Source organism: Dyella marensis (assembly GCF_049532885.1).
In the GTDB taxonomy this organism is placed as follows: domain Bacteria; phylum Pseudomonadota; class Gammaproteobacteria; order Xanthomonadales; family Rhodanobacteraceae; genus Dyella_D; species Dyella_D marensis.
In genome coordinates this window covers 1,824,613-1,880,839 of the sequence record NZ_CP064029.1, presented here as the reverse complement: position 1 = coordinate 1,880,839, position 56,227 = coordinate 1,824,613, and the positions used below count along the sequence as shown (strand labels likewise).

The 56,227-nt window shown below is 68.4% G+C and carries 49 protein-coding genes and 4 tRNA genes (2 of these 53 running past the window's edge); 17 read left to right on the top strand and 36 right to left on the bottom strand.

What is annotated here, in order from left to right; genetic code table 11:
• The 6 genes from ISN75_RS08185 to ISN75_RS08160 form a co-directional block, all read left to right on the top strand.
• A protein-coding gene (locus tag ISN75_RS08185) for a phospholipase (RefSeq protein ID WP_167255441.1) crosses the window boundary here: on the top strand, window positions 1–1,274 show its 3' portion. The gene continues 157 nt to the left of window position 1, outside the view; only the last 1,274 of its 1,431 coding nucleotides appear in the window; its start codon lies beyond the left edge, outside the window; it ends in the stop codon at window positions 1,272–1,274.
• 108 nt (window positions 1,275–1,382) lie between these two features.
• Window positions 1,383–1,937, top strand: coding sequence for an RNA polymerase sigma factor (locus ISN75_RS08180; protein ID WP_167255443.1), 555 nt, complete (start codon window positions 1,383–1,385; stop codon window positions 1,935–1,937).
• The gene (locus ISN75_RS08175) at window positions 1,934–2,878 is read left to right on the top strand and encodes a hypothetical protein (protein ID WP_343819043.1); all 945 of its coding nucleotides are present in this window, start codon (window positions 1,934–1,936) and stop codon (window positions 2,876–2,878) included. The genes ISN75_RS08180 and ISN75_RS08175 overlap by 4 nt, the downstream gene beginning before the upstream one ends.
• Window positions 2,875–3,468 (top strand): YigZ family protein, encoded by a 594-nt coding sequence (locus ISN75_RS08170; protein WP_343819041.1) that lies wholly within the window; start codon window positions 2,875–2,877, stop codon window positions 3,466–3,468. The genes ISN75_RS08175 and ISN75_RS08170 overlap by 4 nt, the downstream gene beginning before the upstream one ends.
• 258 nt (window positions 3,469–3,726) lie before the next feature.
• On the top strand, window positions 3,727–4,836 hold the full coding sequence (locus ISN75_RS08165; protein WP_343819039.1) for an acyltransferase: 1,110 nt from the start codon (window positions 3,727–3,729) through the stop codon (window positions 4,834–4,836).
• Between the two features lie 101 nt (window positions 4,837–4,937).
• Complete coding sequence (locus tag ISN75_RS08160) at window positions 4,938–6,710, top strand: ABC transporter transmembrane domain-containing protein (protein ID WP_343819038.1); 1,773 nt, start codon at window positions 4,938–4,940, stop codon at window positions 6,708–6,710.
• A gap of 176 nt (window positions 6,711–6,886) precedes the next feature.
• Here the strand turns inward: ISN75_RS08160 and ISN75_RS08155 are convergent, their stop codons facing one another.
• From ISN75_RS08155 to ISN75_RS08140, 4 genes are all read right to left on the bottom strand, one after another.
• Window positions 6,887–7,618 carry a copper homeostasis protein CutC gene (locus ISN75_RS08155; protein WP_168647629.1) on the bottom strand — a complete coding sequence of 244 codons (732 nt, stop codon included), beginning with the start codon at window positions 7,616–7,618 and terminating at the stop codon, window positions 6,887–6,889.
• On the bottom strand, window positions 7,618–8,643 hold the full coding sequence (locus ISN75_RS08150) for a N(4)-(beta-N-acetylglucosaminyl)-L-asparaginase (protein WP_343819035.1): 1,026 nt from the start codon (window positions 8,641–8,643) through the stop codon (window positions 7,618–7,620). Before ISN75_RS08150 ends, ISN75_RS08155 begins: the two co-directional genes overlap by 1 nt.
• 92 nt (window positions 8,644–8,735) lie before the next feature.
• On the bottom strand, window positions 8,736–11,750 hold the full coding sequence (locus ISN75_RS08145; protein WP_423385143.1) for a TonB-dependent receptor: 3,015 nt from the start codon (window positions 11,748–11,750) through the stop codon (window positions 8,736–8,738).
• A 92-nt stretch (window positions 11,751–11,842) separates the two neighbouring features.
• On the bottom strand, window positions 11,843–12,844 hold the full coding sequence (locus ISN75_RS08140) for a glucokinase (protein ID WP_168647631.1): 1,002 nt from the start codon (window positions 12,842–12,844) through the stop codon (window positions 11,843–11,845).
• 365 nt (window positions 12,845–13,209) lie between these two features.
• Between ISN75_RS08140 and ISN75_RS08135 the strand changes: the two genes are divergently transcribed.
• Window positions 13,210–14,262, top strand: a complete 1,053-nt coding sequence (locus tag ISN75_RS08135) for a LacI family DNA-binding transcriptional regulator (protein WP_343819030.1) — start codon at window positions 13,210–13,212, stop codon at window positions 14,260–14,262.
• A 72-nt stretch (window positions 14,263–14,334) separates the two neighbouring features.
• Here ISN75_RS08135 and ISN75_RS08130 read toward each other — a convergent pair whose 3' ends face one another.
• The 9 genes from ISN75_RS08130 to ISN75_RS08090 all read right to left on the bottom strand — a co-directional run bounded on the left by ISN75_RS08130 (window position 14,335) and on the right by ISN75_RS08090 (window position 22,329).
• Window positions 14,335–14,541 carry a cold-shock protein gene (locus ISN75_RS08130; RefSeq protein ID WP_049620931.1) on the bottom strand — a complete coding sequence of 69 codons (207 nt, stop codon included), beginning with the start codon at window positions 14,539–14,541 and terminating at the stop codon, window positions 14,335–14,337.
• A gap of 162 nt (window positions 14,542–14,703) precedes the next feature.
• Window positions 14,704–15,447 carry an S-methyl-5'-thioinosine phosphorylase gene (locus ISN75_RS08125; RefSeq protein WP_343203673.1) on the bottom strand — a complete coding sequence of 248 codons (744 nt, stop codon included), beginning with the start codon at window positions 15,445–15,447 and terminating at the stop codon, window positions 14,704–14,706.
• A gap of 103 nt (window positions 15,448–15,550) precedes the next feature.
• Entirely contained in the window at window positions 15,551–16,114 is a 564-nt protein-coding gene (locus tag ISN75_RS08120; RefSeq protein ID WP_167255466.1) for an NAD(P)H-dependent oxidoreductase, read from the bottom strand.
• Between the two features lie 21 nt (window positions 16,115–16,135).
• The gene (locus tag ISN75_RS08115; RefSeq protein WP_167255468.1) at window positions 16,136–16,696 is read right to left on the bottom strand and encodes a hypoxanthine-guanine phosphoribosyltransferase; all 561 of its coding nucleotides are present in this window, start codon (window positions 16,694–16,696) and stop codon (window positions 16,136–16,138) included.
• Complete coding sequence (gene nagZ, locus ISN75_RS08110; RefSeq protein WP_423385142.1) at window positions 16,693–17,709, bottom strand: beta-N-acetylhexosaminidase; 1,017 nt, start codon at window positions 17,707–17,709, stop codon at window positions 16,693–16,695. Before nagZ ends, ISN75_RS08115 begins: the two co-directional genes overlap by 4 nt.
• On the bottom strand, window positions 17,709–18,236 hold the full coding sequence (locus ISN75_RS08105; RefSeq protein WP_167255472.1) for a CYTH domain-containing protein: 528 nt from the start codon (window positions 18,234–18,236) through the stop codon (window positions 17,709–17,711). Before ISN75_RS08105 ends, nagZ begins: the two co-directional genes overlap by 1 nt.
• A gap of 4 nt (window positions 18,237–18,240) precedes the next feature.
• Entirely contained in the window at window positions 18,241–19,554 is a 1,314-nt protein-coding gene (rlmD, locus tag ISN75_RS08100; protein WP_167255474.1) for a 23S rRNA (uracil(1939)-C(5))-methyltransferase RlmD, read from the bottom strand.
• Between the two features lie 76 nt (window positions 19,555–19,630).
• A complete protein-coding gene (locus ISN75_RS08095) occupies window positions 19,631–20,242 on the bottom strand; it encodes a YdbL family protein (RefSeq protein WP_343819025.1) in 612 nt (203 codons plus the stop codon).
• Window positions 20,243–20,307: 65 nt separating this feature from the next.
• Window positions 20,308–22,329 (bottom strand): hypothetical protein, encoded by a 2,022-nt coding sequence (locus ISN75_RS08090; protein ID WP_343819023.1) that lies wholly within the window; start codon window positions 22,327–22,329, stop codon window positions 20,308–20,310.
• A gap of 122 nt (window positions 22,330–22,451) precedes the next feature.
• Between ISN75_RS08090 and ISN75_RS08085 the strand changes: the two genes are divergently transcribed.
• On the top strand, window positions 22,452–23,141 hold the full coding sequence (locus ISN75_RS08085) for a response regulator (RefSeq protein WP_243868075.1): 690 nt from the start codon (window positions 22,452–22,454) through the stop codon (window positions 23,139–23,141).
• A gap of 480 nt (window positions 23,142–23,621) precedes the next feature.
• On the opposite strand, the gene recO is transcribed toward ISN75_RS08085, so the two are convergent.
• The 11 genes from recO to ISN75_RS08030 form a co-directional block, all read right to left on the bottom strand.
• Window positions 23,622–24,332: a DNA repair protein RecO gene (gene recO / locus ISN75_RS08080; RefSeq protein ID WP_168647639.1), complete on the bottom strand. Its 711-nt coding sequence runs from the start codon at window positions 24,330–24,332 to the stop codon at window positions 23,622–23,624.
• Between the two features lie 98 nt (window positions 24,333–24,430).
• Window positions 24,431–25,375, bottom strand: a complete 945-nt coding sequence (era, locus tag ISN75_RS08075) for a GTPase Era (protein WP_167255484.1) — start codon at window positions 25,373–25,375, stop codon at window positions 24,431–24,433.
• Entirely contained in the window at window positions 25,372–26,028 is a 657-nt protein-coding gene (gene rnc, locus ISN75_RS08070) for a ribonuclease III (protein WP_167255486.1), read from the bottom strand. The genes era and rnc overlap by 4 nt, the downstream gene beginning before the upstream one ends.
• A gap of 7 nt (window positions 26,029–26,035) precedes the next feature.
• Window positions 26,036–26,416 (bottom strand): DUF4845 domain-containing protein, encoded by a 381-nt coding sequence (locus ISN75_RS08065; protein WP_167255488.1) that lies wholly within the window; start codon window positions 26,414–26,416, stop codon window positions 26,036–26,038.
• Window positions 26,417–26,561: 145 nt separating this feature from the next.
• On the bottom strand, window positions 26,562–27,476 hold the full coding sequence (gene lepB, locus ISN75_RS08060; protein ID WP_343819021.1) for a signal peptidase I: 915 nt from the start codon (window positions 27,474–27,476) through the stop codon (window positions 26,562–26,564).
• Window positions 27,477–27,581: 105 nt separating this feature from the next.
• The gene (gene lepA, locus ISN75_RS08055; RefSeq protein ID WP_167255492.1) at window positions 27,582–29,372 is read right to left on the bottom strand and encodes a translation elongation factor 4; all 1,791 of its coding nucleotides are present in this window, start codon (window positions 29,370–29,372) and stop codon (window positions 27,582–27,584) included.
• Between the two features lie 172 nt (window positions 29,373–29,544).
• Window positions 29,545–31,038: a DegQ family serine endoprotease gene (locus ISN75_RS08050; RefSeq protein WP_168647642.1), complete on the bottom strand. Its 1,494-nt coding sequence runs from the start codon at window positions 31,036–31,038 to the stop codon at window positions 29,545–29,547.
• 144 nt (window positions 31,039–31,182) lie between these two features.
• Window positions 31,183–31,872, bottom strand: coding sequence for a sigma-E factor negative regulatory protein (locus ISN75_RS08045; protein WP_167255496.1), 690 nt, complete (start codon window positions 31,870–31,872; stop codon window positions 31,183–31,185).
• Complete coding sequence (gene rpoE, locus ISN75_RS08040) at window positions 31,869–32,462, bottom strand: RNA polymerase sigma factor RpoE (protein WP_167255498.1); 594 nt, start codon at window positions 32,460–32,462, stop codon at window positions 31,869–31,871. The genes ISN75_RS08045 and rpoE overlap by 4 nt, the downstream gene beginning before the upstream one ends.
• A 229-nt stretch (window positions 32,463–32,691) precedes the next feature.
• Entirely contained in the window at window positions 32,692–35,232 is a 2,541-nt protein-coding gene (locus ISN75_RS08035; protein ID WP_343819065.1) for a putative bifunctional diguanylate cyclase/phosphodiesterase, read from the bottom strand.
• 29 nt (window positions 35,233–35,261) lie between these two features.
• Complete coding sequence (locus ISN75_RS08030) at window positions 35,262–35,756, bottom strand: hypothetical protein (RefSeq protein ID WP_167255500.1); 495 nt, start codon at window positions 35,754–35,756, stop codon at window positions 35,262–35,264.
• Between the two features lie 200 nt (window positions 35,757–35,956).
• Here ISN75_RS08030 and ISN75_RS08025 point away from each other — a divergent pair, with 200 nt between their 5' ends.
• On the top strand, window positions 35,957–38,017 hold the full coding sequence (locus ISN75_RS08025) for a 3-hydroxyacyl-CoA dehydrogenase NAD-binding domain-containing protein (RefSeq protein ID WP_168647643.1): 2,061 nt from the start codon (window positions 35,957–35,959) through the stop codon (window positions 38,015–38,017).
• A gap of 234 nt (window positions 38,018–38,251) precedes the next feature.
• Here ISN75_RS08025 and ISN75_RS08020 read toward each other — a convergent pair whose 3' ends face one another.
• The 5 genes from ISN75_RS08020 to ISN75_RS08000 all read right to left on the bottom strand — a co-directional run bounded on the left by ISN75_RS08020 (window position 38,252) and on the right by ISN75_RS08000 (window position 43,328).
• Entirely contained in the window at window positions 38,252–38,854 is a 603-nt protein-coding gene (locus ISN75_RS08020) for a DUF2058 domain-containing protein (protein WP_343819016.1), read from the bottom strand.
• Between the two features lie 51 nt (window positions 38,855–38,905).
• On the bottom strand, window positions 38,906–39,121 hold the full coding sequence (locus ISN75_RS08015; RefSeq protein ID WP_167255506.1) for a SlyX family protein: 216 nt from the start codon (window positions 39,119–39,121) through the stop codon (window positions 38,906–38,908).
• Between the two features lies 1 nt (window position 39,122).
• Window positions 39,123–40,460, bottom strand: coding sequence for a UDP-glucose dehydrogenase family protein (locus ISN75_RS08010; RefSeq protein WP_167255508.1), 1,338 nt, complete (start codon window positions 40,458–40,460; stop codon window positions 39,123–39,125).
• A 154-nt stretch (window positions 40,461–40,614) separates the two neighbouring features.
• Window positions 40,615–41,388: an FKBP-type peptidyl-prolyl cis-trans isomerase gene (locus tag ISN75_RS08005; protein WP_343819014.1), complete on the bottom strand. Its 774-nt coding sequence runs from the start codon at window positions 41,386–41,388 to the stop codon at window positions 40,615–40,617.
• A gap of 173 nt (window positions 41,389–41,561) precedes the next feature.
• Window positions 41,562–43,328 (bottom strand): cation:proton antiporter, encoded by a 1,767-nt coding sequence (locus ISN75_RS08000; RefSeq protein ID WP_167255512.1) that lies wholly within the window; start codon window positions 43,326–43,328, stop codon window positions 41,562–41,564.
• Between the two features lie 191 nt (window positions 43,329–43,519).
• Here ISN75_RS08000 and ISN75_RS07995 point away from each other — a divergent pair.
• From ISN75_RS07995 to ISN75_RS07985, 3 genes are all read left to right on the top strand, one after another.
• A tRNA-Ala gene (locus ISN75_RS07995) sits at window positions 43,520–43,595 on the top strand.
• A 16-nt stretch (window positions 43,596–43,611) separates the two neighbouring features.
• A tRNA-Glu gene (locus ISN75_RS07990) sits at window positions 43,612–43,687 on the top strand.
• Window positions 43,688–43,773: 86 nt separating this feature from the next.
• Window positions 43,774–43,850, top strand: a tRNA-Asp gene (locus ISN75_RS07985).
• 74 nt (window positions 43,851–43,924) lie between these two features.
• Here the strand turns inward: ISN75_RS07985 and ISN75_RS07980 are convergent.
• Together ISN75_RS07980 and ppsR are read right to left on the bottom strand one after the other, a co-directional pair.
• Complete coding sequence (locus tag ISN75_RS07980) at window positions 43,925–44,425, bottom strand: DUF1249 domain-containing protein (RefSeq protein ID WP_167255514.1); 501 nt, start codon at window positions 44,423–44,425, stop codon at window positions 43,925–43,927.
• 25 nt (window positions 44,426–44,450) lie between these two features.
• Window positions 44,451–45,266, bottom strand: coding sequence for a posphoenolpyruvate synthetase regulatory kinase/phosphorylase PpsR (ppsR, locus tag ISN75_RS07975; protein ID WP_167255516.1), 816 nt, complete (start codon window positions 45,264–45,266; stop codon window positions 44,451–44,453).
• 219 nt (window positions 45,267–45,485) lie between these two features.
• On the opposite strand from ppsR, the gene ppsA reads away from it, so the two are divergent.
• Together ppsA and lepB (ISN75_RS07965) are read left to right on the top strand one after the other, a co-directional pair.
• The gene (ppsA, locus tag ISN75_RS07970) at window positions 45,486–47,873 is read left to right on the top strand and encodes a phosphoenolpyruvate synthase (RefSeq protein WP_168647646.1); all 2,388 of its coding nucleotides are present in this window, start codon (window positions 45,486–45,488) and stop codon (window positions 47,871–47,873) included.
• A gap of 126 nt (window positions 47,874–47,999) precedes the next feature.
• Window positions 48,000–48,674 (top strand): signal peptidase I, encoded by a 675-nt coding sequence (gene lepB / locus ISN75_RS07965; protein WP_168647647.1) that lies wholly within the window; start codon window positions 48,000–48,002, stop codon window positions 48,672–48,674.
• A 5-nt stretch (window positions 48,675–48,679) separates the two neighbouring features.
• Here the strand turns inward: lepB (ISN75_RS07965) and ISN75_RS07960 are convergent, their stop codons facing one another.
• On the bottom strand, window positions 48,680–49,381 hold the full coding sequence (locus tag ISN75_RS07960) for a PP2C family protein-serine/threonine phosphatase (RefSeq protein ID WP_168647648.1): 702 nt from the start codon (window positions 49,379–49,381) through the stop codon (window positions 48,680–48,682).
• Between the two features lie 112 nt (window positions 49,382–49,493).
• Between ISN75_RS07960 and ISN75_RS07955 the strand changes: the two genes are divergently transcribed.
• Window positions 49,494–49,583, top strand: a tRNA-Ser gene (locus ISN75_RS07955).
• A gap of 507 nt (window positions 49,584–50,090) precedes the next feature.
• Here ISN75_RS07955 and dnaQ read toward each other — a convergent pair.
• Genes dnaQ through ISN75_RS07940 form a run of 3 tightly spaced genes read right to left on the bottom strand, consistent with a single transcriptional unit; the run spans window position 50,091 to window position 51,984 of the window.
• Window positions 50,091–50,828 (bottom strand): DNA polymerase III subunit epsilon, encoded by a 738-nt coding sequence (dnaQ, locus tag ISN75_RS07950; protein WP_168647649.1) that lies wholly within the window; start codon window positions 50,826–50,828, stop codon window positions 50,091–50,093.
• Window positions 50,825–51,268 (bottom strand): ribonuclease HI, encoded by a 444-nt coding sequence (gene rnhA, locus ISN75_RS07945; RefSeq protein WP_168647716.1) that lies wholly within the window; start codon window positions 51,266–51,268, stop codon window positions 50,825–50,827. The genes dnaQ and rnhA overlap by 4 nt, the downstream gene beginning before the upstream one ends.
• A 23-nt stretch (window positions 51,269–51,291) precedes the next feature.
• Complete coding sequence (locus ISN75_RS07940; protein WP_167255526.1) at window positions 51,292–51,984, bottom strand: class I SAM-dependent methyltransferase; 693 nt, start codon at window positions 51,982–51,984, stop codon at window positions 51,292–51,294.
• 203 nt (window positions 51,985–52,187) lie between these two features.
• Between ISN75_RS07940 and gloB the strand changes: the two genes are divergently transcribed.
• The gene (gene gloB, locus ISN75_RS07935; protein WP_168647650.1) at window positions 52,188–52,952 is read left to right on the top strand and encodes a hydroxyacylglutathione hydrolase; all 765 of its coding nucleotides are present in this window, start codon (window positions 52,188–52,190) and stop codon (window positions 52,950–52,952) included.
• Window positions 52,949–54,181, top strand: coding sequence for a LysM peptidoglycan-binding domain-containing protein (locus ISN75_RS07930; RefSeq protein ID WP_343203594.1), 1,233 nt, complete (start codon window positions 52,949–52,951; stop codon window positions 54,179–54,181). The genes gloB and ISN75_RS07930 overlap by 4 nt, the downstream gene beginning before the upstream one ends.
• 236 nt (window positions 54,182–54,417) lie before the next feature.
• Here the strand turns inward: ISN75_RS07930 and ISN75_RS07925 are convergent, their stop codons facing one another.
• A protein-coding gene (locus tag ISN75_RS07925) for a SurA N-terminal domain-containing protein (RefSeq protein WP_167255530.1) crosses the window boundary here: on the bottom strand, window positions 54,418–56,227 show its 3' portion. It continues 95 nt past the right edge of the window; 1,810 of the gene's 1,905 nt are visible here — the last part of the coding sequence; the start codon falls outside the window, past its right edge — the gene reads right to left on this strand; the stop codon is at window positions 54,418–54,420.

Genomic DNA, 56,227 nt, shown 5'->3' with positions numbered 1-56,227 from the left:
TGACCATGGCCGACCTGGTGCGCGCCTTCGATCACGCGCTGCGCGACCTGCATCTGGATGGCCCGAGCTTCGCCTGCATCACCCATTCCACCGGTGGACCGCTGGTGCGCGAATGGCTGCGTGCGCAGCGCGAGCGGCCGGGGGTGTACAGCACCATCCGGTTGACGCATCTGGTGATGCTGGCGCCGGCGAATTTCGGTTCGGCCTTGGCGCAATTGGGCAAAGGATTGCTGGGGCGCATGCGCTCCGCCTTCGACGGCGTCGAACCCGGGCAGCGCATTCTCGACTGGCTGGAACTGGGCAGCCCCGAATCGCTGTCGCTCAATGTGGACCACATCCACGGCAGCGATCCCGCGGACCAGGGGCAGTTCCTGTTCGTGCTGACCGGCGACCGCCCCGACCGCGCGATGTACGACCACGTCAACAGCTATACCGGCGAGGATGGCTCCGACGGCGTGGTGCGCATCGCTTCCGCCAACCTCAACGCGGCGCACGCCGTGCTCACCTGCAAGAGCAGCGGCGCGAACGCGGACGTGCTGGGCCTGAACCTGGTGCATGCGCCGCGCACGGCGTTCAAGCTGATTCCCGGCGCGTCCCACTCCGGCGAAACGCAGGGCATCATGACCGCCGCGCCCGCCGCCACCATCGACGCCGTGCTGCGCTGCCTGCACGTGGCGGACCGCGCTGGCTACGCGGCGCTGTGCGCTGCCTTCGAGGCGGAGAACCTGCAGCGCGATGCCGACAAGGTGGAACTGGAACCGGTCGGCCCGTTTCCGCCGCGCGTGCATATCCACGATCCACGCAGCCTGCTGATCGTGCGCCTCGCCGACGAGGCCGGCGAAGCGCTGCCGGATACGCGCTTCCTGCTCGCCGCCGGCACGCCGGCCAATCCGGACTGGATGCCGCGCGGCTTCATGCTCGACCGCCAGGCCAACAGCCGCGCGCCGGCGGTGATTTCGTTCTTCCTCAACTACGCGCTGCTCAACGGCGACTCGCGCGTGGCCGATCCGCGCAACAGCCGGCAGACCTTGCGGCCGGTGGCGGATGGACGCCGTCCATATACCGCGCTGATCCAGCCCACCCTGGTCACGGGGCTGGTGCACCATCTGCCGGCATCGACAGTGGACGACCTGTTCGCCGCGCTGGGCCCGCACCAGACCACCGTGCTGGACGTGGTGCTGCCGCGCAAGGTGCACGAGGGCGTGTTCCGGCTGACCCAAAACCTGGCGCCGGAGGATTTCCGCAAGCCTGACCCGGGCGCCGTGATCGGCTGAAGCAACCCCGCCGGCAGCGTGGCGGCGTTGCATGCGGTGATGACGACCTGCGCACCCGCCCTGCCCGCCGCTTACCCGCGCGGCCGATTTCGCTTACCCTCGCCGGCCATGGATACCGCGGTGGACGAGGACGCGACGCTGATGCTGGCCTACGCGCAGGGCGACCTGGCTGCGTTCGAGGCCCTGTACGCGCGCCATCGCGGCACCTTGTACCGCTTTTTACTGCGGGCCTGCCGCCAGCCTGCGGTGGCCGACGAACTGTTCCAGGAAACCTGGAGCCGCGTGATCGCCGCGCGCGAGCGCTACCAGCCGCAGGCGAAATTCACCACCTGGCTGCTGCAGATCGCGCATAACCTGCTGGTGGACAGCTACCGGCGCAAGCGGCCGACGCTGGACGGCGAAGCGGGCGAGCATGCGATCGCGCAGATGGAAGCGCCGCCGCAGGAGCAGCCCGAGCATGCGCTGTCGGATTTCGAACAGCGCCGCCGCCTGCAGCGCGCCATCGAGCAATTGCCGGACGAGCAGCGCGCCGCCGTACTGCTGCGCCTGGAGCAGGAACTGAGCCTGGAGGAGATCGCCGAGGTCACCGGCGTGGGCCGCGAAACCGTGAAGTCGCGCCTGCGCTATGCCATGAACAAACTGCGCGAGCAGCTGGCCGAATGAATACGCAGCTTCCCCCCGACAACGACAACGATCTCCCCGATAAGGGCAGCCTGCCCGGCGAAGACGAGCTCGGCGCGCTGTACCGCAAGCTCCCGCGCAAGGAGCCCGGCCCCGCGCTCGACGCCGCCGTGCTGCGCGCGGCCGCGCAGGCGATCCGCGCCGACCAGCCGGCGGCGGCCAGCGCGCACGCGCCGAAACGGCCGCGCTGGCCGATCGCGCTGGGCAGCGCGGCGGTGCTGGTGCTCGCGGTGGGACTCGGCTGGCGCATGCGCGACATGCCGGCCAGCGTGCCGGCCGCGCAGCCGGGTGCGGTGACGGTGCAGGAAGCGGCGAAACCGGCGGCTCCCACGGTGGCAGCGGCGCCCGCGCCTGCACCGGCGCCCGAGGTCCAGGGCGAAGTTGCGGAAAGCCCTGTTTCCCTGCCTGAGAAAACCGCGCCGCCGGGCATCGTTGCCGCGAGAGTCCGCCAGGCCGATGCCGTGGCGGCAAAGCGTGCGGCTCTTCCCGCTTCCGCCATGCACAACGCGCCGTTGCAGGAGCGGGCCGCGCTCGCCTCCGCGCCGATGGCCGCGGCACCCGCCCCTGCCGAACAGCCCGCCCCTGCCGAACAGCCCAGGCCCGCCGCAGCTGCCGCCGAGCTGCGCGCCTACGCACCGAAACCGGCCGAGCCTGTCGCCCAGGGCTATGCCGCCGACCAGCAGGCCGCGGACCGCCGCGCCGAAGCCGCAGCGGACGTCATGGCGACACCGGCCGCACCGCCGCCCGCCGACGACACCGCCCGCAACGTCAAGGACACTCCCGCGCAGGAACTGGACAAGATCCGCCGCCTGCTCGCCCGGCGGCATCGCGACGAAGCGCGCCAGCGCCTCGCCGACTTCCACCGCGACCACCCCGACTACACGCTGCCCGACGACCTGCGCACGCTGCTGCTCACGCCATGAGCCTGAGCTATACGCTGGCCGGTCCCTGCCAGCATCTGGAAGACATCAAGAAAAGCCGCTTCCTCGCCCAGGCCGCACCGGTGGATACGCCGGAGGCGGCGCTGGCCTTCGTGCGCCAGGTGAGCGACGCGGCCGCCACGCATAACTGCTGGGCCTACCGCATCGGCCAGGACTACCGCTTCAACGACGACGGCGAACCCGGCGGCACCGCGGGGCGGCCGATCCTGCAGGCGATCGAAGGCCAGGGCATCGACCGCGCGGTGGTGGTGGTCACGCGCTGGTATGGCGGTATCAAGCTCGGGGCGGGCGGGCTGGCGCGGGCTTATGGCGGAACGGCGGCGGAGTGCCTGCGCCTGGCCGAGCGCGTGGCGATCGTCGCGATGGCTCGCCTGGGTTTGCAATGCGAATTCGCGGAGCTGGCGCTGCTGAAGGCGCGGCTGAAGGAGTGCGAGGCGCAGATCGAGGAAGAGCGCTTCGGCACCGCTGGTGTCGAGCTGGTGCTGCGGCTGCCGGAAAGCCGCGTGGCGGAAGCGCAGGCGCGAATTGTCGATATCACGCGCGGGCGCGCGGCGGCACGCCGGCTGGATTGAACGCGGAGCCCCCGTAGGTTGGGGTGAGCCGAAGGCGAATCCCAACAGACCGTACCCGTAATCGCACGCGTTGGGGTTCGCTGCGCTCACCCCAACCTACGCCCACCCCGGGAAAGAATGGGCGCACCGCTCCGCCGGCCCCGGCACACGCTTCGCCGACTGCCCGCAAAACGCCACGAAACAGCGCTTGCCACCGCCTCGAGGCATTCCGAGAATCGCGTGCTTCGCACACCGCACCCTCAATGGACTGAACCTGCCATGCACCGCCTGCCCGGCCTCGACCTGCTGCGCGCCATCGCCATCGTGTGGGTGATGCTGTTCCATTCCTACATTGTCGGTGGCCTGGGCGACTCGTGGAGCTGGCTGGAAAACAACGGCTGGGCCGGTGTGGATCTGTTCTTCGTGCTCAGCGGCTATCTGATCGGTTCGCAGTGGCTCAAGCCGCTGGCCGACGGCAGGCCGCCGGCGTTCGGGCGCTTCTATCTGCGCCGCGCGCTGCGCACCATGCCGGCCTTTTTCGCGGTGCTGGCGGTGTACTTCGCGTTTCCTTCCACGCGCGAGGCACCGGGCATCCAGCCGCTGTGGCAGTTCCTCAGCTACACGGTCAATGTCCTGATCGACTACCGGCACAACCAGGCGTTCTCGCATGTGTGGTCGCTGTGCGTGGAAGAACATTTCTACCTGCTGTTCCCGCTGCTGGCCTGGTGGGTGGCGCGGCGCGGTTCGCTGCGTACGTTCGTGGCGCTGTGCCTGTTGCTGCTGGCCGGCGGCATGGCGCTGCGCGGCTGGCTGTGGCTGCACATGGGCGAGCGGCCGTTCGTCGAGGTGATCTACTACCCGACCTGGAACCGGCTCGACGGACTGCTCGCCGGCGTCGTGCTCGCCACCATGCAGGCCTATCGTCCGGCCTTGTGGGCCGCGCTGCAGGCCCGCGCGAATACCGCGCTGCTCGCGGGCCTCGCGCTTACCGGCATCGCGCTGGCGATCTTCCAGGACCGCGCCGGCATGCTCGCCTCGGTGCTCGGCTATCCGCTGCTTTCGTGGGGCCTGGCCTTGATCGTGGCCGCGGCCACCAGCCCGGCCTGCTGGCTGGGCCGCCAGCGCGTGCCGGGCGCGGGCTGGCTGGCGCTGGTCTCGTACAGCCTCTATCTGGATCACAAGCTGGTGTTTCACGCGGTGCAGGGCTGGCTTGCCGCGCATCCGTCGATCCAGGGCGCGGGCGCGTTCGCAATCTATGCAGCCTGCACGCTGGCCGGCGGCGCGCTGCTGCATTACGCGGTGGAAGCGCCGTTCCTGCGCCTGCGCGACCGCCTGCAGCGCCGCCCCGCCGCGCGCCCGGCGCTGGCGCCGACGTCGGCCGGGGCCTGAGCGCCGACGTTGTCGCAGCATCACCCTTTTTGCCATGGGCATGTGATTGAATCACCGATCCGGACCCCCAATGTCCCAACGGTCCAGACCCGGCGAACCCCATGAGCGAATCCCAGGCGAACGACTCCTCCCCCAAGCGCCGGCTCGGCGCGCTGCGCCAGCTCTGGCCCTTCCTCAAGCCGCATCGCGCACTGGCGATCGGCTGGCTGGTGTTCCTGGCCATCTCCTCCGGCTCCACCCTGGTGCTGCCGATGGCGGTGCGCCACATGATCGACCAGGGTTTCGGCGCCTCCAACGCGGCCACCATCAACCTCACCTTCCTGGGCCTGTTCGGCGTGGCGCTGGTGCTGGCGGCGTCCACCGCGGCGCGCTACTTCTGCATCACCCTGCTGGGCGAGCGCGCGCTGGCCTCGATGCGCTCCAAGCTCTATGGACACGTGATCCGGCTCGACGTCGGCTTCTTCGAGCGCAGCCGCGTCGGTGAACTGATTTCGCGCCTGGGCACCGACACCGAAGTGGTGCAGGCGCTGATCGGCTCGGGCATCTCGGTGGCCCTGCGCAGCATGGTCACCCTGGTCGGCGCGGTAGTGGCGATGGTGTGGACCATCCCGCGCCTGGCCGGTTTCACCGCGCTGGTGATCCCCGCGATGATGCTGCCGATCCTGGTGTTCGGCCGCCGCGTGCGCAAACTCTCGCGCGCCAGCCAGGACCGCCTGGCCGACGCCGCCGCGATCGCCAACGAAACGCTCAACGCCGCGCCCGCGGTGAAGGCCTATGCGCGCGAGGACATCGAGAGCACGCGCTACGGCAGCGCCATCACCCGCGCCCTGGCCACCGCGCGCAAGCGCATCGGCACGCGTTCGCTGCTGACCGCGGCGGTGATCGTGCTGATGTTCGGCGCGATCACCCTGGTGCTGTGGATCGGCGCGCGCGACGTGCTGGCGGGCGACCTCACCCCCGGCCTGCTCAGCCAGTTCGTGCTGTATGCGATTTTCGCGGCCGGCTCGGTCGCCGGCCTGGCGGAAGTGTGGGGCGACGTACTGCGCGCGGGCGGCGCGATGGAGCGCATCGGCGAACTGCTCGGCGAGCACGCGGAAGTGACCAGCCCGGCGCAGCCCCAGCCGCTGCCGAAGCCGGTGAGCGGCGCGCTGCATTTCGAGCACGTGGCCTTCCACTATCCCAGCCGCCCGGATGCGCCGGCGCTGCACGATTTCGAGCTGCGCATCCGCCCCGGCGAGACGGTGGCCCTGGTCGGCCCCTCCGGCGCCGGCAAGAGCACGGTGCTGGCCCTGCTGCTGCGTTTCTACGACCCGCAGCACGGCCGCATCACGCTGGACGGCGTCGACCTGCGCGCCCTGGCGCTGCCGGACCTGCGCGGCGCCATCGCCCTGGTGCCGCAGGAAACGGTGATCTTCAGCGGCACCGCCGCCGACAACATCCGCTTCGGGCGCCAGGACGCCAGCGACGACGAAGTGCGCGAGGCCGCGCGCGCGGCCGAGGCGCACGAGTTCATCAGCGCGCTGGATGGCGGCTATGGCTCGGAGCTGGGCGAGCGCGGCGTGCGCCTGTCGGGCGGACAGCGCCAGCGCGTGGCGATTGCGCGCGCGATCCTGCGCGACGCGCCGCTGCTGTTGCTGGACGAGGCGACCTCGGCGCTGGATGCGCAGTCCGAGGCGGCGATCCAGCAGGCGCTGGAGCGGCTGGAGAAGGGACGCACCACGCTGGTGATCGCGCATCGCCTGGCCACCGTGCAGCGCGCCGACCGCATCGTGGTGATGGATGGCGGGCGCATCGTGGCGCAGGGCACGCATGAGAGCCTGCTGGCGGAAGGCGGGCTGTATGCGGAGCTGGCGAAGCTGCAGTTTGCGGCATAGCCACCTACTGGACCCTTCTCCCCGCCGGGGAGAAGGTGGCGGCAGCCGGATGAGGGGCGGGTGCTAGCGACGGAAGATCGACGAAGCGTTGCTCGTGTTTAAGCAGCCGCATCTGCGCTCCGTAGGTCCCCCTCACCCCAGCCCTCTCCCCGGAGGGGAGAGGGGGTAACGGCGCGTCACCCTTGCAGCGCGGCGACCAGCGCGCGCACCTGCTCCACGTCGCTGCGGATCTCGCCGCCTTCCATATCGTGCAGTTCCGGGCGCTGGTGCCGCATGCCGGAAGGCAGCTGGCGCTTGGCCGATGCATGCAGTTCGGTGGCACCGGTCGCTTGCGCCAGCGCAGCGATGTTCTGCGGCGTCACGCCCGCTCCCGGCATCACCGCGATGCAGCCGTCCGACCGCTCCACCAGCCGGCGGATCAGCGGCGCGCCATCCATTGCGCTGGCCCGCGCGCCCGACGTCAGCACCCGCTCGCAACCGAGCGCGATCACGTCTTCCAGTGCCTGCTCCGGATCCGCCGTGAGATCGAATGCGCGATGGAAGGTCACCCCCATCCCGCCCGCGGCGCGCACCAGCGGCTTGCAGCGCTCGCTGTCGACGCGGCCGTCCGCATCGAGCACGCCGATCACCACGCCATCGCAGCCGAGCGCGGCGCAGGTGTCGATATCACGCTGCATCATTTCGCATTCGACGTCGCTGTAGAGAAAGTCGCCCGCGCGCGGACGCACCAGCACGTACAGCGGAATATGCAGGCGCTCGCGCACCATCGCGACCAGGCCGGCGGACGGCGTGAGTCCGCCCAGTTCCAGGCCGGTGCACAGTTCCACGCGCCCCGCGCCGCCTTCCTGCGCGGCCAGCGCGGAGGCGACCGAATTGGCCGCCACTTCGAGCACGTAGCGGCCAGCCATCAGTACACGCTCCTGGACGGGAACAGCGCGTCCTGCTTGCCGCCGTCGCACACGGCGTAGCTGAAACCGGACTGGATCGCGAACGCGCCCACGTCGCCCTCGCGGTTGATGGCGAGGAAACCCACCTGCAGATCCTTCGAAGCCTGCGGGCGCTTCTTGACGATGCGCATCACCGCTTCCTCGCAGGCCTGCTGCGGCGAGCGGCCCTGGCGCATCAGTTCCACCACCAGGAAGCTGCCGGCGTTGCGGATCACTTCCTCGCCCACGCCGGTGGAGGTGGCGCCGCCGACGTCGCCGTCGACATACAGGCCCGCGCCGATGATCGGGCTGTCGCCGACGCGGCCACGCAGTTTCCAGGCCATGCCGCTGGTGGTGCAGGCGCCGGCCAGGCGGCCCTGCGCGTCGATGGCGAGCATGCCGATGGTGTCGTGGTTGTCCTTGCCGCCGGCACCCTTGCCGTAGTCGCGCACTTCGCTGTTGGCGCTGGGCTGGTAGTGGGCGGTCTTCAGCCACTCGTGCCAGGCTTTTTCCGATTCCGGGGTGAGCAGCTTTTCCTTCTTGAAGCCCTGCTCGATCGCAAACTGCTGAGCGCCCTCGCCCACCAGCAGCACGTGCGGGGTGCGTTCCATCACGCGGCGCGCGACCTGGATCGGATGGGCGATGCCTTCCAGCGCGGCGACCGCGCCGCAGCTGCCGTCGCCGTCCATGATGCTGGCGTCGAGGCTGACGTGGCCGTCGCGGTCCGGATAGCCGGCGCGGCCCACGCTGTGATTCTTGAGATCCGCCTCCGGGATCATCACCCCGGCCTCCACCGCGTCCAGCGCGCGGCCGCCCTTGGCCAGCACCGCCCAGGCGGCGAGATTGGCGGGCACGCCGAAGTCCCAGGTGGAGATCACCCGCGGCTTGCGGCCGCCGCTGACGCCGCCGGTGTTGGCCCCGGCCGCTGCCGGCGCGATGCGGGAAGCCAGCGCCGCGGCGGTGACGCCCAGTGCTGCGGTCTTGAGAAAGCGGCGGCGGTCGGCCATCGGGGCGTCTCCAGGCAGAGGGGAAAAATGGTCGCCCGAGAGTACAGGCGAACGCCCGCGGCCGGCATGGTCCGGCCGCGGGACTTTACCGGTCAGAAGTCGTAACTCACGCCGAAACGCACGTAGCGCGGCGACTCCGCCACTTTCACCGTGTCGTACAGGTCGTTGAGCTTGTCCGGCGTATTGCTGCTGTTGTAGCGCGTGTACAGCACCAGCGGACGCTGCTGGTTGAGCACATTGAACACGCTTACATTGAACGCCAGCTTGTGGTCCGCGAAAGCCGGGCGGTAGGTGACGTTGAGGTCGACGCGGTAGGTCCACGGCAGGTCGCCCATCGAGCCGGGCACCGAGGGCTTGCCGTTGCACCAGTGGTAGTACGAGCCGTAGCCGTCGGGCTGCGACTGGTCGGTGCCGTAGAAGCCCAGGCAGTTGTGCGGGCCGCCGGAGGACAGGTTGGCCACGCCGGAGACCATCCATTCCGGCGAGATGCGGTACACGCCGTAGGCCTTGATCTGGTGCGTGCGGTTGTTGCCGAGCACGCCGTTGGCGCGGTCCATCACGTACGAGTTATCCCAGTCCTGGGTTACGCCCACCGAGTCGTTGCCGCGCGACACCTGCAGCAGGCCTTCGGAATTGCCGTAGCTGCGCGAGAACACGTAGCTGATGCGGCCGCCCCAGTTGTCCTTGCCCAGCGGATGCTCCAGGAAGGCCTCCAGCGCGTAGTACTTGCGCTTCGGTCCCTGCGCGAAACCCCAGTCGCCATTGCTCATCGGCACGCGCACATAGCCTTGCGTGGTGAGCACGTCGAAGTCGTTGGTCTTGCCGGGATTGAAGATGTAGCAGGCGCCACGGTTGGCGGTGATCTGGTCGTCGGTGAGGTTGTACATCGCCTTGGTCTTGGCGATGAGCAGGTTGGAGCTGTCGCAGACGTCGTCGGAGATCTGCCGCAGCACGCGGAAGGTGCCCTTCACGCCGGTGATCCACTCCGGCGTGATCGCCTTGGTGGCGCCCAGGATGAACTCGTCCTGGTATTCCGCGCCCAGGTTGGTGGAGGCCACCGTGCGCGGATCGGGCGCCTGGCCGGTATGGCCGTTGACGTCGTAGTAGCCGAACGGCGTCAGGCCGGTGGGCATGCCGTTGGAGTCGATGCCGGTATAGGTGTAGTAGCTGCGGTTCCAGGCGTAGCCGGTGGCGCCGTCGTACGCGGTGTTGTTGTTGATCGCCAGGTAGTAGCGGCCGGCGTTGCCGTAGACCTTCAGGCTGGCGTCGCCGTACACGTCCCAGCTGAAGCCCAGGCGCGGCGACCAGTTATGGTTCTGCGAAGTGAATTTCTGCCCGCTGTTGTTGTAGTTGGCGAAGGCGTCGTTGCGCAGGCCGATGTTGAGCAGGAAGCGGTCGGTCACCTGCCAGGTGTCTTCGATGTACTGCGCGTGCTCCACGGTCTTGACGCCGGCCGCGCCGGTGACCACTTCCTTCATCACGTAGTAGCCGTTGCCGCCCGGCGCGCCGATGCCGTTGGCCGGGTCGACCGGCGCGCTGGCGTCGTTGTTGTGCGCATAGGTCCAGGTCAGGCTGTTGCTGCCCTGGTCGATGGTGCGCGGGGTCTGGTCGTCGATGCCGGCATTGAGCTTGTGGTCGCCCAGGCGCCATTCCAGGTCGATGCGCAGATTGGTGTTCTGCGACCCCTGGGTGGGCGCCGGCACCGAGAACGTCGACTGCGTATTGCCGATCGGACGGCCGCCGGTGAGCGCGAGGTTCTGGTCCTGGATGTTCTGCAGGTACGGCAGGTTCGGGTCGTAGCTGACCGGCGCCGAATAGTCGTGCAGGCGCATCTTGCCGTACATCGCGCTCAGCGTGATGTTGTCGGCGAGATAGCCGGTGTACTTGACGATGTAGGCATCGCCGCCGGTCTTGGTGCGGTCGGAGTACGACTGGAAGGCGCCCGCGCGGTGCGTGTCGTAGTCGAACGCGTAGTTGCTGCCGGAACCGTGCTGCTCGCTCTGGATGCCGGTGAGTTCGAGCAGGTGGTTGTCGGTGATGTTCCAGTTGAGCTTGGCGTACCACTTCGGCGTGCGGTAGCTGTAGTTGCTGCGCGAGGGGCTGCTGGCGTCGCTGGTGGAGGTGTTGCTGCCCTGCTCCTTGTCGGCCTCGGCGGCGACGAAGAAGTACAGGCGGTCCTTGATCAGCGGGCCGCCGACGTAGGCGCTGTAGGTGGTGCGCCAGGATTTGTCGTCCTGGCGGTACTGGTACAGCTTGCCGGCGTAGCGGTTGCGCGCGTAGACGATGTCGTCCGGCGAGGACATCAGCGAGCGCGGCGTCCACTGCGCCTGCGCGCCGAAATGCCACTCGTTGGTGCCACTCTTGCCCACCTGGCTCAACACGCCACCGTCGGAGCGGCCGTACATCGAGCTGTAGCCGCCGGTCAGCACTTCCTGCTGGTCGATCGCGCCGTAGGGCAGCTGCAGCGCGCCCTGGCCCTTGTACGGGTCGGTCGTGTTGAAGCCGTTGATGTAGTACGCGTTCTCCGCGCCGGACGCGCCGCCGAAGGAGACCAGGTCGCCGCCGCCGCCGATGCGGCTGGTGAAGTTGGACCCGGAAGTGACCGTGCCCGGCGCCAGCAGGGCGATGTCCTCGGCGGTGCGCGACAGCGGCAGCGCGTCCAGCTGCTGCGCGGTGATCACGGTGCGCGAATCCACGCTGCTCACGTCGATCGGCGGCAGCGCGCTGGCGGTGACCTGCACGCCCTGCAGATTGGTGGCGCCCGCCGCGGCGGTGCCGGCGAAATCGACCTGGGTGCCGCTGCTGACGCGCAGCGAAACCTGGTCGCGCGTGGCCACCACGGCGCCCTGCCGTTCCAGCATCACCTTGTAGTTGCCCACCGGCAGCGCGCCGGCCTGGTAGCGGCCGTCCGCGCCGACCGGGATGCGGCGCGACACACCGTTGTCGCCCTGCACGATCACCGTGCTGCCGGCGGCATCGCTGCCAGCATTGCCGAAGATCGAACCGGTGGTCGCCTGCGCGAAGACCGTGCCGCTCAGGGCCAGGCCCAGCACGCACGCCAGGATATTGCGGGACAGCTCGTGCCCCCGATGCTTGCTTGCCAACATGCCTTCACCTCCCAATGAATGTTGTTGTCAGGTCCCGTCCACGCGATCGGCGGCGGGCTTGGTTCGCTGCGCGGGCGCCGGGCCCGCGCCTTTCAGGCCTCGTCGCGCGCGGCCAGGCCGGCCGCGCCCAGCACGCCCAGGCGGCCGTGTTCGATCAGCCGCACGGGTACGCCGGCGAGGAACCCGCGCATCACGCCCTTGTTGAAGAAGCGCTCGCGGAACGCGCTTCGCGGCAGGAATTCGCGCAGTTGCGGCAGGATGCCGCCGGCCAGGTACACGCCGCCGGAGGCCTTGAACAGCACGGCCAGGTCACCGACGAAACCGCCGAGCATGGCGCAGAAGATGTGCAGGGTGTCGAGCGCGAGCGCATCGCCGCCGTCGAGCGCGGCGGCGCTGATCTGTTCGGGCTGCGTGTGGATCGCCGGCAACCCGTCCAGTTCGGCAACGGCGCGGTAGAGATTGACCAGGCCCGGGCCGGACAGCGCGTGGCCGGTGTGCACGTAGTCGCGGCCGCGCCCGAGCAGCCGCAGCAGGGCCATCTCGCGCTCGTTGCCCGGCGCCAGCGCCACGTGGCCGCCTTCGCTGGGCAGCACGGTGGCGCCGTTCCCGTCCGGCAGCAGCAGCGCGCAGCCCAGGCCGGTGCCGGGGCCGACCACCGCGACGGGGCCGGCGGCCGCGGGCGCGTCGATCACCGCCAGGCTTTCGCCGGCGCCGAGATATTGCGTGGCATAGGCCAGCGCCTCGAAATCGTTGACCACACGCAGGCTGCGCAGGCGCAGGCGTTCGCGCAGCTCGGCCAGGCGCACGGGCCAGCGCAGGTTTTCCGCCACCAGTTCACCGTCGCGCACATAGCCGGCGACGGCGATGGCGGCTTCGTCCACGGCATGGCCGGGATGGCGGGCGAGGAAGTCGGCGAAGATCTCGGCCAGGCCCGGCCAGTCGGCGCCCGCATAGCGCTCGTAGGCCAGCACGCCGCCGGCGCCGGCCGGCGCCGCGGCATCGACCAGGCCGATGCGCGCATGCGTGCCGCCCACGTCCGCCGCCAGCATCACCCGCGGCTCAGGCGCCACGGCTCCCCACGCACGATCCCGCATCGATGCTCCCCGTCATTGCTCCGACACGGCGGTGCCGTGTCGCTGTCATCGGATCGATGCTAAGGCGGAATGGTAACGTTATCAACGGTTGCTGGAGATACGGCCGAGGCTCGGCCGTGCGCTGGGTCACAACCATCCGCGCTGGTCGCTTACTCCTTATATATATGGAGTAATGCGTCATCCCGGGCGGCGCCGGCGGCCTGAAGCGGGATCCTTGCCGCCCACGCCGCGCGGCGCGAACGTCGATTCGATCCGCCTCATTCTTGGTAACGCTACCTGCGATGGCCGCATGGAACGGAAGTCGCGTCGCCCGCGCGCCGCCGCTTGGGCTAGGATGGAACGTCGCCGCCAGGGGGAGCGTTGCGTTGCGTAGGCCCACGATCAAAGACGTCGCCAGCCTTGCCGGCGTGTCGCCCATGACGGTGTCGCGCGTGATCAATCTCGAGCCGACCGTGCATGCCGACACCGTGCAGAAAGTGCGCCGCGCGATCGAGACCCTGCACTACCGCCCCGACGCCACCGCGCGCAGCCTGCGCGGCACCCGCTCGTTCACCATCGCCCTGGTCTACGACGACAACCCCAACGCCAACTACATCCTCAGCCTGCAGAACGGCGTGCTCGGCGCCTGCCGCGAGCGCGGCTACGAGCTGCTGATCTATCCCTGCGACCCGCGCTCGCCGCGCCTGGTCGACGAACTGTCCCTGCTGGCCAAGAACGCGCGCCTGGCCGGGCTGGTGCTGACCCCGCCGATGTCGGAGAACGCCCGCCTGCTGGCCAAGCTCAAGGCCAACGACGTGGCCTATGCGCGGATCATCGCCGCGCGCGGCGACCCGAAGGACGGCGCGCCCTGCGTCTACGTCGACGACCACAAGGCGGCGTACGCGATCACCGCCTACCTGATCCAGCTCGGCCACACCGCCATCGCCTTCCTGTGGGGCGACCCGCACTACCGCTCCAGCCCGGAGCGCTACGAGGGCTATGCGGACGCGATGAAGGAGCACGGCATTCCCGTGCGCAAGAAATACGTGCTGGAAGGCACCTACACCTTCGAGGACGGCTTCCGCCGCGCACGCAAGCTGCTGGCCGGCAAGGACGCGCCCAGCGCGATCTTCGGCAGCAACGATGAGATCGCCGCCGGCGCGCTCGCCGCCGCGCGCTCGGCGGGGCTGGACGTGCCGTGGGACCTTTCCATCGCCGGCTTCGAGGACAACCCGTTCTCGCGCCAGGCCTGGCCCGCGCTCACCACCGCCAGCCAGTCGACCAGCGAGATCGGCCGGCATGCGGCCTCGCGCCTGCTGGAGCAGCTGCAGAAGGGCACCCTGCCCGGCAGCGAGCGCTTCGTGCCGGAGCTGGTGATCCGCGGCTCCACCGCGCCGCCGCGGACGGAACGCCGCGCGCCGGCCGCAGCCGGCGCATAAAAAAATCCCGCATCTTGCGATGCGGGATTCTTTCTATCTAACCGGTGGCCGACGCAACGCCGGCGCGGCGGATCAGCCTGCGATCTCGACGCCCGAAGCCTGGGCACCCTTCGGGCCCTGAGTCACTTCGAACTTCACGCGCTGGCCTTCCTGCAGGCTGCGAAAGCCCTTGGAGTTGATCGCCGAAAAGTGGACGAACACGTCCTCCCCACCGTCCTCAGGCGCGATGAAACCAAAGCCCTTGGCGTCGTTGAACCACTTGACCGTACCGAAACGCATTGCGTGAACCTCTGAATCATGGATTGGATGCACCATGGCTTCCTGCAGAACCACCACAACCCCTTGGTTCGCCGCCCCTGGCACGGGCGGAAGTATCAACATGTTTCAGGTCAAAGCGCAATATGCGGGTGCGTATAGCGCGGACGGGGTAGGCCGGACTGCTCAAGCTTTGAGCAAGGCTTCGAGAATCCGGGGCACTTCCGCGGTCGCTGCCTTAAGGTGCGCGAAAATCTCGTCAATGCTGATCTCGGCCTCGTCGCCGCAGCCGGCGGCGAAATTCGCCACCAGGGCCAGGCAGGCGTAAGCCAGTTCCAGCTCGCGCGCCAGGGCGGCTTCGGGCATGCCGGTCATGCCGACCAGGTCGCAGCCGTCGCGCTTCATGCGCGCGATCTCGGCGCGCGTCTCCAGGCGCGGCCCCTGGGTGGCGCCGTAGCAGCCGCCATCGATCACCGCGATGCCGGCCTGCCCCGCCGCATCCACCAGCCGGCGGCGCAGCGCCCCGGTGTACGGCTCGCTGAAGTCGATGTGCTTTACCTCGGCGCCTTCGACGTCGCAGAAGCTGGTGTAGCGGCCGTGCGTGTAGTCGATGACCTGGTCCGGCACCACGATGGCGCGCGGCCCCATATCGTCGCGGATGCCGCCGACGGCATTGACGCCGATCACAGTTCGCGCACCGAGCGAATGCAGCGCCCACAAATTGGCACGGTAATTGACGCGATGCGGCGGCACGCCGTGGCTCTCGCCGTGGCGCGCCAGGAAGGCCACGCGCTTGCCGGCGAAGTCGCCGATCACCACGTCGGCCGAGGTCTTGCCGTAAGGGGTGTCGACGCCGTGGCGCGTGGTGTTCTCAAGGCCCGGGAAGCTGTAGAGGCCGCTGCCGCCGATGACGGCCAGATCGATAGTCACGGTGAGGTCTTCCTTCGTTTCGTACGGCGTAGGTTGGGGTGAGCGCAAGCGAACCCCAGCGCGGGGGTTGGCAGCCAGGGGCAACATTGGGGTTCGCTTGCGCTCACCCCGACCTGCCCGTCTCTGCCGCCAGCCGCGTGGCGAAAGCCTGCAGGTGGCGCGCCAGCGCCTCGCGCGTGCGCTCGTCGGCAAGCTGCCCGTCGATGATCTTGGTGTGCGCCTGGAACACCAGCACGTCGCCCTGCGGCTCGGTGCGCGCGCCGGCGCGGCGCAGCACCAGGCGCAGCGAGTCCTGCGCGCGCACGGTGCCGGTGGCGCCGGGGCTGGCGCCGACGATGCAGACGAGCTTGCCGGCCAGCACCGCGGCCTTGCGCTCATGGCCGGGCCGCGAGATCCAGTCGATCGCGTTCTTCAGCACGCCGCTGATGCCGCCGTTGTATTCCGGGCAGGCCAGCAGCAGGCCGTCGGCCGCCTCGACCGCGTCCTTCAAGGCCTTGACCGGCGCGGGGTCGCCCTGCTCTTCCACGTCCTGGTCGAACAGCGGGATGTCGTGCAGGCGGTGCACGCCGATGGCCATGCCGGCCGGCGCGAGCTGCTGCGCGGCGTGCAGCAGCGCGGTGTTGAACGAAGCGGCGCGCAGGCTGCCGGAGATGCCGAGAATGTTCACGCGTTTCCCTTGCGGCGCCGCTCAGCGCAGCGCGTAGATGCCGGGCAGGTTGCGGCCCTGCTCGTAGTAGTCCATGCCGAAGCCGAACACGTAGCGGTCCGGCAGCTCCACGCCGTTGAAGTCGGCGGCGATGCCTTCGACCAGGCGGTCGTGCTGCTTGCTGCACAGCGAGACCACCAGCACGCGGCGCGCGCCGCGGCGCAGGCAGTCGTCGCGCACGGCCTTGAGGGTGTGGCCTTCGTCGAGGATGTCGTCGACCAGCAGCACGGTGCGGTCCACCAGCGACACCTGCGGCTCGCGCAGCCAGTGCAGCTCGTTGCCGGTGGTGGCGCCGCGGTAGCGGGTGGCGTGCACGTAGTCGAACTCGACGTCGGTGCGGATCGCCAGCGCCAGATGCCCGCCGAACACCAGCGCCCCGTTCATCACGGTGAGGAACACCGCGCGCTCGCCGTCGAGCGCGGCGTCGATGCGCCGGCCCATGTCGGCGATCACGCCTTCCAGCGTGGCGCGGTCGAACAGCAGGTCGGCGTTGGCCAGGGCGTCGGCCAGCGGGGGAATGGTGCGGGTCGCGTCGGTGCTCATGCCTTGCCTTCCTCGGCGTCCAGCGCCGTGATGCGCGCGATGAAACGCTCGCGCTGCGGGTTGTCGGTCAGTCCTTCCCAGGTGGCGCCCAGCGCGCCGCGCAGCGCGGCCAGGCGCTCCGGCGCGGCGGCGGCGCGGCCCCGCACGGCGGCGATGGCCTCGTCCACCACGTCGGGGAAGCAGGCCAGCACCAGGTCGCAGCCGGCGTCCAGGTGCGCGGCCACGCGGGCGGCCGCGCCGCCGGCCGCGCCGGCGGCGGCCATGCTGATGTCGTCGCTGATCACCGCGCCGCGGAAACCCAGCTCGCCGCGCAGCACCTGCTGGATCCACACCGTGGAGAAACCGGCCGGCTGCCCGTCGACGGCCGGATAGACCACGTGGGCCATCATCACCGCCTCGACCCGCGCCTCGATGCCTTCGGCGAACGGGTGCAGGTCCTCGCGGCGGATCTGCTCCAGCGGGCGCGGATCCACCGCCGCCGCCTTGTGCGTGTCCACCGCCACCGAGCCATGCCCGGGAAAGTGCTTGAGCACCGCCGCCATGCCGCCCAGGTGCATGCCGCGCACGTAGGCCTGGCCCAGTTCGGCGGCCACCGCGGGGTTGGCGTGGAAGGCGCGCGTGCCGATGGCGGCATTGCCGCGGGCCAGGTCCACCACCGGCGCGAAGCTGAAATCCACGCCGATCGCGCGCATCTCGCTGGCCATCACCCAGGCGTGTTCCTCGGCCAGGCGGACCGCCTCGTCGGGGTTGCGCTCATACACCGCGCCGATGCGCGCCAGCGCCGGCAGGCGGGTGAAGCCGTCGCGGAAGCGCTGCACCGGGCCGCCTTCCTGGTCGACCGCGACGAGGAAGTCCTCGCCGGCCACCTCGCGGATCGCTTCGATCAGCGCGCTCACCTGCTCGCGCGAGGCGAAGTTGCGCGCGAACAGCAGCACGCCGGACACGCCCGGCGCCACCAGCTGGCGGCGCTCGCCTTCGCTCAGTTCCAGTCCGGCCAGGCCGATCATCAGCATCAGGCTTGCTCCTCCGCGTCGTCGGCAGCGCGTTCGGCCGCGGTCCACCGCGCGTACGGATGCTCGATCAGGTTGACGTTGTAGTAGCGCGCCAGCGCGCTCACCTCGCGCCCCAGCCAGGCGGGACGGGGGAACGGCGCGTCCGGCGCGTCGAGCTCCACTTCGGCGACCACCAGGCCGGCGTTGTCGCCCAGGAATTCGTCGATCTCGAACGTTACGCCGTCCACGGTGACGAGGTGACGAAACTTCTCCAGCACGCCGCCGCACAGGCGCGCCAGCAGGGCCTCGGCGTCGGCTACCGGAATGGGGTATTCGAATTCGGCCCGCTGGATGCCCAGCTCCGCCGACTTGATGTTGAGCCAGGCCCGCTCGCCGGCGATGCGCGCGCGCACCGAGGCGCGCGCCAGCCCCGCGCGCAGCGCTTCGGCGCCGACCAGATAGCCCTGGGCGATGCGTTCGCTGCTGCCCGCCTGCGCGCGCCAGCCGTCGCCGCGCAGAAGAAACTTGCGTTCGATCTCCACGCCCATGGCGTCAGCCGCGCTCGAACAGGGCGATGGATTCCACGTGCGCGGTGTGCGGGAACATGTCCATCACGCCGGCGGCGCTGAGCCTGAAGCCGTGCTTCTGCACCAGGATGCCGGCGTCGCGCGCCAGCGAGCCGGGGTGGCAGGACACGTAGACGATGCGCTGCGTCTCGCGGTGCGGCAGGTACTCCAGCACCTTGTCCGCGCCGGCGCGCGGCGGATCGAGCAGCAGCTTGTCCCAGGCCTGGCGCGCCCACGGCGCGTCGCGCTGGTCGTCGAACAGGTTGGCGACTTCGAAGCGCGCGTTGCCGAGGCCATTGCGCATGGCGTTCTGCGCCGCGCGCTCGACCAGGCCGTGCTCGCCTTCCACGCCGACCACCTCGGCCACGCGGCGGGCGATCGGCAGGGTGAAGTTGCCGAGGCCGCAGAACAGGTCCAGCACGCGGTCGGTAGGCTGCGGATCGAGCAGCTCCAACGCGCGCGCCATCATGCGGCGGTTCATGCCGGCGTTGACCTGCACGAAGTCCAGCGGACGGAATTCCAGCTCCACGTCGGGCACGCCCTCGCCCGCCTCGACGCGGAAGGCCAGGCGCGGCTGCTCCGGCCACAGCGGATGCACGCTGCTGATACCGCCGGGCTGCAGGTAGATGGCGAAAGCGTGGGCCTGGGCGAAGGCCGTCAGCTTGGCCAGGTCCGAGTCGCTCAGCGGCTTGAGATGGCGGAACACCAGGGCGACGGTGTCGTCGCCCGCGGCGAATTCGATCTGCGCGATATCGCCGGCGGCTTCCAGCGACCCGACCAGTTCGCCGAGCAGGCCGATCTTCGGCCCCAGCGCCGGATGCACCACTTCGCACTGCTCGATGTCGGCGACGAAGCGCGGGTTGTCTTCTTCGCGGAAACCGACCAGCACGCGGCCCTTCTTCACCACGTTGCGTACCGACAGGCGGCCCTTGCGGCGATACGCCCAAGGCTGGTCGGTGAGCGGCGGCAGCCACGCGGCCGGCGCCACCTTGCCGATGCGCTCGAAGTTCTCGGCCAGCACGCGCTGCTTGGCGGCGATCTGCGACTCGGCATCCAGGTGCTGCAGCGCGCAGCCGCTGCACTGGCCGTAGTGGCGGCAGCGCGGTTCGACGCGGTGCGGCGAGCGCGTGCGCAGCTCCACCACTTCGGCTTCGTCGAAGCTGCGGTGGCGGCGGCGGATGCGCAGCAGCACCTCTTCGCCGGGCAAGGCGCCGGAGACGAATACGGCCTTGCCGTCGATGCGGGCGACGCCGCGGCCATCGTGGCTCAGATCGGTGATGGTGGCTTCGAACTCTTTCATCGTGACCCTGAAGCAAGCGCGCCCGGATCATGCGGTCCGGGCGGCGCGGAAAAAAACAGATGAAGCGCGCGGAGAGTTACTTCTGCTTCCAGGCGCCCGAGGGGTCCTGATAATACCAGCCGGACCGGGCCCGCTCGATCCAGCCCTTGGCGAAGGTGGCGCGGATCTGCGCTTCCCACTCCGGATGGCCGTTGGCATTGGCCACTTCGCGGTACAGCGCGCTGCGGTCGCGGTTCTCGTCGGCCACGCTGGCATTGACTTCGGCGCGCTGGTTCAGCGGCACCTTGGAGGCGTCGCGCACGGCGACCAGGCCGTCCTTGGTGAAGCCCACCGCACCGCTGTCGAACAGCGTGCCCAGGCTGCCCTGGAAGCGCTGCTGCATGCGGCCGCGGATCGCCTCGGTGGTGGCGGTCTGCACGCGCACGTCCGGAGTGTCAGCCGCATAGGCGGCCGGAATCAGCAGGTCCAGCAGCATCGCCGAGGGCTGCTTGCCGGGCTTCTCGGCGGGCTTGGGCTGGTCCTTGCCGTCGTTGTTCTGGCTGGCCGGCTTGGCGTTGTCGAGCACGGTGCCGATGAACTGGTCGGCGGCCTTCTGCGCGGCGGCCTCGGGGAAGTAGACATTGATGGTGACGCAACCGACCAGCGCGACGAACAGCGAGGTCAGCAGGACGTAGGCGAGCTTGCGCATGATCGACGCTCCATGGAGGGGATGGGAGAACTTCATGTTCGGGGCAAGTGGTTCGAGGCCGGGCTTCAGTGGACTTCGGGACCGCCGCTCTCGGCGGCGGACTTGAGCCGGCGCACCAGGGTCGGCCAGTCCACCTGGGTCTGGTGGCCCACCACCTGCAGGCGCGGCAGCCCGCTGCCTTCGACGATAGTGTAGCCATCGCCGTCGGTGTCCAGTCCGCTCATGCGGCACACCGTGCCCTGCAGCGCGCAGTTGAGGCCGATGCGCTTGTAGCTGAAGTTCTTGAACAGCCGCAGCATCGCGCCCTGCAGGCCGGCGGCAATGCCGCCGCCGCCCACCGAGACCAGGCTGTTGACCGCGCGCTGGCTGATCCGGCCGCCGCCGCCGGCGAGCAGGCGTGCGTCGAACGAGACCGGATTCCAGTTCACCAGCCGCAGGTTCTGCACGCTGCCGTCCATGCGGCCGGTGATGCTGCCGATGTCGAACACGCTGGTGATCGCGCCCAGGTCCAGCTGGCGCAGGGCCAGGTCGCCGGCCAGCACCGGGCTGTTGCCGAACGGGTCCTGCAGCGACATGCGGGTGACGTCGACGAAGCCGTCGAACACGTTCATCGACAGGCCGCCTTCGAGCTCGATGCGGTCGTCCACCCAGCGCAGCGCGGGAATCGCGCCGCCCAGGGTGCCGGGGAATTCCGGCCAGCCCATGGCGCGGCTGAAGGCGGCCATGTCCACGCCGGTCAGCGCCAGCGAGGTGGACAGGCGCCGGCCCCTGGCCGCGGCCGGGCGCCAGTCGAGGTCGGCCACGTGCAGGCGCCCGCCGAGCAGCGGCACGTCCATCGCCTTCTGCAGGCCGAGGCTGCCGTCGCGGCTCTGCCAGCCCATCTGCGCCGCGCCGTGCGCCAGGCGGTAGACCTGCGCGCTGCGCCAGCTCAGCGTGGTGGCCGGGCGCGTGCCGCGCAGCGCCCAGTCCATGCCGCCGCGCACGCCGCTGAGGGCGAGGCGGCCGTCGCCGTCGGCGATGTCGAGGCCGTCGGTATCGAAGGAGAACGCGCGCAATCCGTCGGCGGCCATGTCCAGGGTGGCGGCGAGCTGGCCGCTGATGCGCGCGTTGCGCAGGCCCATGGTGGCGAGCCAGGCCTGGCCGTAGCGCTGGTAGGCGGCGGGGAAGCTGGCCTGGAAGCGGTCGAGCTTGAGCTTCTGCAGTTCGCCCTTGGCGTCGAAGGCGAGCGAGCCGTCCAGCTGCAGCGCGTCGGCGTCGCCCACGCGCAGGCGGCTGAAGTCGAGTACGCCGTTGCGCGCGCTGGCATCCAGGCCCAGTTGCACCGGGTGGTCCGGCAGGCGCGCGTAGATCGGGCCGAGCAGCAGTTCGCCGCCGCGCAGGCTGGCATCCAGGCCGATGCGCGCGGGGCCGCCGATGGTGTCCACATTGAGCCGTCCGCTGCCGTTGAGGCGCTGGCCGGCGAGCGTGCCGGACGGCGTATCGAAACCCAGCTCCGCGAGGCCGAACTGGCCGGAGGCCTGCACGCCGCCGTTCTGCACGTCCAGCGCCAGCTCCGCATCCAGCCGCCCCGCGGTGGCGCGGCCGGACCACATAGTGGCGAGCAGCCCCTGCAGCCAGCCGGCCGGCAGGCCCTTGAGGCTGATCTGCGCATGGGTGGGCTGGTCCAGCGGCAGCGCGGCGCTGGCCAGCGACTTGCCCTGGTTCACGTCCACCTGCAGCGTGTTGGCCGCGTCATCCAGCACCAGATTGACCTTGGCGTCGTTCCAGGCCCCGCCCGGCGCGCCGGCCAGGCGCAGGTCGCCGTCGAACAGCCAGCGCAGGTGCGGGTCGCGCGACAGCGCGCCTTGCATGTCCAGCCCGACGCGGCGCCAGCCCAGCACCGGGAGTTCCGCCTTGGCCGCGCGCAGGGTGAGCTGCAGGCCGCCGTTGCCGTCCTCGGCGATGCGCATCTGCACGTCCTGCAGGCGCAGGCCCGGCACCGCGACCTGCCTGGCCTCGAGCACGATGTCCGCACGGGCCGGCAGCGCCACGGCGAAACCGAACACGATGCACAAATAGAACAAAAGGTGGCTTGATGTCGGGCGCATGTCGCGCCATTCTGCCAAAACCAGCTGAACGACATGGACTCGTCATGTTCAACACCTCTTCCAACGGCAGGTCAGCCGTTCCCGCGGGCCATGCCCCCGGCCATCCTTCAGGCGCTCATGCCTTGCGTGTCCTGGTAGCCGACGACGATCCGGCCAGCCGCCTGTTCCTGGTCGAAGCGATGCGCACCCTGGGCCTGGAAGCCGAAGCCTGCGACGACGGCGCCGCCGCCATCGCCCGGGGACGCCGCGAAGCCTACGACCTGCTCCTGCTCGACTGCCGCATGCCCGGCGCCGGCGCCCAGCAAGTCCTGACCGAACTACGCGGCGACCCCGCCGCCCCCTCCGCCGAAAGCACCGCCGTGGCCACCAGCGCCGAGATGGACGCCGCCGAACGCCAGCGCCTGCTCTCCGGCGGCTTCACCGAAGTCCTGCAGAAACCCTGCGACCTGGCCGACCTGCGCCGCATCGTCGCCCTCGTCCAACCCGACTGCCAGCCTCTCCTGGACGACGCCCAGGGCCTGGCCAGCACCGGCAGCGAACCGATCATGCGCGCCATGCGCGCCCTGCTGCGCGACGAACTGGTCGGCATCTACCAGGACCTTGCCACCGCCGTCCTCACCGAAGCCGGCTTCGGCGACCGCCTGCACAAACTGCGGGGCTCCTGCGGCTTCTGCGGCGCCACCGCTCTCGCCGCACGCGTGGTGCAGCTGCAGGAACAGTTCAAACTCGGGCGCGCGATTCCACCGGCGATGCACGAGCGGTTCCGGGCGACGTTGCTGGAGACGATCGAGGCGCTGGGCGCGGGCGCCTGAACTGACGCCAGATTTGCGTCGTGCTTCGAACAAGCCTCTGCGCAAGCCCCGGCCCCTCACCCTGCCCTCTCCCCGGAGGGGAGAGGGGTGATGTGGTGAGGCAGGCAGGAGCGAAGAGCAAAAGCTGGCCTCAGTCCCTGAACATCCTCTCGGCAACGGCACGTTGAAGCACCCGTTACGTAAACGCACTGCCGTTTCGTGTAGACCCAGGTTAATCCGGTTACCGCAGACGCCCACCGCTCCTTCTAGTCGCGTCGCGAGCCTTGGCTCTCAGGCCATTCTCTCTTTGGTTACTTTCTCTTTGGGCCAGCAAAGAGAAAGTGACTCGGGCGCCGGCAGGCGTCCGAAATGCCCGCTGCATAAGCGGCCAAGTCGCGACAACCACACCTAGTCGCTACTGGATCCCGGCCTACGCCGGGATGACGAGCGGAGCAGGATGACGAGCAGAGCAGGATGACGAGCAGAGCAGGATGACGAGAATCAGCGACGCGACAACGCCGCCGAAAGTACGTGCCACGCACGCAACTCAGCACCACCAAGATGAAAGCGAATCACCTCCCGCATCATCGCGCGCAGCGCCGACAACCCAGCCGCATCCGGCATCAAATCCGCCGCCAGCGCCAGCAAATCACTCCCCCGCAACGCATGCGGAAGATCCGCCCGACACGCCGTAGGCCCGACCTCCACCCGATAACGGTAATGTCGATCCGGATCGACCGCCTCCCCCGACTCCCCCTCGTAATCGAGCTGCAAGCCATACCCAATCGCATCCAGCAGATCGCGCTCAAACCGCCGCAGCGTCCACGCCAACGGCTCCCCACTCGCCATCCGCGCCAGCGTCGCCGCATACGCCTGGAACAGCTCCGGATGCGGATCCTGACGCCCCGTCAGCCGCACCACCAATTCATTGAGATAAAGCCCGGCGAGACCGGCATCGCCACCAAGCCGCTGCGGCGCCCCCGCATGCTCAGCCCCCTGCAAGGTCGCCAACTCACCGCGCAGCAGCAGATCCATCGCCAACGGCTGAAACGGCTCCAGCTGCGACCGCTGCAGCTTCGCGCGCTCGCGCCGCACGCCGCGCGCCACCACGCCGATCCGGCCGTGCTCCAGCGTCAGGCATTCCAGCAGCAGCGAAGTCTCCCGATAGGGCCGCGCATGAAGCACGTAGGCGGGCTGCTGGAGGAGTTGCATGGCCTGAGCGCAGGGAACGGGGATCGGGGAACCGGTAGATGAGGCGCCGCAAGCTTATCGAGCGCTTCCGTTCCCCGGTTCCTGTTCCCTGTTCCCCATCAATCCGTATAGCCGAACTTCTTGAGCATGCTCTCGTCGTCGACCCAGCCCTCGCGCACCTTCACCCACAGGCGCAGGTAGATCTTGCGCTCGAACAGCTGCTCCATCTTGCGGCGCGCGGCCGAGCCGATCGCCTTGAGCTGCTGGCCGCCGTTGCCGATCACGATGGCCTTCTGGCCGTCGCGCTCCACCCAGATCACGGCATGGATTTCGGCCACGCCGTCATCGCGGTCCTTGAACTGCTCGATCTCCACCGTGGTGGCGTACGGCAGTTCCTGGTCCAGGCGCAGCATGAGCTGTTCGCGCACCATCTCGGCGGCGAGGAAGCGTTCGCTGCGGTCGGTGATCTCGTCCTCGCCGTACATCGGCGCGCGCACCGGCAGGCGCTTCAGGATGCCCTGCTCCAGCTCTTTCAGGCCTTTTTCCTTCAGCGCGCTGACGTAGTAGACCTCGTCGAAACTGTGCTGCTCCATCAGGCCGGCCACGAAGGGCAGCATGGCGGATTTGTCCTTGGCCAGGTCGACCTTGTTGATCGCCAGCAGGCGCGGGATCTTCTGCTCGGCCAGTGCCTCGTACAGGGCCTGGTCCTCGTCGGTCCAGCGGCCGGACTCGATCACCTGCACGGCGAGCTCCACTTCGCCGATCGCCGAGCGCGCCGCGCGGTTGAGGCTGCGGTTCATCGCGCGCTTGGCGCCGCGATGCAGGCCGGGCGTGTCGACGTAGAGAATCTGCCCCGCCTCGTTGGTGGCGATGCCCAGGATGCGGTGCCGCGTGGTCTGCGGGCGCGGGCTGACGATGGACAGGCGGAAGCCGATCATCGCGTTGAGCAGGGTGGACTTGCCCACGTTGGGCCGGCCCAGCAGCGCGACGGCGCCGCAGCGGAAATCCTCGTGCGGCAGTTCGGCCGGCGCGGGGGCTTCGAAATCTTGATCGTGGTCGCTCATGGTCTGGTTTCCTGCAATTGGCGCAGCACGGCCTCGGCCGCGTCCTGCTCGGCGGCGCGGCGGCTGCCGCCGCGGCCCTCCGCGGTGACCGGCATGGGTTCGGCGATGATGCAGGAGACGTCGAACGTCTTCGCGTGATCCTCGCCGTAGCTGTCGGTCAGTTCGTAGTGCGGCAGCGGCCAGCCGCGGGCCTGCAGCCATTCCTGCAGGCGGGTCTTGGCGTCCTTGGACGAGCGCGGGATGGCCGCGACGCGCTCGGCGAACAGGCCCCGCACCACTTCGCGGCACTGGGCGAAATCGCTGTCCAGGTAGACGGCGGCCACCAGGGCCTCGAAGGCGTCGGCGAGGATGGAATCGCGGCGGTAGCCGCCGCTCTTCAACTCGCCCGAGCCCAGTTTCAGCGCGTCGCCCAGTTCCAGCTCGCGCGCGATCAGCGCCAGCGCCTGGCCGTTGACCAGCTGCGCGCGCAGGCGCGACAGCTCGCCTTCGCTGGCGTTGGGGTGCGCTTCGTAAAGCAGTTCGGCGACCACCACGCCAAGCAGGGCGTCGCCGAGGAACTCCAGCCGCTCGTTGTTCGGCTTGCCGGCGCTGCGATGGGTCAGGGCCAGTTGCGCCAGCGCCGGGTCGCGGAAACGGTAAGTCAGCTTGGCCAAAAAAACCTCAGTAACCGATGTTGCCCTGCAGAGGCACGGTCTTCTCGAAGTGCAGCAGGAAATCGATGTTGTACATAAAGGGCACGCGCTTGTCGTACTCGATCTTCAGCAGCGCGGCGTTGTTGGCGCGCGAGATGGTGATGTCCTTGGGCTTGATGGTGGCATCGTCCACGTACTGGAAGCCCAGCTTGAACATCAGGTCGCGGCGGATGTCGTCCAGCGTGCGGCCTTCGGTGCCGGCGGTGGCCACCTGGTTCATGGCCTTGCTCACGCCCATGAACTCGGCGTAGGACGGCACCAGCTTCATCGCCATGAAGCCGAAGAAGGCCACGACGATCAACACCACAAGAAACCCGATCAGGGTGATACCCGACTGCTTTGCTTTCATAGTCCCCTCGCTATGCCGACCGGCGGCGGCCCCGCTTGTATGGAAATGGTGCCACGTTGCCGGCCCGCCGGCATCGCGCAGGCGGATTCTGGCGCCACGGCGGGCCGGCGTCACGCCGCGCGACCCGACCGCTGTCACGCTTTGCTTAGTGAATCACACGGCCCATGCGCGAGAAGTCGACCCAGCCGGCGTCCGGCCCCTTCACGCTCAGCCAGATCAGGAAGGCCTTGCCCGCCAGATTCTGCTCCGGCATGCAGCCCCACCAGCGGCTGTCGGTGCTGTTGTAGCGGTTGTCGCCCATCACCAGGTAGCAGCCCTGCGGGATCACCGACGGCACCTTGTCGTTGGGGATCGGCGGCGGGCGGTTGTAGGCCGGCATGCGCGCGGTGAGGTGGTTCACCACGGTGCCCTCCTCGGTGCGCAGGTGCTCGTTCCACACCGTCGCGCCCATTTCCAGCATCAGGCGGTCTTCTTCGCGCTTGGGGTTGCCCATGTAGGGGCCGACTTCCTCGGCCTCGACCGCTTGGCCGTTGATCAGCAGCTGGTCGCCCTGCATCTCGATGCGGTCGCCCGGCAGGCCGATCACGCGCTTGATCCAGTTCTGGCTGGGCACCGGCGCCTGCGGGTTGGCGCAGGTCTGGTCGCCGCTGCGCACCAGTTTGCCGTCCACGCCGCACAGGTAGCCCGGGAAGCGGAACACCACCACGTCGCCGCGCTTGGGCTCGCCCAGGGCCAGGAACTTGTTGTTGAAGGCCGGCATGCGCAGGCCGTAGGCGAACTTGTTCACCAGGATGAAGTCGCCCACGTCCAGGGTCGGCATCATCGAACCCGACGGAATGCGGAACGGCTCGGCCACGAACGAGCGCAGCAGCAGCACCACCAGCACCACCGGGAACAGCGAGCGCGCCCAGTCCACCGCCACCGGGTCCTGCGGCTCCTCCTGCCCGGCCGCCGTGGCCCTGGCCTTGCGCGCCTTGTAGAACAGCAGGCGGTCCAGGCCCCAGACCACGCCGAACAGCACGGTCAGGGCAAGCAGAATCGCCGAAAAATCGAAATCCATGTGGGCTCCTGTTGGAGCGGGGAATAGGGAATGGGGAATCGGGAATAGGTCAGAACCATGGCGCGGTCTTTCCTATTCCCTATTCCCTATTCCCGCTTCCCTCGCTCATTTGTCGACCTTGAGCACGGCGAGGAAGGCCTCCTGCGGAATCTCCACGCGGCCCACCTGCTTCATGCGCTTCTTGCCTTCCTTCTGCTTCTCCAGCAGCTTCTTCTTGCGGCTGACGTCGCCGCCGTAGCACTTGGCCAGAACGTTCTTGCGCAAGGCTTTCACGGTGGAGCGCGCGATCACCTGCGCGCCGATCGCCGCCTGGATCGCCACGTCGAACTGCTGGCGCGGGATCAGATCCTTCATGCGCTCGACCAGGTCGCGGCCGCGGCGGTCCGCGTGGCTGCGGTGCACGATCAGCGACAACGCATCGACGCGGTCGCCGTTGATCAGCACGTCGGTGCGCACGAACGGGCCGGCCTCGAAGCGCTCGAAGTGGTAGTCCATCGAGGCATAGCCGCGCGAAACCGACTTCAGGCGGTCGAAGAAATCCAGCACCACCTCGGCCAGCGGCAGCTCGTAGCTGATCTGCACCTGGGTGGCCAGGTACTGGATGGAGCGCTGGATGCCGCGCTTCTCCTCGCACAGCGTGATGATGTTGCCGATGTAGTCGGCCGGCGTGAGGATGTTGGCGACGATGATCGGCTCGCGGATCTCCTCCACCTGCGGCGAGGCCGGCAGCTTGGCCGGGTTGTCCAGCAGCATCACCGAGCCGTCGTTCTTAAGGATCTCGTAGACCACGGTGGGCGCGGTGGTGACCAGGTCCAGGTCGTATTCGCGCTCCAGGCGCTCCTGCACGATCTCCATGTGCAGCATGCCGAGGAAGCCGCAGCGGAAGCCGAAGCCCATCGCCTCGGAGCTTTCCGGCTCGAAGAACAGCGCGGCGTCGTTGAGGCGCAGCTTTTCCAGCGCCTCGCGCAGCGCCGGGTAGTCGTCCGCGGAAACCGGGAACAGGCCGGCGAACACGCGCGGCTGCATGGTCTGGAAACCCGGCAGCGGCTTGTCGGCGGGCTTGCCGGCGTGGGTGAGCGTGTCGCCCACCGGCGCGCCGTGCACGTCCTTGATGGACGCGGTGATCCAGCCCACTTCGCCGGCGGCGAGGCGCTCCAGCTTCTTGCGCTTGGGGGTGAACACGCCCACTTCGCTCACTTCGTGCGTGCGGCCGGTGGACATCACCAGCAGCTTCTCGCCGGGGCGGATCTCGCCCTGCATCACGCGCACCAGCGAGACCACGCCGAGGTAGTTGTCGAACCAGGAGTCGATGATCAGCGCCTGCAGGCGGTCGGTGTCGCGCGGCTTCGGCGGCGGGATGCGCGCGACGATGGCCTCGAGCACTTCCACCACGTTCTGGCCGGTCTTGGCGCTGACCGCCACGGCGTCGTCGGCGTCGATGCCGATGACCGCTTCGATCTCGCCCTTGACCTTGTCCGGGTCGGCGGTGGGCAGGTCGATCTTGTTGAGCACCGGCACCACTTCCAGGCCCATCTCCACCGCGGTGTAGCAGTTGGCGACGGACTGCGCCTCCACGCCCTGGGCGGCGTCGACCACCAGCAGCGCGCCTTCGCAGGCGGCCAGCGAGCGGCTTACTTCATAGGAGAAGTCGACGTGGCCGGGGGTGTCGATGAAATTCAGCTGGTAGGTCTTGCCGTCGCGCGCCTTGTACGGCAGCGACACGGACTGGGCCTTGATGGTGATGCCGCGCTCGCGCTCGATCGGGTTGCTGTCGAGCACCTGGGCTTCCATCTCGCGCTCGGCCAGGCCGCCACAGATCTGGATGATGCGGTCGGCAAGCGTCGACTTGCCGTGGTCGATGTGGGCGATGATGGAGAAATTGCGGATCAGTTCCATGGAACACGCTGGCTGCGGTCACCGCCTGCGCGGAGCACAGGCAGCGTATCACCGGGATGGCGATACGAACCCGGCATTATCGCATGGAAAGCGCATCGGCCGGGCGGCGGGGGCCGGAATGCGGCGGGGCGGCCCGGAGGCCGCCCCGCCGTCGGTATCACCGGTCAGGAGATCACTCCTCCTCGCCGGCCTTGGGGATGGTCAGGCCGACGAAGCCGCTCTGGTCGCCGTGGCGCACCAGCAGCAGCGCGGTATCGCCGGGCTTGAGCTCCTTGGTGGCTTCGCGGAACGCCGCCGCCGTGCCAACCCGGCGCTGGTTGACCATCAGGATCACGTCGCCCGGCTGCAGGCCGGCGCGGGCCGCGACCGGACCGTTGACGTCGCTGACCAGCACGCCCTCGCCCGCCTTCAGTCCGAGCTGCTGGCGGGTGTCGCTGTCCAGGTCCTGCACCGCCAGGCCCAGCGCGGTGGAGCCGCCACCGGTGGCCGGCGCTTCCTTGCCCGCGGCGGCAGCGATGGCCTTGCCGTCGCGCTTCATCTCGCCGACGGTGACCGGCACGTCCTGCTTCTTGCCGTCGCGCAGGATGCTGAGGGTGGCCTTGCTGCCCGGCGCGGTCATGCCGACCAGCGGCGGCAGGTCGGCGGCCTGGGTGATCGGCTGGCCGTTGTAGCCGACGATGATGTCGCCCGGCTTGATGCCGGCCTTGTCCGCGCCACTGCCCGGATTGACCTGGGTCACCGCCGCGCCGGAATTGCTGCCGAGCTTGAGCGCCTTGGCGATGTCGTCGGTGATCGGCTGCATCATCACGCCGAGCTGGCCGCGGGTGACGTAGCCCTTTTCCTTGATCTGCTTGACCACGTTCATGGCCACGTCGATCGGGATCGAGAACGCCACGCCCAGATAGCCGCCGGTGTTGGAATAGATCTGCGAGTTCACGCCGACCACCCGGCCCTGCAGGTCGAACAGCGGGCCGCCGGAGTTGCCGCGGTTGATCGGCACGTCGGTCTGGATGAACGAGGTGTAGGGCTGGTCCTGGCTGCCCAGGTTGCGGCCCACGGCGCTGACGATGCCCTGGGTCACGGTGTAGTCGAAGCCGAACGGCGAGCCGATCGCCAGCACCCACTGGCCGGGCTTGAGGCTGCGCGAATCGCCGATGCTCACCGACGGCAGGCTGCCGCCGGCATCCACCTTCAACAGGGCGATGTCGTACTGCGGGTCGCTGCCGATCACCTTGGCGGTGAGGGTGCGGCGGTCCTGCAGGCGCACGGTGACCTGGTCGGCATCGTCCACCACGTGGGTATTGGTGAGGATGTAGCCGTCGCTGGAAATGATGAAGCCGGAGCCGAGCGAGGTGCGCTGCTGTTCTTCCGGCGACGGCACCATCGGCATGCCGAAGAAGCGGCGGAAGATGTCCAGCTGGGGGTCGTCCGGCGGCATCGCGCCGCGGCCGCGCGCCTGGGGTGCGGCCTTGCGCGCGCTCTTGCCGCTGTACTTGGCTTCGACGTGGACCACGGCCGGGGCGTTCTTCTGCACGATGCCTGTGAAGTCCGGCAGGCTGGCCGCGGGGGCCGGCGCGGGACTCGCCGCCTGGGCCTGCGCTCCGCTCGCCACGGCAAGCGACACCAGCGCGCAGCCCAGCGCGCGACGCAGGTTCGTTCGACTCATGTGTTCCTCCTTTCCAAGGTGTGGGAATCGGGCTGGACGCGGAGCGCGCCCGTGCAACGTCCGGCCCCTGGGGGCCGGACGGACATCACTGCATGGGGGACAACAAGAAAGGCCATCGGGGCGGGCATGGACACACCGCCGCGATTACTGCGCCTGCGGTTCCTGCGCGGACTGCGCCTGGGGAATCCGCTGCTGCACCTGCGGGGCGAGCAGCAGGTAGCTGCCGTCGCCGTTGTTGATCGCGCGGTAGCGATCCAGCTGGTACGGGTTCTGGCGGTTGCGCGAGTACAGGAAGGTGGCGCCGTCGTCGCCGCCGACCGTGGCCGAAGCCTGCTGGGTCAGCGCCGAAGGCAGGCCGGCGTAGTTGTTGAGCCATTCCGGTGCGGCGGCCGGCACGTCGGCGCGGGCGGTGGCCGTGGCGGCGGACTGCGTCACGGCGGCCCGCTGGCTGCCGGCGGTGGCGACGCGCGGCGTGGCGTTGTCGCTGCCGGGGCCGACCGGCTGGGTGACCATGAGGGCGGCGACGGCGACCGTCGCGGCGATGGCGCCGCCGGCGGACCAGCGCAGCCAGTGGCGGCGCCTGCCGCTGCCGACCGCGATGGTTTCCTGCTCGATCGCCACCAGCACGCGCGCCGAGAAACCGGCGGAGGCGAGCGGCGGCAACTGGTGGCGCAGGCCGTCGCGCGCCACGTGATAGCGCGACCAGGCTTGCTGCAGGGCAGCGTCGTGGTCGAGCCGGCGCAGCAGGAAGCGCAGTTCCTCCTGGGTCAGTTCGCCGTCGATGCCGGCGGACAGCATGCCTTGGGAAGGATGTTCGCGATGGTTGTCAGTCATGTCAGGTCCTCACGGTCCGACAGCAGGGGCCGCAGTTTCTCGTCGATTGCTTCGCGTGCCCGGAAGATACGCGAACGCACCGTACCGATCGGGCAGCCCATCGCCTCGGCGATTTCTTCGTAGCTCAGGCCGTCCACCTCGCGTAGCGTGATAGCGGTCCGCAGCTCTTCGGGCAGCGCTTGGACAGTGGAAAAAACCGTTTGTTCAATTTCCTGGCGCAGGAGTTCGCGCTCGGGCGTGGCGGTTTCCTGCATGCGGTCGGAACCGGGCACGAAGACCGCATCGTCCACCGAGATGTCGTCGGCCGGCGGACGCCGCCCCAGGGCCACCAAGTGGTTCTTCGCCGTATTCACGGCGATCTTGTACATCCAGGTATAGAAAGCGCTCTCGCCGCGGAACGAGCCGATCGCGCGCCAGGCGCGCACGAACGCCTCCTGGGCCACGTCCTCGCACTCGGCGTAGTTGTTCACATAGCGGGAAACCAGCGCGATGACCTTGTGCTGGTACTTGCGCACCAGCAGGTCAAAGGCCCGCTTGTCCCCTTTTTGGACCCGCTCGACCAGGGCGCTGTCCAGTTCGTTTTCGCCCATCCGGGCCGTCTCCTTCTGACTACCGCTGCCACCGCTTGGAGGGATTCCGCCGGCTCGGGACGGTTCGCTAGGACAAGAAACATGCCGCCGAGTTCAGCGCCCCGCGCAGATAAGGCATCCGCCCCGGCCGGCTCCGGCGCCATCGTACCCAACGCGACTGGCATCCCGGCGGCCGACCGCCCTGCTGCAGATATAGGGACGCGCCACGGCCAGGCAAGCGGCAATCGCCTCACTCCTCGCCGGCATCCGCCGTGGCCAGCAGGCGCTGGCGTTCGTGCAGCAGCTTTTCGAAGGCCGGCGTCGGCAGCGGCCGGCAGAACAGATAGCCCTGCAGTTCGTCGCAGCGGTTGGCGCGCAGGAAATGCAGGTGCTGCTCGATCTCCACGCCCTCGGCCACCACACCGCGCTTCAGGCGATGGGCCATTTCGATGGTGGCGCGCACGATCGCCTCGTCGTCCGGGTCCACGCCGATATTGCGCACGAAGCTCTGGTCGATCTTGATGCGGTCGGCCGGCAGCTTGCGCAGGTAGTCCAGCGAGGCGGCACCGGTGCCGAAGTCGTCGATGGCGATGCGGCAGCCCAGCTTGTGCAGGCCGTGCAGGTTCTCCACCAGGTTGGGGGCGGCCTTGATGCTGATGCTCTCGGTCACCTCCATTTCCAGCAGGCCCGGATCCAGGCCGCTCTCCTGCAGCGCCGACGCCACGATGTCGAGCAGGTTCGGCTGCATCAGCTGCACCGCCGAGAGATTCACGCCCAGGCGCAGCCGCAGGCCGAACTTGCGCTCCCACTCCTGCGCCTGCTTGCAGGCGGTGCGCAGCACCCATTCGCCGATCGAGACGATCAGGCCGGTCTCCTCGGCCAGCGGGATGAAGAAGCCGGGGCCGATGAAGCCGAGCTCCGGATGCTCCCAGCGCACCAGCGCCTCCATGCCGACGATGTCCTCGCTGACCGCGTCCACCTGCGGCTGGTAGAACACGCGCAGCTCGCCATTGTGCTCGGCGTGGCGCAGGCCGGATTTCAGCGCCATGTTCTGCTGCTGCGCCTGCTCGGCGCTGATCTCGTAGATCTGGTAGTTGTTGCGGCCCAGGCTCTTGGCCGCGTACATCGCCTCGTCGGCGTGCTTTAGCAAGGTCTCGGCGTCCGGCGCGTCGTCCGGGAAGAAGCTCACGCCGATCGAGGCGGTGACCTGCAGCTCGGTGCCGTCGTCGATGCGGAACGGCGCTTCCATCACCTGCACGATCTTCTCGGCGACGCGCAGCACGTCCTCGCTCTTCACGATGTGTCGCAGGATCACCACGAACTCGTCGCCCGCGTAGCGCGCCACCGTGTCCGACGCGCGCACGCTGGTGCGCAGGCGCTGGGTGGTGGTGATCAGCACCTGGTCGCCTACCGCGTGGCCAAGGGTGTCGTTGATGGTCTTGAAGCGGTCCAGGTCGACGAACAGCATGGCGAAGCATTCGCCGGTGCGGTTGGCCTCGCGGATGATGGTGTCGAGGCGGTCGTTGAACAGCAGGCGGTTGGGCAGGCCGGTGAGCGCGTCCAGCAGGCCTTCGGCGCGGCCCTGCTCGCGGGTGCGGCGCAGTTCCAGCGCATGGGCGAAGCGCGCCGCCGCGCAGCGCAGCACCGGTTCCACGATGGCCAGCTCGCCGAACGGCTGGCGCGTGCCGGCCAGCAGCGCGCCGAGCACGCTGTGACGTTCGTCCAGCAAGGGCAGGCCGGCGAAGCCGCTCAGGTCGAGTTGTTCCAGCAGCGGATCCATCGCCGCCAGGCGGCGCGCGCCGCCGGGATGCAGCATCGGCTGCCCGGACAGCACCAGGCGCAGCGAACTCTGCAGCTGCGGGCTGGGCCACAGCTGCTCCTCGCCGCTCCAGCATTGCGCCAGCTGCAGCGGCGCGCCACCGTCTTCCGGACGCGCCGACCAGATCGCCAGATAGTCCAGCCCCATGTCCTCGAACAGCATCCGCGCCGCGGTGGCGATGCTGTCGTCGGCGCTGCTGCTGGCGAACAGGCGCGCCAGCATGGCCAGCGCCACTTCGGCGCGCGCGCCGGCGCGGTCGCTGCGGAACACGAAGGCCACGGCGTCGCGGCCGGCGTGGCGGATCTGCCGCGCGCTGGCCTCGCCGCTGTCCTCGCCCTGGCGCGAGCGGCGCCGGCAGGGATGCCAGCGGCGCGAATCGTCGGCCAGCGCCTGCTCCGGCGCCAGGCCCTGGAACCGCAGCAGCTCGGCCAGCGGCTGGCCGACCAGGCGCTCACCGGACAGGCCGCTGCGGCGCAGCAGCGCGGGGCTGACTTCGAGCAGGCGGCCGCGCTCGGCATCGACGATCAGCCACTCGCTGTCCACTTCGTCGAAGGCGAAGCGGTAGTCGCCGCCGCCGTGCGCCGCCTCGCCCTGCGCGGAAGCCGGCAGGATCGCGCCGGTGCGCTGCAGGCGCTGCCAGCGTGCGATCAGCTCGCTGTCGATCTGCGCGGCATACAGCCAGTCGGAAACCCCGGCCGGCAGCTGGGCCGGCTTGATCGCCGCGCCCTCGGTCAGCACCACGATCACCGGTGCCTCGGCGCAGGCCGGCAGGCGGCGCAGTTGTTCCACCGAGGCCAGCGCGTCGCGCGCGTCGCCTTCCAGCACCATCACCACCAGGGCCAGCTTGGGGCGGCCTTCGAGCAGGATGCCGGCGTGGGTGGTGTCGCGGGCGGAATGCACGGCGAGGTGGCCGTCGCGGTCCAGCGCGTCGAACACGGCCCGGCGCAGCTCGCGCTGCGCCGCCACCACCATGATGCCGCCGGGGGCGGACACGGCCGCGTTCAAAGCAGCCACCGGCCGTCACGCAGGCGCGGCCGGAGCGCGGGCTTGACCTGGCAGCTGAGCCGCACGATCACGTCGCTCAATCCTTCCACCAGCGATTCGGGGGCATCGAGCAGCACCACCCGGCGCACGTGGCCGGTGGGCGTGCGCGCCAGCTGTCGCAGCAGGGCCACGTCCGGCGCGGCCAGCGGCAGCGGCAGCCGGCGCAATAAGTAAATGCCGAAGTGATTGCTCTGCTGGATGTAGCGCAGCACCTGGCTCAGCCGCGCATGCGGCGCCTTGTCGGCGTGCTCCTCGCGCAGGTTGCCCAGGCCTTCCTCCGGACTCCACAGATAGATGGCCTGGCCGGTGCGGCGGACCAGGCTGCGGAACTGCCCGATCAGGGCGTCGCCGTCCGCGTCTTCCAGTGAGACCAGGCAGCCGCGCGCGCCCAGGATGCGCTCGAGGATATCGGCACCTGGCTGGACGGCTGGGGCGGCAATGGAGGTGTTCATTGGGCAGCTAAGTTACGCGGTCCGCGGGGCTACGCCTAGCGCCCGAAAGAGCCTCCGCGCATTCGCCGGCGGGTTTCTTGCGTCAGCGCACAGGCCGGTCTTTTACGCCACTTTCATGGACTTGCGCACCGCCCCGGACCATCTCGCAATCCACGCTACGGCAGGGTATGGTGCCTGCCTTTCCATGCTGGACCTGACTCATGTTCGAAGGACTGCGCTTCAACCACTGGAAGACGAGCCTGGACGACAGCGGCATCGTCACCCTGACGCTCGACCGCGCCAACAGCAGCGTCAACGCGCTCTCGCGCGAGGTGCTGGACGAGCTCGGCCAGATCGTGGAGCGCCTGTCGATCGAGAAGCCGGCCGGCGTGCTGATCCATTCGGCCAAGCCGGGCGGCTTCGCGGTAGGCGCGGACATCAAGGAATTCGTCGAATACGCCAAAGACGGCACGGTGCTGCAGAACATCGAGAACGGCCAGCGCGTGTTCGAGTCGCTGGCCCGCCTGCCCTGCCCCACGGTGGCCGCCATCCATGGCGCCTGCATGGGCGGCGGCACGGAGCTGGTGCTGGCCTGCCGCCAGCGCATCGCGGCGGATGACGAGAAGACCCGGATCGGCCTGCCCGAAGTGATGCTCGGCATCCACCCCGGCTGGGGCGGCACGGCGCGGCTGCCGCGCCTGATCGGCGCACTCGACGCGCTGCCGGTGATGCTGACCGGCAAGGCGCTGTCGGCCAGGCGTGCCGCCGCGCTCGGCGTGGTCGACCGGCTGGCGCCCGCCGGCGAACTGCTGGCCGAAGCGCGCGCCCTGCTGCGCCGCCCGCATGTGCGCCCCGCCGTGCAGCGGCTGAAGGCCTGGGCCACCAATACCTGGCCCGCGCGGCAGATCCTGGCGCCGATGGTGCTGAAGCAGACCGCCGCCAAGGTGCGCAAGGAGCACTACCCCGCCCCGTTCGCGCTCATCAACGTATGGCAGCGCGGCGGCTCCAGCATCCAGCAGCGGCTGAAGCTGGAGGCGCGCTCGGTGGCCAAGCTGGCCGAGACCAGCACCGCGCGCAACCTGATCCGGATCTTCCTGCTGCAGGAACGCCTGAAGGGCCAGGGCGCCGGCGCGGAGCACGGCATCGAGCACGTGCACGTGGTGGGCGCCGGCGTGATGGGCGGCGATATCGCGGCCTGGGCGGCCTTCAAGGGTTTCCAGGTGACCTTGCAGGACCGCGAGATGAAGTTCATCCAGCCCGCGCTGGACCGCGCGCGCGCGCTGTACGAGAAAAAGCTGAAGACGCCGGAGAAGGTCGAAGAAGTGGCGCGCCGCCTGCGCGCCGACGTCGAGGGCAAGGGCGTGGCCGCGGCGGATCTCGCGATCGAGGCGATCTTCGAGAACGCCGAGGCGAAGAAGGCGCTGTACGCCACCATCGAGCCGCAGTTCCAGGCGGACGAGATCCTCGCCACCAATACCTCGAGCATTCCGCTGGACGAACTGCGCCAGGGCCTGCGCGCGCCGCAGCGTTTCCTGGGCCTGCACTTCTTCAATCCGGTGGCGCAGATGCCGCTGGTGGAAGTGGTGCGGCACGACGGTCTCGACCCCGCGATCGAGAAGCGCGCGCTGGCCTTCTGCAAGGCGATCGGCAAGCTGCCGGTGGCGGTGAAGGGGACGCCGGGCTTCCTGGTCAACCGCATCCTGATGCCTTACCTGCTCGAAGCCATCCGCCTGTACAACGAAGGCGTGCCCGGCCCGGTGCTGGACAAGGAAGCGAAGAAATTCGGCATGCCGATGGGGCCGATCGAACTGGCCGATACCGTGGGCCTGGACGTCTGCGCATCCGTAGGCAAGGAGCTGGCGCCCTTCCTCGGCCTGGAACTGCCGCCCGGCATCGAGGACAAACTCGCCGCCGGCAAGCGCGGCAAGAAGGACGGCCAGGGCTTCTACGTGTGGCAGGAAGGCAAGCCGCAGAAGCCGGAAGTGGATCCCGACTACGCCGCGCCCGCCGACCTGCAGGAGCGCATGCTGCTGCCGATGGTCAACGAGGCCGTGGCCTGCCTCGCCGACGGCGTGGTGGACGATGCCGACCTGCTCGATGCCGGCGTGATCTTCGGCACCGGCTTCGCGCCGTTCCGCGGCGGCCCGATCCAGTACGTGCGCAGCGAAGGCGCCGGCGTGGTCAAGGGCAAGCTGGAACGGCTGGCGCAGCGGCATGGCGAGCGCTTCGCGCCGAAGCAGGGTTGGGACTTGCCGATCCTGGCGCAGCCGCCGGAAGCCTGACACGAAGAAAGCGTGCGATAAAAAAAGGCCGGCATCATCGCCGGCCTTTTTTTGCTCGTCATCCCGGCGCAGGCCGGGATCCAGTAGCGACACGCCACATCGTAGTGACGACATCCAGAGCCTGCTCTGGAGCTTTCGGCACATTCGGATCGTATCGCCACTGGATTCCGGCCTGCGCCGGAATGACGTCCATACGTAGTCGCGTGCCGCGATTCCCTGCGTCTCAGGTAGCGCCTACCAGACCAGATCGTCCGGCACGCCATCCTCGCCCACGCCCCCCGTGCCCGGCTCCGGCAGCAGCGCCAGCAAATGCGCATCGATCTCGCGCACCTGCTCGGCAATGGCGCGGCTCACCACCAGGTAATGGCCGCCCTGCTGCACCACGCCCAGCTCACCCGCATTGAGCGCGGCCAGCTGCGCCTGGTCGACGTAGACGCGGCGGATCTTGCCGCCGTATTCGAAGTGGCGCGCATGCTCGGCGTCCTTCTTGTTCAATGCCTGGCCCTGCAGCAGTTGCTGGACCTTCTGCTTGCGCTCGCGCTTGAGCCGCGCTTCCTCGGCCGCGGCCTGCTCGGCCTGGCGGCGCTCGGTGCTTTCGGCCTGCTTGCGGATCGCATAGGCCTTGGCCAGGTCGATCTCGCCGTCGCGCAGCGGACGCGCGGACGGTTGCTGGGGCTTGCCGCCCGGCTTCGCCTGCGGGTTGCCGGGCTTGCCGCCCTGGCTTTTGAAAGGCTTGTGCGCCGGCCTGCCGGCGGGCGGCTGCGATGCGCGCTTCTCGTCGCGCACCTGTTTGACGATGCCGCTCTTGAGCAGCTGATCGCGCAGGGAATCGGCCATGATCGATAAACCTGTCTTGCGTGTGGATCGGAACGTGGGACTAGCGAAACATCAGTAATGCGGCGGCGGCGGCTCGCTGTGCGGGTCGTGCGACTGCGAGCTGCGCAGTGCCAGCAGCTCGTCGCGCAGGTCGCGCAGGATCTGCTCCAGCTTGAGGATGCGCTGCGCCTGCTCGGTCTCGGTGGCGACCAGGGCGTTCACCGTGTCGTCGAGAAAGGTCAGGCGCACTTCCAGTTCGGTCAGGCGTTGTTCGAGCGATACCGACACGTCATACCCTCAGGCTGCGGCCGCGGCCGATGCCGTAATAGGCCAGGCCGGCTTCCTCGACCGCGGACGGGTCGTACAGATTGCGGCCGTCGAAAATGGCCGGGCTCTTGAGCGCGGCGCGGATGCGCGCGAAATCCGGACTGCGGAACGCCTTCCACTCGGTGACGATGGCCAGCACGTCCGCGCCTTCCAGCGCCTGGTAGGCGCTGTCGCACAGCACCAGATCCGCGCGGTCGCCGTAGATGCGATGGGTTTCCTCGCGCGCTTCCGGGTCGAACGCGCGCACGCTGGCGCCGGCCTCCCATAGCGCTTCCATCACGCGGCGGCTCGAGGCCTCGCGCATGTCGTCGGTGTTCGGCTTGAAGGCCAGGCCCCACAGCGCGATGGTGCGGCCCTTGAGGTCGCCGTCGAAATGGCGCGAGACCAGCTCGAACAGCTTGCCCTTCTGGTCGTTGTTCACCGACTCCACCGCGCCGAGCAGGCGCGCCGGATAGCCCACGCTGCGCGCGGTGCGTTCCAGCGCCTGCACGTCCTTGGGGAAGCAGGAGCCGCCGTAGCCGGCGCCGGGGTAGATGAAGTGATAGCCGATGCGCGGATCCGAGCCGATGCCCTGGCGCACCAGTTCCACGTCGGCGCCGACGCGCTCGGCGATGTTGGCGATCTCGTTCATGAAGCTGATCTTGGTCGCCAGCATGGCGTTCGCGGCGTACTTGGTCAGCTCGGCGGAACGCTCGTCCATCACCACCGTGCGGTCGTGGTTGCGGTTGAACGGCGCGTACAGCTTGCGCAGCACGCCCACCGCGCGCTCGCTGGAGCTGCCGATGATGATGCGGTCCGGGCGCAGGCAGTCTTCGACCGCATCGCCCTCTTTCAGGAATTCCGGGTTGGAGACCACGTCGAAATCGACCTGGACGCCGCGCGCCGAGAGTTCGTTCGCCACCGCTTCGCGCACGCGGTCGGCGGTGCCTACCGGCACGGTGGACTTGTTCACCACCACGGCGTAGCGGTCCAGGTGCTGGCCGATGGTGCGCGCCACGCCGAGCACGTAGGTGAGGTCGGCGCTGCCATCCTCGTCCGGCGGCGTGCCGACGGCGATGAAGAGCACCTGGCCGTGCGCGATGGCCGGCGCGGCGTCGGTGGTGAAATCCAGCTGGCCGCTGGCGTGGTTGCGCTTGACGATGGGTTCCAGGCCCGGCTCGTAGATGGGGATCTCGCCGCGCTTCAGGCGCTCGACCTTGGCCGCGTCGATATCCACGCAGACCACGTGGTTGCCCATCTCGGCCAGGCAGGCGCCGGTGACCAGGCCCACGTAACCGGTGCCGAAAATGGTGACTTTCATCGTATGCAGGGTTCCGCGATGCGTTAGACCGCAGATTCTAGCAGGGGGTCCTGCCGCATCGGACTGCCGGCTTTTCCGAAATCCATGCCCGGAAAAGCAACGGGGCGCGAATCGCTTCGCGCCCCGTGCCTGATCTGCTGCGAACCGCGGACGCTTACTTCGCGCCGCCCTGGTCGCCAGCGGCGCCGGCCGGCGTCGGGCCGGTCTTCACCAGGGTCACGTCGAAGATGATCGTCGAGTTCGGCGGGAAGCCGTTCTGCGGCTGCGCGCCATAGGCGATGTTCGACGGGATGAACAGCTTGTAGTGGCCGCCCACCTGCATCAGCTGCAGGCCTTCGCGGAAGCCCGGGATCACGCCGGAGAGCGGGATCGAGGCCGGACCGGTGCTGCCCTCGTGCTTGGACGAATCGTCGAACACTTCGCCGTTGACGAAGCTGCCGACGTAGTTCACCTGCACGGTGTCGTTCGGACCCGGACGGGCGCCGGTGCCCTGGCTGATCACCTGGTACTGCAGGCCCGAGGCGGTGGTCTTCACGCCGGCGGCGGACTTGTTCTTGGCCAGGAAGGCATCGCCGTCGGTCTTGTTCTTGGCGGCAACCTTCTCGTACTCGGCCTTGGCCTTGGTCTGCAGATTGGCGACGAACGCGTCGCGCACCTGCTTCGCTTCAGCCTCGCTCATGGTCGGCTTCTGGCCGGACAGGGCGGACTGCACAGCGCGGGCCACGGTGGCCGGATCCACTTCCTCGCGCACGAGCGGGGGCAGCTGGCTGGCCAGGTCCCAGCCGACCACGTAGCTGGCCTTGGTCTTGTCGACCGCGCCGGCCGCCGGAGCGGCGGTCTTGGCGGCCTGGGCGTGCGCGCCGGCGGTGAGGCCCAGCGCAACCGCCAGGGCGGCGGCCGTCAGCGTGGGACGCAAGAATTGCTTCATTTGAAACTCCCTCGTTTTTGGATGTCCCGGTGCTCACCGGACGGGCCTCCCGGATGGAGGCAGCGCCACGCATTGTGAGGCGCCTTACCGGTCTTAGCAACGATGTCGAATGTCGACCATCAGGCCATATAAAGGTTCAAAGCACGTGACATCGTGGCATTTTGCGATTTTCTTCACGAATGCCCGTTCGGCCGGCCGTCGCGTTCCAGCGTGTCGCGCAGCGCCGCCTGCAGGCGCGCGTGCACCTGGACCAGTACACGCCATAGCAGCCAAGTCAGCGCCAGGCCGACCAGAACCAGCACCAGCGCCACTTCCCGCGGCGGCAGGATGGTCGAGGCCAGGGCCGCCACCAGCAGGCCGAGCACCCACATCGCGGCCAGCGGCACGATGCGTGCCAATACGGAGCGGATCTTGACGTTGAGCGCGCCGCCGAGCCGCTCCGGAATGCTCAGCTCCGCCAGCAGCATGCCCAGCGCCGCGGCCTTGCGGTACGCCGCCACGATCATCGGCAGCGACAGCAGCGCGGCGACCGACCAGGCCAGCGTGCGCTCGGTGAGCGGACGCTGGTTCAACCATTCCCAATGGAAGAACTGCCGGCGATACAGATAGGCCATGATCAGGAACACGGCCACCACCAGCATCATGTTGATGAGCACGTGCCACACCAGGCGGCGGATCATCTTCATCACGATCGCGCCCTGCCCGCTGAGGCTCACATTGCCCATCCAGTCGGTGTACGCGCCGAACATGCCGCTGACACCGGCGGGCATGCGCCGCCCGAGGAAACCCGCCAGCGGATCGGCGCCGCGGATCAGGTACGGCGTAAGAAAGGTGGTAATGGCCGACACCGCCACCGCGACCGGATACAGAAAACTGCTGGTCACCTTCAAGGTCAGGCCGAGCGAGGCGATCACGAACGAGAACTCGCCGATCTGCGCCAGCCCCATACCCACCCGCAGCGAGGTGCGCCCGCCGTTGCCGGCGACGAAGGTGCCGAAGCTGCAGGTGATCACCTTGCCCAGCACCACCACGATGGTGACCACGGTGATCGGCAGCGCGTACTGCTTCAGCAGCGCCGGATCGATCAGCATGCCGATGGCGACGAAGAACACCGCGCTGAACATGTCGCGCACCGGGGTGATGATGCGCTCCACCCGCGCCACGCTGTCCGATTCGCCCACGATCGCGCCGATCAGGAAGGCGCCCAGCGCGATGCTGTAGCCCATTTCCGTCACCAGCAGGCAGAAGCCGAAGCACAGGCCCAGCACCGCCACCAGCAGCACGTCGTCGCGCGCCACCCGCGCGATGTAGTCGACCACCCGCGGCACCAGCAGCAGGCCCACCACCAGCGATACCACCATGAACAGCATCAGGCGCCCGACCGCTTCCATCGCCTGGCCCGCTTCCAGGTCGCCGGTGCTGGCGATGCCGGTGAGCAGCGCCATCAGCACCACGGCGAGCACGTCCTCGATGATGAGGATGCCGAAGATCAGCTGCGCGAAGCGTTCGCGCTTGAGGTCGAGGTCGTCCAGCGCCTTCATGATGATGGTGGTGGAGGAGATCGACAGCATCGCGCCCAGGAACATCGAGTCCATCGGCGTCCAGCCGAAGAAGCGGCCGATCTCGTAGCCGATCCACACCATCAGCACGATCTCGCACAGCGCCGCCACCAGCGCCGCGCCGCCTACCGCCCTGAGCTTCTTGAGGCTGAATTCCAGGCCCAGCGCGAACAGCAGCAGGATCATGCCCAGCTCGGACAGCGTGCGGATGGTGTCTTCGTCGTGGATGAAGATCACCGGCGAGGTATACGGCCCCACCAGCACGCCCGCGATGATGTAGCCGAGCACCACCGGCTGGCGCAGGCGCTGGAAGATCACCGTGGTGAGGCCGGCGACCAGCATCACCGTGGCGAGATCCTGGATGAAGTGCAGATCGTGCATGGGCGCTTCCGTGTCGAGTCATCGCAAGACTACACGGAGGTGTCGGAAGCGCGGCTTCACGCCCTCCACGCTCGCTTGCTCGCCGCCCCGACGCAGGACTGACACGCCGCGCGAACATTTGTGAAAATTTTTGTTCGCGGATGCTTGACGAAACCCCGATCCCTATCTATTCTTTCGGGCTCCACAGCAGTGGGGCCATAGCTCAGCTGGGAGAGCGCCTGCATGGCATGCAGGAGGTCGGCGGTTCGATCCCGCCTGGCTCCACCAATAAATTTTAGATTACGTCCCCATCGTCTAGAGGCCTAGGACATCACCCTTTCACGGTGGCGACCGGGGTTCGAATCCCCGTGGGGACGCCAATCCAAGCCGCTACTTTAAAGAGTGACGGTGCAGGTTGGGAATCAGGGGCCTCTTGGTTTTACTGGTTTCAGCTGTTCGAAAATGCGGAGCGGTAGTTCAGTCGGTTAGAATGCTGGCCTGTCACGCCGGAGGTCGCGGGTTCGAGTCCCGTCCGCTCCGCCACTTTTCCAAGGAACCCGCCTGGCGCGGGTTTTTTGTTGCGCGCGATTCCGCGCCCTCTTCCACCCCCGGCGAACCTACAGCTCGTGCCCCGGCGGCAAGTCCACCGGCTTGTGCTGCGCCAGCGGCTCCAGCGTGCCGCGCGAATGCCCCTGCTCGGCCAGGTACTCCAGCCAGCGCGAGAGGAAGCCGTTCATGCGCAGGCGATGCTGCAGCACCGTGTGCGCCGGCGGAAACGGCCCCAGCACCTGCCACAGATGGCGGCCCGGATGGCAATGCAGCGCCTCGGCCACGTGCGCGTCGGTGTACATGCGCAGCTGCGCCGACGGCGACGGCTGCCCGGTGTTGGCATCGAGGAAGTCGTAGGTCAGTTCCAGTTCCAGCGTATAGGGATGGCGTTCCTGCACCTGCAGGCGCACGTCCAGCCCGTCGTCCACGCTCGACACATAGAAGCCCGGCGCCAGTTCATGCGGTGCGAACAGGTGCGCCAGGCGATGGTAGTTCTCCGCATACAGTCCCATCAGGAAGCCGAAGCGATCCGGCAGCAGGGACTGGCGACTGTCCAGCACGGCACTCATAAGGACCTTGGGTACTCCTTCGAAGTCAGAACATGGTCCGCTCGATACCGAAGCGGTCAAGGATCTTGCTGGCGATTTCCTCGATCGACGTATGCGTGGTGTTGAGGCTGGGGATGCTTTCCCGCCGCATCAGCTTCTCGGCCTGCTCCAACTCCCAGCGGCACTGCTGCAGGGTCGCATACCGGCTGCCGGCGCGCCGCTGCTCGCGGATCTGCGCCAGGCGCTGCGGGTCGATGGTCAGGCCGAACAGCCGGTCCCGGTAGGGACGCAGCCGCACCGGAAGCTCCAGCTTGTCCAGGTCGTCGTCGGTGAGGGGGTAGTTGGCGGCGCTCACCCCGTAATGCAAGGCCATGTACAGGCAGGTCGGCGTCTTGCCCGAGCGGGATACGCCGACCAGGATCAGGTCGGCCTGGGCATAGTCCACGTCGATGCCGTCGTCGTGGGACAAGGCGTAGTTGGTGGCATTGATGCGCGCCTCGTACTTGTCGAAGTCCACCATGCCGTGCGAGCGGTTCACCGCACCCGAGCGCTTGGCGCCCAGCTCGTCTTCCAGCGTGCCGATGAACGGCGCGAACACGTCCAGCATCAGCGCCCCGCTCGCCGCCACTATCTCGCACAGGTCGCGCGAGGCCATGGTGTTGACCACGATCGGCCGCTCGCCACTTTGGGCGAAGCGCGTCTTGATGCGCAGCGCGGCGGCCTCCGCTTTTTGCGCGTCGTCCACGAACGGCAGGCGATGCTTGTCGAATTGCACGCCCTCGAACTGGGCCAGGATGCTGTTGCCGATCGTCTCCGCTGTAATACCAGTGGAATCGGAGATGTAAAAAACGGTACGCCGCATACCAGTTCCGCCGGGCCTGCAAAAGTTGGGCGCCACCTTAGCGCAAGCACGAATCCCTGTCTTTGCTTGACCCTCGCCTGACTGGTATGCAGTTGGCGCGGCAGTGGGCGGCAATGGTCTTCTTGTGCCGTGCACCATCGGCGGCGGACAATACCAGTTCTTTGCGGCCGATTTTTGGCTGCTCCAGGCCTACCCCTACGAGCTCTTGAGGAGACTCCCTTGAACGATCTGGTGCTTTGGCTCGACTCGCTGCGCATGACCGACCTGGGCAAGGTCGGCGGCAAGAACGCGTCGCTCGGCGAGATGATCGGCAACCTGGCCAAGCTCGGGGTATCCGTGCCCGGCGGCTTCGCCACCACCGCCGACGCGTTCCAGCAGTACCTGGACAAGAGCGGCGTGGCCAAGCGCATCCAGGCGCGCCTGACCGGCCTGGATGTCGACGACGTCGACGCGCTCATCGCCGCCGGCAAGGAAATCCGCGAGTGGGTCACCGAGACGCCGCTGCCGGCGGACCTGGACCAGGCCATCCGCGAGGCCTACGCCAAGCTTTGCAAGGACGCCGGCGCCGACGACATCGCCGTGGCCGTGCGCTCCTCCGCCACCGCCGAAGACCTGCCCGACGCCTCGTTCGCCGGCCAGCAGGAAACCTTCCTCAACGTGGTCGGCATCGACGACGTGCTGCACAAGGTGAAGGAAGTCTTCGCCTCGCTCTACAACGACCGCGCCATCGCCTACCGCGTGCACCAGGGCTTCAAGCACGAGGACGTGTTCCTCTCGGCTGGCGTGCAGCTGATGGTGCGCTCGGACGTCGGCGCCTCCGGCGTGCTGTTCACCCTGGACACCGAATCGGGCTTCCGCGACGTGGTCTTCGTCACCGGTTCCTACGGCCTGGGCGAGATGGTCGTGCAGGGCGCGGTCAATCCGGACGAGTTCTACGTGTTCAAGCCCACCCTCAAGCAGGGCAAGCCGGCCGTGCTGCGACGCCAGCTCGGCGCCAAGCAGCTGCGCATGGTGTATTCGTCCGCGCCGGGCGAGCGCGTCAAGACCGAGCCGACGCCGGACGAGCTGCGCAACCGCTTCTGCATCAGCGACGCCGACGTGGAAGAGCTGTCCCGGCAGGCGCTGATCATCGAGCAGCACTACGGCCGCCCGATGGACATCGAATGGGCCAAGGACGGCAACACCGGCAAGCTCTACATCGTGCAGGCCCGCCCGGAGACGGTGAAGTCGCGCGCGCACGCCACCCAGCTGGAGCGCTTCCACCTCGGCGAGAAGGGCAAGGTGCTGGCCGAGGGCCGCGCCATCGGCCAGAAGATCGGCGCCGGCAAGGCGCGCGTGGTGCGCAGCCTCGCCGACATGAACAAGGTGCAGCCCGGCGACGTGCTGGTGGCCGACATGACCGACCCCGACTGGGAGCCGGTGATGAAGCGCGCCTCCGCCATCGTCACCAACCGCGGCGGCCGCACCTGCCACGCGGCGATCATCGCGCGCGAGCTGGGCGTGCCCGCCGTGGTGGGCACCGGCAATGCGCTGGAAAAGATTCCCGACGGCGCCGACGTCACCGTGTCCTGCGCCGAAGGCGACACCGGCACCATCTACGAAGGCATCCTCAAGTTCGACCGCGTCACCGCGGATCTGGGCGCCATGCCCGAGGCGCCGCTGAAGATCATGATGAACGTGGCCAACCCCGAGCGCGCCTTCGACTTCGGCCTGCTGCCGAACGCCGGCATCGGCCTGGCCCGCCTTGAAATGATCATCGCCAGCCATATCGGCGTGCATCCGAAGGCGCTGCTGGAATACGCCAAGCAGGACGCCGCCACCAAGGCGAAGATCGACGAGCGCATCGCCGGCTACGCCGACCCGGTGTCGTTCTACGTCGACCGCCTGGCCGAAGGCATCGCCACCATCGCCGCCTCGGTGTTCCCCAAGCCCGTGATCGTGCGCCTGTCCGACTTCAAGTCGAACGAATACGCCAACCTGCTCGGCGGCTCGCGCTACGAGCCGCACGAAGAGAACCCGATGATCGGCTACCGCGGCGCCAGCCGCTATGTCGACACCGGCTTCGCCGAGTCGTTCGCGCTGGAGTGCAAGGCGGTCAAGCGCGTGCGCGAAGTGATGGGCCTGGACAACGTGTGGGTGATGATCCCGTTCGTGCGCACCCTGGGCGAAGGCCGCAAGGTGGTCGAGGTGCTGGCAAAGAATGGCCTCAAGCAGGGCGCCAGCGCGCACGGCGAAGAGGCGCTGAAGATCATCATGATGTGCGAGGTGCCGTCCAACGCGCTGCTCGCCGATGAGTTCCTGGACATCTTCGACGGCTTCTCGATCGGCTCCAACGACCTCACCCAGCTCACCCTGGGCCTGGACCGCGATTCCAGCATCGTCGCCAGCCTGTTCGACGAACGCGACCCGGCGGTGAAGAAGCTGCTGGCGATGGCGATCAAGACCGCGCGCGACAAGGGCAAGTACGTCGGCATCTGCGGCCAGGGTCCGTCGGACCATCCGGACCTGGCCGAGTGGCTGATGGATCAGGGCATCGAGTCGGTGTCGCTCAATCCGGACACCGTGGTGGACACCTGGCTGCGCCTGGCGAAGAAGAAAGCCGGCTGAGCACGGTTTGCGGCAGGACCTTGAAAGGGACGGTGGCGATCACCGTCCCTTTTTTTGTCCGGAACTTCGCCGCCCGGCGCCGGTCTTCCCGCTTGGCGCCTATCGCCTCATGCCAGGGGAACGGGAATGGAACGGCTGAAGCAATGCCTCGCGAGAAACCGCGGCTTTATCGTTTTCATGTTCTGCATGCTGGTGTTCCGCAGCGCGGTGGCGGACTGGAATGTCGTGCCCACCGGCTCGATGCAGCCGACGATACGCATCGGCGACCGCATCGTGGTGGACAAGGCGGCGTATGACATCCGGCTGCCGTTTACGCATGTGTCGCTGCTGCATCGGGGCGATCCTGCACGAGGCGACATCGTGGTGCTGGAATCGGACAAGGCCGGCGAGCGGCTGGTGAAGCGGGTGGTCGGCGTGCCGGGCGACGTGGTTGCGCTGCGCGGCAACCGGCTTTACGTCAACGGGCGGTTTGCGGATTACCGGCCGATGCATGTCGATGGCATCGGCGACGATGCGTGGGATCCGGCGATCTATGTCGCGGAAAATGTCGATGGACGCAGCCATGCGGTGCGCTGGTCGCAATACAACGCGAGCGCGGATCGCAACTTCGGGCCGGTGACCGTGCCGCCGCATCAGTATCTGATGATGGGCGACAACCGCGACAACAGCCGGGATTCGCGTTACTACGGCTTCTTTCCGCGCAACGAGATCACGGGAAGAGCGACGCGCGTGGCGATATCGCTCGATCCGGATCATCACTATCTGCCGCGTAGCGGGCGGTATTGGGCCAGGCTGGAATAGCCCGCTCAATTGGTCCGGGCGAGAATCACCGTGATGTTGTCGCTGCCGCCGGCTTCCAGCGCCGCAAGCAGGAGGTGATCCACACATTCCTGCGCGGCGAGATCGCGCCGCTCCACGATGCCGGCGATCACGGCATCGCTCACTTCCTCGGTCAAGCCATCGCTGCACAGCAGAAACGCCATGCCCGGCTCGAGCTTGCCCCGCGCCAGACCGATATGCAGCTGATCCACCGCGGTGATGCCGAGCGCCTGGGTGATGACGTTGCGCTGCGGATGGCGTGCGGCCTGGGCCGGATCGAGCGTGCCGGCCGCGACCAGTTCCTGCACCAGCGAGTGGTCGTGGCTGATCTGCTTCAGCCCGTTCTTCCACAGATAGATGCGGCTGTCGCCCACCCAGGCCACTTCGTAGTTGCCCGGGCTCAGCCGCAGCGCCGCGATGGTGGTGCCCATCGGCAACGCATCGCGATAGCCGCGCGCCTGCGCCATCAAGCGTTCGTCCGCGCCCTTGATCGCTTCGACCAGGCTGTGGCCACGGGTCACCAGGTCGGCCACTGCATCGCGCACCAGGGCCGAAGCCACTTCGCCATGCTGATGCCCACCCATGCCGTCGGCGACCAGGAACAGGCCCTGCCCCGCGTCGGCGTAATAGGTGTCCTCGTTGCGCGCACGCCGCAGGCCGACGTGGGTGCCGTGTCCAAACTCGATCATGGGCATCCGGAAAAAAAGTCTGCGCGGAGCATGCCCCATGACCAGGGAGTTGTCACGATGAACCGCCTGGCGTATGATCGCCGGCTCGCGCGGACCACCGTGTGACCCCTTTGGAGAGGTGGCAGAGTGGTCGAATGTACCTGACTCGAAATCAGGCGTACGTGTAAGCGTACCGTGGGTTCGAATCCCACCCTCTCCGCCAGATACGCAAAACGCCCCGCAAGGGGCGTTTTGCGTATCTGGCGGAGAGGGTGGGTGGAGAGAACCGGTTGCTCGGCAAGCCGAGCAACCGGTTCGACAAATTTGTCAGGAACAAATTTGGACAGCCGCAGGCTGGCCCCGCAGCGCGCAGCGCGAAGGGGTTCGGCCCATGGATGGGCCGAACAATCCCACCTTCCCCACCGAAGCGCGCCCTCCATCGAAGCCAAACAAAAAACGTCCCTTCCGGGGCGTTTTGCGTATCTGGCGGAGAGGGTTGGTATAGAGAACCGGTGACTCGGCAAGCCGAGTCACCGGTTCGACGAATTCGCCGGGAGCGAATTCGGACAGCCGCAGGCTGGCCCCGCAGCGCGCAGCGCGAAGGGGTTCGGCCCATGGATGGGCCGAACAATCCCACCCCTCCCAACCGAAGCACGCGCCCTATCGAAGCCAAACAAAAACGCCCCTTCCGGGGCGTTTTGCAGACCCAGCCGTGCGCAACAAGCAACCCTCAAGAAGCCACCACCTCCCCCACCACCGCTTCCTCTTTGCGCCAGATGCTCACCCCACCCGCACTCTTGTCCAGCGCGTCCAGCCGCAGCTCATGCGCCGCCACTTCGTCGGCATTCGCACGCAACACCTTCGGCCGCCGGCTAAGCACCGCCGGCAGGATCACCTGCGCGGCGCCCTGCTGCTCCGGCGCGCTCTCGAACGCCAGGTCCAGCGCGACCTGCCCCGAGGTCATGGCCAGGTAGACCTCGGCCAGCAGCTGGGAGTCGATCAGGCCGCCGTGCAGGTCGCGGGCGGAGTTATCCACGCCCAAGCGCTTGCACAGCGCGTCCAGGCTGTTGCGCTGGCCGGGGAAACGCTCGCGCGCCATTGCCAGGGTGTCGATCACCGGGCAGCGATCGGTAATGCGGCCGTAGTTGCCGTCAAGGCGAGCCAGTTCGGCGTCGAGGAAGCCCAGGTCGAAGCTCGCGTTATGGATGATCAGCTCAGCCCCATCGATAAAGGCCAGAAACTCACCGACCACATCGGCAAACCGCGGCTTATCGAGCAGGAACTCATCCTCGATACCGGTGACCTGCTTCGCACCCTCGTCAATCAACCGATCCGGATTGAGATACGTCTGGTAATGGCGCCCGGTAGGACGGCGCTCGACCATCTCGATGCACGCGATTTCGATCAGGCGATGCCCCTGGCGGACTTCAAGACCGGTGGTTTCGGTATCGAGGACGATCTGCCTCATCGCGTGCTCCTGTACTGCTCGGCCTGTTCGCGCGCGGCCACGTCGACGCGCTCGTTCTCCACATGGCCATTATGGCCGCGCACCCATTGCCAGCGCAGCTGATGCGTCGCGGTGGCAGTGGCAAGCCGCTGCCACAGGTCCTGGTTCTTCACCGGCTTCTTGTCGGCGGTCTTCCAGCCGTTGGCGCGCCACTTCGGCACCCATTCCTCGATGCCTTGCATGACGTAGCGCGAGTCGGTGGTGAGCGTCACCTTGCACGGGCGCGTCAGCGCCTCCAGCGCGGCGATCGCGGCCATCAGCTCCATGCGATTGTTGGTGGTGTCCGGCTCACCGCCTGCGATCAGGCGTTCGGTCCCCCTCGCGCGCAGCAGGGCGGCCCAGCCGCCCGGCCCCGGATTGCCGAGGCATGCGCCGTCGGTAAAAGCTTCCACTTCGGTCATCGTTACCTGCAATGGTTCGTCAGTCATGCGTCGGACGGGGCGCCGCGCCGCGCCCCGGGCGCCAGTTTCACGTTCACCGGCGCGGGTACCAGCGCCGGCTTCAATTTCGGCAGGATCGCCACCCGGCGGTTCTTGCGTGCGATCAGCACATACGCGCCACCCAGCGGATGCACGCCGCGGGCCTTGGCGCCGGCGTTGGGCCAGACATGCCCCACCCGCTCGACGCGTTCGATCTCCAGCTCTCCTGCCCTGACCCAGCGCTCCAGCGTCAGCGGCGAGGTGATCGCCGGCATGGTGGTATGGCGGCGCTGCCAGTACACCCAGGGCAGCCAGGCGCTGAGCGGATGCAGGCCGGTCACCGCCAGCACGCCGCCCGGCGCCAGCACGCGGCAGGCTTCCTGCAGCAGGGACTGCGGCACCGGCGCCACTTCCATCGCATGGCGCAGCAGCACCAGCCCGAAGGCGTCGTCGGCGAACGGCAGGGGCTCGTCGGCCCTGGCCTTCACGTCGCCCTGGTAACGCTTGCCGACCAGGCGCATGCGCGTCCAGTAGCCCAGCAAAGGCAGCACCGGCGGATGGTCGTGCGACAGCGCGGACAGCAGCAGCGCATGCGACCCCGCGCAGCGCTGCAGCAGCGGCGCCATGGCGGCGGCTTCCTCCGCCAGCAGGTGGCGTAGGTGCGCACTGGCGTAGATGTCGGGGTCGCGCTGCAGCATGAGATCGGGGCCAACGGTCAGGCGGAGAGTGTAAACGCTGCCCCTGCTCACATGGGTGCCGCCTACTCCGGCACAAGACTGAACACGCCGGCCCCGGTTAACGCCCGGCTAACGAGCAACCCTCCCGCCCGCTTTATAGTCCCGCACTTCGCGCAAGCCCGGATGCCTGCGCCAGTCGATACGAAAACGCAGTGGAGTCCCCCTTGCACGTCGTACCGCTACCGGCGCTAGCCGACAATTACATCTGGTTGCTGTACGACGATGCCGGCGACGCGATCGCGGTCGACCCCGGCGAAGCCGCTCCCGTGGAAGCCGCGCTCGCCGAGCGCGGACTGCGCCTGCGCGCGCTGCTGCTCACGCATCACCATAACGACCATATCGGCGGCGTCGGCGAATTGCTGGCGCGCCATCCGGTGCCGGTGTACGCGCCGCACGACGAGCGCATCGGCCACGTCACGCAGCGCGTGGCCGATGGCGACACCGTGCATATCGCGCAGCCGGCGGCGCAGTTCCGCGTGCTGGAGATTCCCGGCCATACCCGCAGCCATATCGCCTACGTGGGCAATGGCGTGCTGCTGTGCGGCGACACGCTGTTCAGCATGGGCTGCGGCCGTATGTTCGAAGGCACGCCGCAGCAGATGCTGGCCTCGCTGGACCGCCTGGCCGACCTGCCCGGCGACCTGAAGGTCTGCTGCGCGCACGAATACACCGCCGCGAACGGGCGCTTCGCGCAGACGGTGGAACCGGCCAACCCGGCACTGGCGCAGCGCATCGAACAGGTCCGCGCCCTGCGCGAGCGCGCGCAGCCCACGCTGCCGGTGGCGCTCGCCACCGAGCGCGCCACCAACCCTTTCCTGCGCGTCGACAGCGACGCCGTGGCGCAATGGTGTACGCGCCACGGCGCCGGCAACGACCGCGTTTCGCGCTTCGCCGCTTTGCGCGCCGCCAAGGATGAGTTCCGCGCATGACACGTCCCAGTCTCCGCCTTCTTCCCGCTTCGCTCGCGCTCTGCCTGGCCGCCTGCGCCAGCGGTCCGCAGCAGCAGGCACCGGCAAGCACCGCCGGCGCGCCGCGCGTGGTCAAGCCATCCGGCAAGCCCGCGGTGGACAACGTCGCCAGCCGCGTCGACGCACCCGCCGCGCCGCAGGACAGCGGCAATGTGTGGGACCAGCTGCGCGGCAGCTTCCAGATGGCCGACTGCGATGCGGACCCGGCGATCATGGACTGGGCCCGGCGTTACACGCAGAACCCTTCCGCCTTCGAAGCGCAGATGCGCGACGTGATGCCGCGCCTGATGTACGTGCAGCAGATCGCCGCCAGGCATGGCGTGGCCGGCGAGTTCGCCCTGCTGCCGTGGGTGGAAAGCCATTACCGCCCGGTGCCCGGCGTGAAGGGCAATCCGGCCGGCATGTGGCAGATCATGCCGGTGACGGCCAATGCGCTGGGCATGCGCGTGGACAAGAATTTCGACGGCCGCCTGGACATGCCCGCTGCCACCGACGCCATCATGGCCCTGCTCAAGCGCTATCACGACGATCTCGGCGACTGGCGCATGGCCGACTACGCCTTCAATGCCGGCGAGTTCGCCGTGCGCGGCATGGTCAGCCGCTACGGCATGCCCGGCGAGGAGCCGGCGATTCCCAAGATGCCGGTCAAGCGCGTCACGCGCGAACACCTGGCCAAGCTGCTGGCCATTTCCTGCGTGGTGCGCGAACCGCAGCGCTTCCATGTGGAACTGCCGCTGATCGCGCCGGAACAGCAGCTGGTGTCGGTGGACCTGGACCGCTCGATGCCGCTGGCGCAGGCGGCCAATCACGCCGGCATGTCGGTGGATGAACTGAAGAACCTCAATGCCGGTTTCCGCAACGGCTATGTCGACAAGCGCGCGGCTTCCTACCTGGTGATGCCGAGCGGCCGCGTCGAGCAGTTCCGCAATTCGCTGCTGCAGAACGGCAACAACCTCGCCAGCGCGGACAGCAATGACAACCGCCTGGCCGCGGCGGCGAACGGCCCTTCCGCCGCGCAGGACGACAGCGCCGCCGCTTCTTCGCGCACGCATACGGTCAAGGCCGGCGAAACGCTGTGGAACATCGCGCGCCACTATTCGCTGGACGTCAACCAGATCAAGCGCTGGAACGGGCTGCAGAGCTCCACGCTGCGGCTGGGCCAGGTGCTGAAGCTCAGCGCGCAGGGCTGACCGGCCGTGCAACGCGCCAGACTGGCGTCGCGCCATGGCGCGCCCGCGCGGCGCCATCCTCACGCTCGGTTATCGGTGCATCACCGCAATACCGGAGCCCCTGGCGGTATCGCGGCATCGGACTGTGACGCCACCAGATTGCGGCCTGCGCCGGAATGACGGCAATGGGTGCCATCGTGGCCGGAAACAAAAAAGGCGGCCTCGCGGCCGCCTTTTCCGTTGCGCTGCCAGGTCGCTTACATGCGATCCGTAGCGACCTTGATCTCGGTCTTCGCCTTCAGCGCGTCGATGAACTCCTGCGTCGCCGAGGCGCCGTACACGCGCGCCATCTGCTGGCGCAGCATGTCGCGCTGCTGGGCCGGCAGCTTGGACAGGTCGGCGTCCTGCACCTTGTCCAGCGCCACCAGGTCGTAGGAGCCGTCCAGCTGCGCCACGCTGGTGAACTGCGGCTTGCCCGGCGCGGGATGCGGCAGCTTGAATGCGGCGTCCAGCAGCTCCGGTGCCACGTCGGCCGAGCCGCGGGTGGCTTCGGCGGAAGTCTTCAGCGGCGCGCCGACCGAGGCGGCCACGGCGGCGATGTCCTCGCCCTTCTGCAGGCGGGCCAGCAGCTCGTCGGACTTGGCCTTGGCGGCGGCGGCGACGCGCTCGTCCAGGATCTTCTGGCGCACGGTGTCGCGCACCTCGGCCAGCGGCTTGACCGCGGCGGAGACGTGCTTGTCGACGTGGATCACCACGGCGTGGTCGTTGCCCAGGTCGATCAGGCCGGAATTGTTGCCCTGCGCCAGCACGTCGTCGGCGAATGCGGCCTGCGCCACCTTCGGGTTGGCGGCAATGCCCGCCCCGCCCTGGCGCGCGAACAGCTCGGTGGTCTTGATCGGCAGGCCCAGCGCCTGCGCGGCGGGTTCCAGCGAACCTGGGTTCTGGTAGGCGCTGTCGGTGAGCTTGCCGGCGATCTCGTTGTACTTGCGGTCGCGGTCGCCGGTGAGCGCTTCCTTCACCAGCTGCTCGCGCACCTCGGCGAACGGCTTGGGCTGGCCGTTGCGCACGTCGCGCAGCCACAGCACGTGATAGCCCTCGTCGGACAGCACGGGCTTGGACACCTGGCCCTTCTGCAGCTTGAACAGCGCCTCGTCGAAGGCGGGGTTGGCCACACCCTTCTCCAGCCAGCCGAGATCGCCGCCGGTGCGCTTGGAACCCAGGTCGTCGGAGGACTGCCCGGCCAGCTTGGCAAAGTTGTCCGGCGTGGCTTCGCCGGCCAGCTGCTCGGCCTTGGCCAGCGCGGCCTTCTGCTGCTCCGGCGAGGCGTTCTTCGGCACGTTCACCAGGATGTGCGAGACCAGGCGCTGCTCCGGCATCATGAAGCGCTGCTTGCCTTCCTCGTAGCGCTTCTTGAGGTCGTCCTCGCTGGGCTGGGTGTCCAGCTTCAGGTCGTCGCCGCTGACTTCGATGTACTTCACCGAGACCTGCTCGGGATTCATGAAGTCGCCCTGGTGCGACTTGTAGTAGGCGTCGATCTGCGCGTCGTCGACCTTGACGTCGGTCAGCGCCGGGCGCGGCAGCGCGAAGTAGCGCAGGTCGCGGCGCTGCATGCTCAGGTTGAGGTAGCGGTCGATGTCGGCGTCGGTGACCAGGGTGGACGCGGTGATCGCGTCGGGCAGCTGGGCGACGTCGAGCTCGTTGCGCAGCTCCGCCTCGAACTGGCCGGGCGTGCGGCCCATGCCGGCGAGGAAGGCGCGGTACAGGCCGGCGTCGAACTTGCCGTTCTGCTGCAGGCCGGGGAAAGCCATGATGGCGTCGCGCAGCTGCTGGTCGGAGATGCGCATGCCCATCTTCTCGGCGGCATCCACCAGCAGGCGCTGGTCGATCATCGCGTTGACCACGCGCAGCTTGTTCTCCGGCTTCTCGAACGCGGCGGGGTCGAACTGCTCGCCCTGCTGCTGGACCATCTGCTGGCGCAGGTTGTTCATGCGCTGCTGGAAGTCCTGCTGGGAGATCTCATGCTTGCCCACCTTCGCCACGAAGGTCTCGGTGTGCGACATGAAATAC

Coding starts and splice junctions, on each gene's coding strand:
- ISN75_RS08180 (WP_167255443.1), top strand. CDS start 1,383: ATGGATACCGCGGTGGACGAGGACGCGACGCTGATGCTGGCCTACGCG.
- ISN75_RS08175 (WP_343819043.1), top strand. CDS start 1,934: ATGAATACGCAGCTTCCCCCCGACAACGACAACGATCTCCCCGATAAG.
- ISN75_RS08170 (WP_343819041.1), top strand. CDS start 2,875: ATGAGCCTGAGCTATACGCTGGCCGGTCCCTGCCAGCATCTGGAAGAC.
- ISN75_RS08165 (WP_343819039.1), top strand. CDS start 3,727: ATGCACCGCCTGCCCGGCCTCGACCTGCTGCGCGCCATCGCCATCGTG.
- ISN75_RS08160 (WP_343819038.1), top strand. CDS start 4,938: ATGAGCGAATCCCAGGCGAACGACTCCTCCCCCAAGCGCCGGCTCGGC.
- ISN75_RS08155 (WP_168647629.1), bottom strand. CDS start 7,618: ATGGCTGGCCGCTACGTGCTCGAAGTGGCGGCCAATTCGGTCGCCTCC.
- ISN75_RS08150 (WP_343819035.1), bottom strand. CDS start 8,643: ATGGCCGACCGCCGCCGCTTTCTCAAGACCGCAGCACTGGGCGTCACC.
- ISN75_RS08145 (WP_423385143.1), bottom strand. CDS start 11,750: ATGTTGGCAAGCAAGCATCGGGGGCACGAGCTGTCCCGCAATATCCTG.
- ISN75_RS08140 (WP_168647631.1), bottom strand. CDS start 12,844: ATGCGGGATCGTGCGTGGGGAGCCGTGGCGCCTGAGCCGCGGGTGATG.
- ISN75_RS08130 (WP_049620931.1), bottom strand. CDS start 14,541: ATGCGTTTCGGTACGGTCAAGTGGTTCAACGACGCCAAGGGCTTTGGT.
- ISN75_RS08115 (WP_167255468.1), bottom strand. CDS start 16,696: ATGAGCACCGACGCGACCCGCACCATTCCCCCGCTGGCCGACGCCCTG.
- nagZ (WP_423385142.1), bottom strand. CDS start 17,709: ATGCTGATGATCGGCCTGGCCGGACTGGAACTGAGCGAAGGCGAGCGC.
- ISN75_RS08105 (WP_167255472.1), bottom strand. CDS start 18,236: ATGGGCGTGGAGATCGAACGCAAGTTTCTTCTGCGCGGCGACGGCTGG.
- rlmD (WP_167255474.1), bottom strand. CDS start 19,554: ATGAAAGAGTTCGAAGCCACCATCACCGATCTGAGCCACGATGGCCGC.
- ISN75_RS08095 (WP_343819025.1), bottom strand. CDS start 20,242: ATGCGCAAGCTCGCCTACGTCCTGCTGACCTCGCTGTTCGTCGCGCTG.
- ISN75_RS08090 (WP_343819023.1), bottom strand. CDS start 22,329: ATGCGCCCGACATCAAGCCACCTTTTGTTCTATTTGTGCATCGTGTTC.
- recO (WP_168647639.1), bottom strand. CDS start 24,332: ATGCAACTCCTCCAGCAGCCCGCCTACGTGCTTCATGCGCGGCCCTAT.
- era (WP_167255484.1), bottom strand. CDS start 25,375: ATGAGCGACCACGATCAAGATTTCGAAGCCCCCGCGCCGGCCGAACTG.
- ISN75_RS08065 (WP_167255488.1), bottom strand. CDS start 26,416: ATGAAAGCAAAGCAGTCGGGTATCACCCTGATCGGGTTTCTTGTGGTG.
- lepB (WP_343819021.1), bottom strand. CDS start 27,476: ATGGATTTCGATTTTTCGGCGATTCTGCTTGCCCTGACCGTGCTGTTC.
- lepA (WP_167255492.1), bottom strand. CDS start 29,372: ATGGAACTGATCCGCAATTTCTCCATCATCGCCCACATCGACCACGGC.
- ISN75_RS08050 (WP_168647642.1), bottom strand. CDS start 31,038: ATGAGTCGAACGAACCTGCGTCGCGCGCTGGGCTGCGCGCTGGTGTCG.
- ISN75_RS08045 (WP_167255496.1), bottom strand. CDS start 31,872: ATGACTGACAACCATCGCGAACATCCTTCCCAAGGCATGCTGTCCGCC.
- rpoE (WP_167255498.1), bottom strand. CDS start 32,462: ATGGGCGAAAACGAACTGGACAGCGCCCTGGTCGAGCGGGTCCAAAAA.
- ISN75_RS08035 (WP_343819065.1), bottom strand. CDS start 35,232: ATGGTGGTGGCGGCGCAGCGCGAGCTGCGCCGGGCCGTGTTCGACGCG.
- ISN75_RS08030 (WP_167255500.1), bottom strand. CDS start 35,756: ATGAACACCTCCATTGCCGCCCCAGCCGTCCAGCCAGGTGCCGATATC.
- ISN75_RS08025 (WP_168647643.1), top strand. CDS start 35,957: ATGTTCGAAGGACTGCGCTTCAACCACTGGAAGACGAGCCTGGACGAC.
- ISN75_RS08020 (WP_343819016.1), bottom strand. CDS start 38,854: ATGGCCGATTCCCTGCGCGATCAGCTGCTCAAGAGCGGCATCGTCAAA.
- ISN75_RS08010 (WP_167255508.1), bottom strand. CDS start 40,460: ATGAAAGTCACCATTTTCGGCACCGGTTACGTGGGCCTGGTCACCGGC.
- ISN75_RS08005 (WP_343819014.1), bottom strand. CDS start 41,388: ATGAAGCAATTCTTGCGTCCCACGCTGACGGCCGCCGCCCTGGCGGTT.
- ISN75_RS08000 (WP_167255512.1), bottom strand. CDS start 43,328: ATGCACGATCTGCACTTCATCCAGGATCTCGCCACGGTGATGCTGGTC.
- ISN75_RS07980 (WP_167255514.1), bottom strand. CDS start 44,425: ATGAGTGCCGTGCTGGACAGTCGCCAGTCCCTGCTGCCGGATCGCTTC.
- ppsR (WP_167255516.1), bottom strand. CDS start 45,266: ATGCGGCGTACCGTTTTTTACATCTCCGATTCCACTGGTATTACAGCG.
- lepB (WP_168647647.1), top strand. CDS start 48,000: ATGGAACGGCTGAAGCAATGCCTCGCGAGAAACCGCGGCTTTATCGTT.
- ISN75_RS07960 (WP_168647648.1), bottom strand. CDS start 49,381: ATGATCGAGTTTGGACACGGCACCCACGTCGGCCTGCGGCGTGCGCGC.
- dnaQ (WP_168647649.1), bottom strand. CDS start 50,828: ATGAGGCAGATCGTCCTCGATACCGAAACCACCGGTCTTGAAGTCCGC.
- rnhA (WP_168647716.1), bottom strand. CDS start 51,268: ATGACCGAAGTGGAAGCTTTTACCGACGGCGCATGCCTCGGCAATCCG.
- ISN75_RS07940 (WP_167255526.1), bottom strand. CDS start 51,984: ATGCTGCAGCGCGACCCCGACATCTACGCCAGTGCGCACCTACGCCAC.
- ISN75_RS07930 (WP_343203594.1), top strand. CDS start 52,949: ATGACACGTCCCAGTCTCCGCCTTCTTCCCGCTTCGCTCGCGCTCTGC.